Here is a 55,952-nt window from a genome sequence, read left to right on the forward strand (position 1 = left end):
CGGCCCCCTGGCGTTGCTGCGACTGCGTGGCTTCACGCTGCCGACGCAGATCTTTCTCGACCCCGGCGGCTCATCGATGCCGCTGGCGCAGTACGGAGATCGACCATGAGCCTGTCCGCACTCATCGCCAGCTGCCTGGGTCAGCGCGACGCACTGGCACTGGCCCGCGGCCAGGCGCCGGATTGGGAGGCTTGGTTGCGGCCAATATCTACACCCGCAGCGTGCAGATGGACAGCGAGCTGAACATCGCCCACGACCCTGCTGCTGGCCGCCTGTGGCAGCCATGGACTCAAACTGAAAAAGGCCCCTTCCGTGGAGCCGCTTTCCCAGATCCGGGCCAACCTGGCCTTCACGTACCGCCGTGGGTGCATCCCCGGATGCCTCGGCAGCAAGCGACCTGTTGTTCAAGTACGCCCGCTGACCGCAGAGGAACAACCAGCTCAAGGAAGATCCGGCCTTGGATGCCGAGGTCGAGCGCCTTTACCGCATCGCAGCCGCACACCAGTACGACAAGGCCAATATCAACCTGATAAATGGCGTCTTCCGTGGCCATTTCCAGGTGCGTGGCACGCTACCGCCCTCGGACGACACCCTCCAGTGGCTGGAAGAGCGCAAAGCCAATATCCCGCCCTCAAGCTCAGTGAATTGCTGATCCGGCAGCTGGCCGACGCCCGGCAGCTCGACGTCGCCACCGGCCGGTCGCTGCCGGGCTCGCCGAATTTCATTGCGATCAAGGTACCAGCATCGCCTTGGCCACCTCATTACGCTTGGCCTTGCCGCACAGCTGCTCCACCAGGGTCAGGGCGAAGGCCAGGGCGGTACCGGGGCCTTGGCTGGTGATGCAGTTGCCATCCACGACCACCGGCTGGTCGACGAAGGTGCATCCGGACAGACGATCGCTGAAGCTCGGGTAGCAGGTCATGCGCCGCTGGCGCAGCACGCCGTAAGACTGCAGCGCCAGCGCCGGTGCCGCGCAGATGGCGGCGAATAGCTTGCCGGCGGCCGCCTGTTCGCGTACCCGTTCGGCCAACGGCTCGTGGTCAGCCAGGCGCTGGGCGCCGGGCATGCCGCCGGGCAGGACGATCAGGTCGAAATCCTGCGCCAGCACATCGAGCAACATGGCATCGGCAGTCATGCGGGTGCCACGGGCAAGCGTGACCATGCGCCGGTTTTCGACACTGCCCACCACGACCTCCACCTCAGCGCGCCGCAGCACGTCGATCAGGGTCACGGTTTCCAGGTCTTCCACACCGTCGGCGACGGTGATCAGTGCGTGGGGATGGGAATGGTCTGACATGTTGATTCTCCTGGGCTCCCGGGAACTGTAGCTGTCCTTTCGGTCATAAATTCACCGCCCCGGGGTGAGCTGGTATGATGCGCGCCTTTTTTTCAGACTGGCAGAAAAAAGGCAGGTCCGCTCGGGTCCGTGCTTTTGTGCTTTGCTTTTGCCAGCTGCATAACATAAGACGCGTTGCGTCACGGGGAGCCCCAACATGCTGGAGAAGCTGTTCCAACTCAAGGCGCACGACACCAACGTACGCACCGAGGTCCTGGCAGGTCTGACAACCTTCCTGACGATGGCCTACATCCTGTTCGTCAACCCAGCCATCCTGGGCGAGACCGGCATGGACAAGGGCGCTGTGTTCGTCGCCACCTGCCTGGCCGCCGCGATCGGCTCGGCCACCATGGCGCTGATCGCCAACTACCCGATCGCCCTGGCCCCCGGCATGGGCCTCAACGCCTTCTTCACCTATACCGTGGTGCTGCAAATGGGCCACACCTGGCAGGTGGCCCTGGGCGCAGTGTTTCTCTCCGCCTGCATGTTCTTCCTGCTGTCGATCTTCAAGATCCGCGAATGGATCATCAACAGCATCCCGCTTGAGCTGCGTTCGGCCATTGCCGCGGGCATCGGACTGTTCCTCGGACTGATCGCCCTGCAGAAGGCCGGGATCGTGGCCGCCCATCCGGTGACCATGCTGACCGTCGGCGACCTGACCAAACCCGAACCGATCCTCGCCGTGCTAGGTTTTTTCCTTATCGTCGCCCTGGAAGCGCGCAAGGTCACTGGCGCCGTGCTGATCGGCATTCTCGCCGTGACCATCGCCGGCATCGTCCTCGGCGTCTCGCAGTTCGGCGGCATCTTCTCCATGCCGCCATCGTTGGCCCCCACCTTCCTGCAGCTGGACATCAAGGGCGCGCTGGAAATCGGCCTGGTCAGCGTGATCTTCGCCTTCCTCTTCGTCGACCTGTTCGACAACTCCGGCACCCTGATCGCCGTAGCCAAGAAAGCCGGCCTGATGCGCGCCGACGGTTACATGCCGAAGATGGGCCGCGCTCTGATCGCAGATAGCACCGCGGCCATGGGCGGTTCACTGCTGGGCACCTCTACCACCACCAGCTACATCGAGTCCGCTGCGGGCGTCAGTGCGGGCGGCCGCACCGGCCTCACCGCCATGGTGGTCGCCGTGCTGTTCCTGCTGGCACTGTTCCTCTCGCCACTTGCGGGCAGCGTGCCGGCCTTCGCCACTGCGCCGGCTCTGTTCTTCGTGGCCGTGCTGATGGCTTCCGGCCTCGCCGAAATCGACTGGAACGACCTGACCACTGCCGCGCCGGTGCTGATCACCACGTTGGCCATGCCGTTCACCTATTCCATTGCCGACGGCATCGCCTTCGGTTTCATTGCCTGGGCCGCGATCAAGACCCTGGCTGGCCGCTACAAGGAACTGAGTCCGGCGCTGGTGATCCTCGCCGTGCTCTTCGTTATCAAGATGGGTTTCTTCCACTGATGAGTCGTCCCCAGTTCGACCCGGCGGCCTACGCCGTCCAAATCAAAGAGAAGGCACAGCGTCTGAAGGCGCTGCTGGCACCGTTCAACGCACCGGAGCCTGAAGTCTTCGAGTCCCCGCGCGAGCATTACCGCCTGCGCGCCGAATTCCGCCTGTGGCGCGAGACGGGTGGCGAAAACCGTCACTACGCCATGTTCGAGACTGGGGACAAGTTCACCCCGATACTGATCGATGACTTCCCCATCGCCAGCCGCCGCATCAATGAGCTGATGCCGCGCCTGAAAGCCGGCTGGCAGGCGAGCCAGGGGCTGAGCTTCAAGCTGTTCCAGGTGGAGTTCCTCACCACATTGGCCGGCGATGCGCTGATCACCCTGTGCTACCACCGCCCGCTGGACGATGCCTGGAAAACCGAAGCCGAAAAGCTCGCTGCCGACCTGGGCGTGAGCCTCGTCGGCCGCTCCAAGGGCAAGCGCATCGTCATCGGTCGCGATTTCGTCGAGGAGGAACTGACTGTTGCGGGTCGCCTGTTCCGCTATCGTCAACCGGAAGGCGCCTTCACCCAGCCCAACGGCGAAGTGAACCAGAAGATGCTCGGCTGGGCCTTTGACGTGCTCGGCGAGCGCAGTGACGACCTCTTGGAGCTCTACTGCGGCAACGGCAACTTCACCCTGCCGCTGGCCACCTGCGTGCGCAAGGTGCTGGCGACCGAGATCAGCAAGACCTCGGTGAACGCCGCCCTGGCCAACCTCGCCGACAACGCGGTGGATAACGTCACTCTGGTGCGCCTCTCCGCAGAAGAGCTGACCGAGGCGCTGAACGAGGTCCGCCCCTTCCGCCGGCTGGCCGGCATCGACCTGAAGAGCTACGAGTTCGGCAGCGTCTTCGTCGACCCGCCACGCGCCGGCATGGACCCGGACACTTGCGAGCTGACCCGCCGCTTCGACCGTATCCTCTACATTTCCTGCAACCCGGAGACCCTCGCCGCCAACATCGCCCAGCTCAACGACACCCACCAGGTGACCCGCTGCGCGTTGTTCGACCAGTTTCCCTATACGCACCATATGGAGTCCGGGGTGCTGTTGGAGCGTCGTTGAGCGCCTGACTTGGAGCCCTCTCCCCCGCCCCCTCTCCTCTTCAGGGAGAGGGCGAGCCCTATTCCCCCTCCAACCGCCGCAACGCCACAAACGCCAACCCCGCCGACACCACCTCGAACAACAGCGCATAAAGGTTGAAGGTTTGCTGCAGGCTACCATCCAGCCAGAGCCCGCTGACGCGCCCCAGGGCCAGGGCGGTGTAGATCAGCACCAGCAGGTCCAACGCCGCACGCATCAGTTGCAGCCGCAGCTGAACCAGCAGTAGAAAGGCCGCCAGCCCCAGCGGCAGGCAGCCGTAGTAGGCTCGCACATCCGTCACCGCTGCCGGCCCCATCAGCAGCATCCCGCTGTAGCTGGCCATTTCCTCCGGGCGAATGAAGTAGGCGAGGCCGATGATGGTCAAAATCAGCGCTTGCAAGGCTAACAGTACGCGGGTGAAGTACATGCCGCCGACCTCCCGGATTGGTTGCTGGCATCAGCTTAGTCGGGCTGGAAAAACCTGACACAAGGCGAAACTTGGGCTACTGGCAGGGTGGCGCTATGCTGGGGCTCCTTCCCACCAGACGATCCGGCCTCCGGGTCGCTAGGAGTCACCGATGCGTTCCTTCCTTTTGCTCGGCACCCTGCTGGCGGGCATCGCCCAGGCAGCGGACCCTGTCACCATGGACGTCTACCGCGATCCCAACTGTGGCTGCTGCAAGGCCTGGATCAGCCACCTGCAGGCCAACGGCATCCAGGTGCGCGACCACGTCGAAACCGATATGGCTGCGGTGAAGACCCGATTCGGCGTGCCGCATCGGCTGGGCTCCTGTCATACGGGCGTGGTGGACGGCAAATTCGTCGAGGGCCACGTACCGGCCAGCGATGTCCTGAAGCTGCGGGGTCGCCCAGACCTGCTGGGCGCCGCCGTTCCCGGCATGCCAATGGGTTCGCCGGGGATGGAGATGGGCGACCGCCACGATGCCTACCAGGTGATAGGCGTTTCGCAGAAGGGTGAGGAAAGCGTGCTGAGCGACTATCCCGCCCACTGATACCAATCCCCTCACCCTGACGGCTGCTTCGGCGGCCGTCCGCATTTCCGGAGCCGATATGGACTACTGGCAAGTCGATGTATTCGCCGAACGCGTGCTGGCCGGCAATGGTCTGGCGGTGTTCCCCGCCGCCTGCGGGTTATCCACAACCGCCATGCAGGGTCTGACCCGCGAGCTGCGCCAGTTCGAGTCGATCTTCCTGGAGCAAGGCGCATCGCCACGCAGCTTTTCCGCCCGGGTATTCACGGTGGAAGAGGAGTTACCGTTTGCCGGGCACCCCATTCTCGGTGCTGCCGCCCTGTTGCATCACTTGCATGCGATTGAAGACAGCGCCTCATGGGAGCTGCAATTGCCCAACAAACGCGTGAGCATTGCCACCCGCCGCGAGGGCAAAGGCTTCTATGCGGAAATGGATCAGGGCCAGGCCGAATTCGGCCAGACCCTCGATGAGCAAATGGCCGCCGCCTTCGCCGCCGCCTTCGGCAGCGAGCGCGACCACCGTTACCTGCCGCAAGTGGTCAGCACCGGCCTGCCTTACCTGCTACTGCCGGTGACTACGGCCGGGCTGGCAGCCGCCAAACAAAGACAGCTGCTGGACGACGACCTGGCCCGGCTCGGGGCGGCATTCGTCTTCCTGTTGGATGTCGACGCCCGCGAAGGTCGCACCTGGGATCCGCTCGGCGTGGTCGAGGACGTCGCCACCGGTAGTGCGGCCGGCCCGGTGGCCGCCTGGCTGGTGGCTCAAGGACTGGAGCAGCGCGACCAACCCTTTGCCCTTGCGCAGGGGCGCTTCCTCGACCGGCCAAGCCGGCTCGATGTCCGCGTTACCGGAGACGGCAGGGTCCAGGTCGGTGGAGGTGTGCAGTTGCTCGCTCACGCACACCTGCTTCCATCGCCAGAGGAACTGGCCTGACGACCGGGCTGGCGACCCACGCTGCCAGCGACAACACTCAAGAGTTCGAAGGGTTGAGGGAGAGCGGCCATGCGCTGGCAACGGGCACGACGCAGCGACAACGTGGAAGATGGTGGCAGCAGTGGGGGAATGCGCCTGGGTGGCGGCAAGGGATTGGGCCTGGGCGGGATCGCCATCGTGGTGGTGGTGGCCCTGCTGATGGGTGAAGACCCACTGCGGATCCTCGAGCAGATCACCCAGCAAGGCGCCGCCATCAACCCGCAGCAACAGTCCGCGAATCCCAGCGGCACGCCGGAAGAGCGCGAGTTCGTCCGCGCGATCCTCGGCGACACCGAGGACACCTGGCGGGCCATCTTCCAGGCCTCGGGTCGCCAATATCAGGACCCGACCCTGGTGCTGTTCAATGGCGGCGTGCAGTCCGCCTGTGGCTTTGCCTCGTCGGCCGTAGGTCCGTTCTATTGTCCGGGCGACCGCAAGGTCTACCTCGACCTGGACTTCTTCGAGGAACTGGCCCAACGCTTCGCCGCCGCCGGCGACTTCGCCCAGGCCTACGTGATCGCCCATGAAGTGGGTCACCACGTGCAGACCCTACTGGGCGTCTCCGCCAAGGTCAACGCCGCACGCCAACGCGGCGAACGCATCGAAGGCGACAACGGCCTGCTGGTGCGCCAGGAATTGCAGGCCGACTGCCTGGCCGGCGTCTGGGCTCACCACGCGCAGAAACGCCTTGACTGGCTGGAGCCCGGGGACCTGGAAGAAGCCCTGAACGCTGCCAACGCCATCGGCGACGATCGCCTGCAGAGCCAGACGCGCGGTCAGGTGGTGCCGGACTCGTTCACCCACGGGACTTCGGCGCAGCGGGTGCGCTGGTTCAAGATGGGGTTCGAGCGGGGTGAAGTGGGGAGGTGCGATACGTTTTCGACGGCGCGGCTTTGAGCGAAAGATTCGCGCGGCCTGAAGCCTCCCTCAACCTCAAAGTCGAGCCAGCGCCAACAACTCCCCACAATCCCGCGCATACCAATCCACCAGCTCCGGCCAGGGGTTCTCCGGCAGGTTCACCAGTACGGTGCGAGTGCCGGCGGCGCGGCCGCAATCGAGGTCGAAGCGGTAGTCGCCGACCATCACCATGCTTTCAGGGAGCACCCGCCATTGCTGGGCCAGGTGCAGCAGGCCACCGGGGTGGGGTTTGGGTGGTGCCTCGCCGCGGCCGAGGACATCCTCGGCGGCGAAGCAGTCGCCCAGGCCGATGGCCTCGAGTGTCACCAGGGCCAGTTCATGGGCGTTACGCGTGAGGATGCCCAGCCGGCAGCCGCGTCCACGCAGCTCCCGCACGAGTTCCAGGGCGCCCGGTGCGGGGCGGGCGTTGAGGGCCAACTCCCGCTCGTGTTCCAGCAGCCAGGCGTGCTTGGCGCTGGCTTCGTCCTCGGGCAGGACCGCCAGGTGGTGGAGGATGTCGTCCTCCGGGGGGATGTCGAGGGCTCGGCGAATCGCCGCGAAGTCATGCACGGCAATGGTCAGGGTGCCGTCCATGTCGAATACCCAATGGCGAAACTGCGCCAGGCTCATCACAACTCTCCGCAATCCAGGTCGAGCGCCGGAGCCTAACGCATTCCGGCGCTACTTCCAGTCTTCGCGCAGGCGGGTGAGGCCTTCCTGGGCCACCGAGGCCACCAACTGGCCGGCGCGGTTGAAGATGCTGCCCCGGGAAAAACCACGGCCATTGCCGGACCAGGGGCTGTCCATGGAATACAGCAGCCAGTCGTCCGCACGCAGGTCGCGGTGGAACCACAGCGCATGGTCGAGGCTGGCCACTTGCATGAACTTCTGCCACACCGACACGCCGTGGGGCAGCATCGAGGTGGTCAGCAGGCCGAAGTCGGAGGCGTAGGCGAGGATGTACTTATGGATGGCGCGAATGTCCGGCAGGCTGCCGTCGGCGCGGAACCAGATGTGCTTGACCGGCTCGCCTGGCTTGGGGTCGTAGGGGTTCTCGGCAGTGACCGGGCGGATCTCGATGGGCTTGGCGCAGAGGAACTTGTCGCGGATCCGCTCGGATAACAGATGGGCGTTCTGCCGGGCGATTTCCAGCTCGCTGGGCAGGTTCTCCGGGCCCGGCACTTGCGGCATGCTCAGTTGGTGCTCGAAGCCCTCTTCGTCCTGCTGGAAGGAGGCGCTGCAGGTGAATATCTGCTGGCCCTTCTGGATGGCGGTGACACGGCGGGTGCTGAAGCTGCCGCCGTCGCGCACCCGCTCCACCGAATAGACCACCGGCAGACTGGCATCGCCCGGGCGCAGGAAGTAGCCGTGCAGCGAATGCACATGTCGTTCGGCTTCCACCGTCTGGCTGGCGGCGGATAGCGACTGGCCGAGCACTTGGCCACCGAACAATTGACGGAAGCCGAGGTCCTGGCTGACGCCACGGAACAGGTTTTCCTCGATGGATTCAAGGCTCAGCAGGGCGACCAGTTCGTCGAGCACCTGGGTCATGAAATTCTCCTCTGCAAGGCTGGTACCGCGCTCATGGGCAGGGTGGCCGTCGTAATTCAGGATAGGCCGGCAGCGTTGTCAGGCGCTCGTCCCACAGCGCGCGGCCCAGGGTGAAATGGTAAAGGCTTTGCCAACGGCTGTCGGCCAATCCAAGCAATTCATGTACCGAGTCATCGAAATAGCATCCGATGCCGGTGCCCGATAGACCAGCGGCTTCGGCCTCCAGGTACAGCAATTGACCAATCTGCCCACATTCCCAATACAGGCGCGGATAGCACCAGGGACCTGGCTCCAGCGCCTCGTCGAAGCGCGCCAGCATGGCCAGTGCCACGCAGCCGTCGCTGGCAATGTCCTGGCCGCAGGAGAGGAAGCCCGACAGGCCACGGGCATCGCCTTCCAGCAGGCGGTAGAGCGGCAAATCAGTGCTGGTCCGCTGCCAGAGGAAATCCTCGCGCAGCCCGGCGCTCAATTCCGCTTCAGGCGCAGCGCCACGGGCCAGCCAGTAGAGGCCGGGTGCCAGGCCCTGGACACGATGGACGAACAGCAGCAGATCCACCTGCGGCGGTCCCAGGGTGGCAAAGGGCACCGGCGACTGGTTCGGCATCAGCCGGCGCAGCCAGGCCATTAACAGCTCGGCCTGGATACCGCTGCGGCCGTCCATGGATTGCGCGCTGCGCCGCCGGTGCAACAGCGGGCGCAAGGGCAAACCTGGGTTATCCACAACGTTGGGACCGAGTTGGGCCTTCCAGCAGACTGCGGGCAATGCGGGCGCCCGGCACAGGTCATGAACCCGCTCCATTTCAGGCCAGTGCCGCTGCTCGCGAGAAAGGCGGTTCGGTGTGCCGGACAGCTCCAGGGCAGACAAAGCGTCGAGAAGCATGCGGTCCAGGACGAACTCCGCCTCCTGCGCAGGGCCGATCCAGAGCAGAGCGTCGGCAAACTCCTGCTCATGGAAGCCGTCCCGATCCAGTCCGAGCAGCGCATCCAGCCGCGACTCAGCAACGCTACCGAGCAAACGGACCTGCCAACCCTGGGCACTGGCGGCGATGGCCACAGCCGCCAAGGCATGACCGAGGTCGTGTTGGCAATAACGGTAGGCCCGCTCGCCGTACTTCCAGGCCTCGCGCCAGGGAATGCTGGCCAGGCCGAGGAGGAAGCCGCCCGCCGGCAGCGTCGCGCCTAATTGCGCACCGAGGGCCGGTGGCATTTCGCTGCGAATCTCCAGGGCGTGGGCGTCGGGGGCGTAGTGGGCTAGCAGGCCACCCGCCTCCAGGGCGCCGGGTGGCAACAGCAGATAGGCCTCAGTGGGATGCAGGTTGCCCGACGAAGGATTCACCCGCAGTGCCCACCGGTTGCCCCCCGCCTCCTTCCAGGCGGAAATCGCCAGGCTGTCGTAGAGCAGCTGCGACAGGCTCTCGTGGTTCAGTTCCACAGGCTTGCCCTGGGGTGCGGCGAACACGACGTCGTAAGCCGGCGACTCCTCCAGCGGGCGGTGCCAGAGCTCGACCAGCCGGGTGCCGGCATAGCGGCGGAATGGCGCCGGCTGGGTGGCCCAGTGCAACTGGCCCGGGCCCGGCGCGAAACGGTCCGGCCGGTGCTTACTGAGTTCGTGATAGGCGCGCACGGCATCGCTCATTGCGCTGCCTCCCATTCGGCATGGCCCAGCCGGTAAAGCACATGCGCGCGCAGCGGGTGGCCCTCCGGCAGGCGCGGGTGCTCGAAGTCACCGGCCAGGTCGCGCTGAAGCCCGAGACGCGCCATCAGCGCCCGCGAGCGCAGATTGCCCGGCACGGTGAAGGACACCACTTCAGGCAACTGCAGGCCCTCGAAAGCAAAGGTCAACGCAGCACGCGCCGCCTCGCTGGCCAGCCCCTGATGCCAGTGCTCACGAGCCAGGCGCCAGCCAATCTCCGCTGCCGGGGCGAATGGTGCCTCGAACCCCACCTGCAGCAGCCCGGTAAAGCCGATGAAGGCGCCACTGTCGCGCCGCTCCAGGGCCCAGAGGCCGAAGCCATGCTCTGAGAAGTGCGCCTGGATGCGCGTGACCAGTGCATCGCTCTGCTCTCGGCTCAGGCAGCCGGGAAAGAAGCGCATCACCTCGGGGTCGGCATTCAGCGCGGCGAAGGCCGGCAGGTCATCGTCGCGCCATCTACGCAGGCACAGGCGCGGGGTTTGCAATTCGATCAGGGACACGGGCTTTCTCTTGAGCGCGGCGCGAAGGCCACATCATACTGCCGCACGTGCCACCCCGAGTGCCGATCGATGTTCCTGCCGCTGGTCTACCACGATGACTACAGTCCGCCGTTTCCGGCGGAGCACCGCTTCCCCATGGAGAAGTTCCGCCTGCTCTACGAGCACCTTCTGGATAGCGGCGTGACTACCGAAGCGCAGCTGCTGCGGCCGGAGAGCTGCCCGCGCGAAGTGCTCGCCCTCGCCCACTGCCCGACCTATATCCAGCGCTTCCTCGATGGCGAACTCAGCCGTGAGGAGCAACGCCGCCTCGGCTTGCCCTGGAGCGAGCTGCTGGCCCAGCGCACCGTACGCGCGGTGGGTGGCTCGCTGCTGGCCGCCGAACAGGCTCTGCAGCACGGCCTGGCCTGCCACCTGGCCGGCGGCACCCACCATGCCCACTACGACCACGCAGCCGGCTTCTGCATATTCAATGACCTCGCGGTGGTCAGCCGTTACCTGCTGGAAGCCGGCAAGGTTCAGCGGGTGCTGATCTTCGATTGCGACGTGCACCAGGGCGATGGCACCGCGCGCCTGCTCGCTGATACGCCTGACGCGATCACCGTCTCGCTGCATTGCGAGAAGAACTTCCCCGCGCGCAAGGCCGAAAGCGACTGGGACATACCGCTGCCCATGGGCATGGGCGATGCCGACTATCTGCAGGTGGTGGACGATGCGCTGAATTATCTGCTGCCGCTCTACCAGCCGGACCTGGTGCTCTACGACGCCGGCGTGGATGTGCACAAGGACGATGCCCTGGGTTACCTGCATCTCACCGACGACGGCGTGGCCACGCGCGACGAGAGCGTGATCCGCCATTGCCTGGGCCGCGACATTCCGGTGGTGGGCCTGATCGGTGGCGGCTACGACAAGGACCGTGCCGCCCTCGCCCGCCGCCACGGCATCCTGCATCACAGCGCCCGGCGCGTCTGGGACGACCTGGACATGAGGTAGATTGGCGCTTCGCCACAGCCGAAGCCCGGCAACTCCGGGTGCCCGAGGTTGAGCTGCGCTTCGCTTAGCGGAGCGCCGCCCGGCCCAACCTACCTGATTGAAGCAGCCGTGCAGTAAAATGCGCGCCTCCCGCTACCAACGAACAGCCAGCCATGACGCACACCCCCCCCAAAGTCGCCATCATCGGCGGCGGCCCTGCCGGATTGATGGCCGCAGAAGTGCTGGCCCTGGGCGGTGCGCGGGTGGAGCTGTTCGATGCCATGCCCTCGGTCGGGCGCAAGTTCCTGCTGGCCGGCGTCGGCGGCATGAACATCACCCACTCCGAGCCCAAGACCGCCTTTCTTGCTCGCTACGGCGAACGTCGCGATGAGATCAGCGCATTGCTGGAAGGCTTCGGCGCCGAGGAGCTGCGCGAGTGGATTCACGACCTCGGTATCCAGACCTTCGTCGGCACTTCCGGCCGGGTGTTCCCCACCGACATGAAAGCCGCGCCGCTACTGCGCGCCTGGCTCAAGCGCCTGCGCGAGCAGGGGGTGGTTATCCACACTCGGCAGCGTTGGCTGGGCTGGGATGACCAGGGCGCGTTGCGTATCGCCACCGCCGAGGGTGAAACCCGCGTCGCCGCCGATGCCTGCCTGCTGGCCCTGGGTGGCGGAAGCTGGACACGGCTGGGCTCCGATGGCGCCTGGGTGAGCGTGCTCGAAGCGCGCGGGGTGCCTGTCGCCCCGTTGCAACCAAGCAACTGTGGCTTCGAAGTGGAGGCCTGGAGCCCGCTGCTGAAGGAGAAGTTCGCCGGCGCACCGATCAAGTCGACGGCCATCCGCCTGGGTGACCAGCCACCACGCCTGGGCGAGTTCGTACTCACCGCCACGGGGGTGGAAGGCAGCCTGATCTATGCGCTGTCCGCCGCCATCCGTGATCGCATCAACGCCCAGGGCAGCGCCACCATTCACCTGGACCTGCTGCCCAGCCAGCCGCTGGAGAAGGTCGCCAAGGCCCTGGCCAAGCCACGCGGCTCGCGCTCGATGGCCAAGCATCTGCATAGCCAGCTCGGCATCGACGGTGCCCGCGCCGGATTGCTGCGCGAACTGTCGTCCAAGGACGATTTCGCCGACCCGGCCCGCCTCGCCGCTGTCATAAAGGCGCTGCCGTTGACGCTGGTAAAAGCGCGCCCGCTGGACGAAGCCATCAGCTCAGCCGGCGGCGTTCCGTTCGACATGCTGGACGCCAACCTCATGCTCAAGCAGCTGCCCGGCGTGTTCTGCGCGGGCGAAATGCTGGACTGGGAAGCGCCCACCGGTGGCTATCTGCTCACCGCCTGCTTCGCCAGTGGCCGCGCCGCCGGCCTGGGTGTCCTCGAGTGGTTGGCACGCCGCTGACGACCGGCCTTTCTGATGGCACCGCGTGGTAACTGCCGCGCTTCGGCCAGCGTCTATGCTTGCCCAAAAGCCTGATCTGCATGCGGTGCCCTCAATGTGATTCCCCTTCTCGTCTGTGACGACTCGATGATGGCGCGCAAGCAGTTGATCCGCGCGCTACCGCTGGATTGGCCGGTCCATATCACCCAGGCCAGCAATGGCCAGGAAGCGCTGGATGCCATCCGCAAGGGTCACGGCCGCGTGGTGCTGCTGGACCTCACCATGCCGTTGATGGATGGTTATCAGGTGCTCGCGCAGCTACGCGCCGAAGGTCTGGCCAGCCAGGTGATCGTAGTCTCCGGCGATGTCCAGGAAGGAGCCCAGCGCCGTGTACACGAGTTGGGCGCCCTGGCCTTCATCAGCAAGCCCGCCGACCCCGATGAACTGCGCGAAGCACTGATCGCAGTAGGCCTACTGCGCCCTGCCCCTGCTGGCTCACCGATCACCGGTGTGCCCGGACGCGCCACTCCGGATCTGCAGGTGAACTTCCGCGATGCCTTGCGTGAAGTGTGCATCGTCGCCATGGGCCGCGCGGCCGCGCTGCTGGCCCAAGTGCTCGGCGTCTTCGTGCGATTGCCGGTACCTAGCGTGAATCTCTTCGAAGTCAGCGAGCTGCACATGGCCCTGGCCGATGCCCAGCGCGGCGAACGTCTCAGTGCGGTGTGCCAGGGCTTCATCGGCGAATCCATCGCCGGTGAAGCGCTGCTGCTGTTCCATGACGCCGAGAGCGAGGAGATCGCGCGCCTGCTGGACCTGCGACCCAATGGCGAAGCGGAGCAAGCGGAAATGCTGCTGGATCTGGCGAGCATCCTGATCGGTGCCTGCTTGTCCGGCATCGCGGAACAGATCGATGTGCGCTTCTCCCAGGACCACCCTCAACTGCTCGGGCAGCACGCGTCCGTCGAGCGGTTGTTCCAGCTCAACAGCCGACGCTGGCGCAAGACGTTGGCGGTGGAGATCAGCTACGCGATCGAAGGCCACGACCTGCACTTCGACCTGCTGCTGCTGTTCACCGAAACCTCCATCGCGCGCCTGACCCGGAAAATCCACTATCTGATGGACTGACCCATGCCGGCAAAGATCGATTTGAAAGACTTCCACTGGCTGCTCGACATCGTTCAGTGCATGGACGTCGGCGTCGTAGTGCTGGACCGCCAGTTCCGCGTGGAGGTATGGAACGGATTCATGGAAAACCATTCCTGCCTGGGCCCGGACCGGGTGAATGGCCGCAACCTCTTCGAGCTCTTCCCCGAAATCGACCAGACCTGGCTGCGGCGCAAGGTCGAAACCGTGCTGGAACTGGGCACCCGCGCCTTCAGCCTGTGGGAGCAACGCCCGTACCTGCTGCGCTTCGAGAACTACCGGCCAATCACCGGAGAAGAAGACTTCATGTACCAGAACGTCACCTTCCTGCCGTTGGCGACTGCCGGTGGGAAGTCGGAGCGGGTGTGCCTGGTGATCTATGACGTGACCGAAGTGGCGCGGTTGAAGAAGCGGCTGGAGGCCTCCTGTGGGGGCAATTTCAATCGCTGAGCAGGCCGCACGCCTGCCCTGCGGATACCGAAGGGGCAGCTCGCAGCCCTTGGCGAATGAATTCGCCCCCACAGGAAAAGCGGTAGCTCCTGCCTACTTGATGTACCACCCCCACGGCTCGCGGCTGCGGTACTCGGTGACCTGCTTCACCTCCAGGTAGTTGTCCAGACCCCAGCGCCCCAGCTCGCGGCCAATGCCGCTCTGCTTCATGCCTCCCCAGGGAGCCTGGGTGAAGGTGGGTTGCGAACAGTTGACCCAGACGATGCCCGCACGCAGGCCGTTGGCGACCCGCGCAGCACGCTCCAGATCGTTCGACATCACCGCTGCTGCGAGGCCATATCGGCTGTCGTTCGCTTGTTTCAGGGCCTCGGCCTCGGTCTTGAAGCGCTTCACACAAAGCACTGGCCCAAAGATTTCCTCTCGCCAGATGCGGCTGTTCTCGCCAGGTTCGTCGAAGATCGCCGGTTCGACAAAGAAACCGTGCGACAAGTGCGGCGGCCGCTTGCCGCCGGTGAGCAGGTTCGCCTCCTGCTTGCCCTGTTCGATCATGCCCATGACCTTCTGGAATTGTCCCGCACTGGCCAGCGGGCCCAGCAGTACACCACGTTCCAGGCCGGGGCCGATCGTGATGCGCCGGGTTTCGTCCACCAGGCGTTCGAGCAGTTTCGCGGCGATGCCTTCCTGCACCAGCAGACGCGACGTCGCGCTGCACACCTGGCCCTGGTTCCAGAAGATGCCGAACATGATCCACTCCACCGCCGCTTCGACATCGGCGTCGTCGAAGACGATGAAGGCCGACTTGCCACCGAGCTCCAGACTGATGTTTTTGATGTCAACCGCCGCCGCCGACATGATTTTCGAGCCTGTCGGCACGCTGCCGGTGAAGGCCAGCTTGTCCACCCCCGGATGCTGGCTGAGCGGAGCCCCAGCTTCGCTGCCCAGCCCCGTAACCACGTTCAAGACGCCGGACGGCAGGCCGATGCGCTCGGCGGCCCCCGCCAGTTCCAGCGCTGTCAGCGGCGTCAGCTCCGACGGTTTGAGCACGCAGGTGGCGCCCGCGGCCAGCGCTGGAGCGACCTTCCAGGCCGCCATCAGCAAAGGGTAGTTCCAGGGGATGATCTGCCCTGCCACGCCTACCGGCTCGTAGCGGATGCGACAGCGGAAACGTTCGTCCGGCAGTGCCAACGGCTGGTCCTGGCGGTCATCCAGCTCCCGTGCCAGCTCGGCGTAATAGCGGAAGCAGCCGATGGCATCGGCTATGTCCCACTGCGCCTCGGGAAGCGGTTTGCCGTTGTCGCGCACCTCCAGCACGGCCAGGGCATCGCGACGACGATCGAGTTCATCGGCCAGGGCCTCCAGCCAGGCAGCGCGCTCGGCGCCAGTGCTTTGCCCCCAGCCGCGGGTGAACGCCTGGCGAGCGGCATGCACGGCATGGTCAATGTCTTCCTCGGTGGCGGCCGGCACACGCTGGATCAGGTCGCCGTTGCCAGGGTCGATCACATCGAAGTAACCGCCCAGGTCAGGGCGGACCCATTGCCCGTTGATGTACAGCTGGTCACGCATGGCTTGCTCCATGGGCGCTCAGGCGCCGCTGCGGCGGTTCTGCAGGTAGCGGGAGGTGAACAGCAGCGCCAGCGAGACGCAGATGATCACCGTGGAGATGGCGTTGATCTCCGGGGTAATGCCCCGGCGAATCGACGAGAAGATGTAGATCGGCAGGGTGGTTTCCGAACCGGCGACGAAGAAGGCGATGATGAAATCGTCGAAGCTGAAGGTGAAGGCCAGCAGGAAGCTAGCGAGGATGGCCGGGGCGATCTGTGGCAGGGTCACCCGGCGGAAGGTTTCCAGCGGTGGCGCGTAGAGGTCGGCGGAGGCTTCGAGCAGGGCTTTGTCCAGGGCTTCGACCCGGGTGCGGACGATGACCATCACCAGCGCCATGGTGAACAGCGAGTGCGCCGCGATCACCGTGAACAACCCCATGCGCAGACGCGGCAGACCGGCTCCCAGCAGCAAGTCGAGCAGTGGATTGACCAGCTCGAAAAGGCTGATGAAGGCGATCAGAGTGGCGATGCCGATGACGATGCCGGGAATGATGATGGCGCAGTAGGTCAGGGCGTCGAAGAACAACCGCACACGCTTGCCCACCCGCTCCAGGCCGAACACGGCGAGGGTGCCGAAGAGCGTCGCAATCAGCGCCGAGCAGAAGGCGATCAGTGCACTGGTGCCAAGCGCCTCCATGATGAACGCGTTGCCGAAGGCGCGGCCGAACCATTGCGTCGAACAGCACTCGAATGACAGCCCGCTGCGCCCGGCGTTGAAGCTGAACAGCATGATCAGCGCGATGGGCGCATAGAGGAACAGGTAGAGCGAAGTGGAGTAACTGCGCAGCCACATCAGAGCATCCCCTCTGTCGAACGCTTGCCGAAGCGCGCCACCAGCTTCAGGTAGAGGGCGATAATGGCCAGCATCATCGCCACCAGTGTCATGGCAACGGCACTGCCAAAGGGCCAGTTGCGCGATTGCAGGAAAAGGTCCACCAGCGCGTTTCCGACGAAGAACACCTTACCGCCGCCGAGAATCGCGGGAATCAGGAACTCGCCCATGAGCAGGATGAACACCAGCATGGCGCCGGTGATAACCCCTGGCGCGGAGAGCGGAAGGGTCACCCGGCGAAAGGTTTCGAAGGCGCTGGCGCCAAGGTCGGACGAGGCCTCCAGCAGCCGTTTGTCGAGCTTCTCCAGGCTGACGTAGATGGGAAACACCATCAGCGGCAGATAGCCGTAGACGATGCCGATCAAGACTGCGCTGGGGGTATTGATCAGACGCACGTCTTCCAGACCGACCAAAGCCAACAGCGCCGGGATACCCTTGCCACCGAGGATGAAGATCCACGCATAGGTGCGGATCAGGAAACTGGTCCAGAACGGCACGATGACCAGCGTCAGCAGCAGGGATCGGCTGCGCTGCACCTTCACCGCCAGGAAATATGCGAGCGGATAAGCTGCCACGAGGCACACCAGGGTACCGAGTGGCGCGAGGACCAGGGTGTTGTAGAAAGCCTTGGCCCGCGAGCCGAGGTTGAGGTAGTTGTCCAGTGTCAGGGCGGCGGCGTAGCCGCCCACCGGGCTGCGCTCGCCGAGGCTGAAGACCAGGATGATCACCAGCGGCATCAGGAGCAGCAGCAGGAACCACAAGGTGGATGGCAACAGCAGGAGCAGCGTGACGCGCCGGCCGAGGCTCTGGCCAGCGACCGGCACGGCCTGGCCCGCATCGGCCAACGCAGGTGTGCTGATGGCGACGTTCATGGAGGGTTCCCTACGGCTCATGGAAGCGGCCACTGTAGGAGCGCGCTCGCTCGCGAAACGGTTCGCGAGCAGAGCTCGCTCCTACAAGAACTGGCGCTCGATCAGGCCGCCTTGAAGCGCGCCATCAGTTCGGCGCGGGCTGGGCTGGTGAGGGTCGCCGCAGCGCCGAACTCCAGGGCGCTGAGCAGGTCGGCTGCCGGGTACATGATCGGGTCTTCAAGCATCGCCTTGGGCAATAGCGCATCCACGCGCTTGTCACCGCTGGGATAGCCATGCGCCTCCACTTCGCGCTTGTTCACCTGCGGATCGAGCAGGTAGTTGATCAGCGCATAGGCCGCATCGGGGCGTTCGGCACTCTTCGGAATGGCGAAGAAATCGCTCCAGATCTCGCCGCCCTCGCGGCCCAGCACGTACTGCATCTGCGGCAGGTCGCGGTGCAACTGCGAGGCGTCGCCGGTCCAGCACATGGCCATCCAGGCATCGCCGTTGCGCATGGACGGCTGATAGTCGGAGTTGATCGCGAAGAGGTGCGGCTTGACCTCCAAGAGCAGCTTCTCGGCATCGGCCAATTCTTTCGGGTCGATCGAATTGAAGCTGTAGCCGAAGGCCTTGAGGGCATTGCCGATCACGGTGAGCTGGTAGTCGTGGACCATTACCCGGCCGGTGGCCTCGCCCTTGGCCAGTTCCCAGAACTCCTTCCAGGTCGTTGGCCGGGCCTTGATCTTCTTGCTGTCATAGACGTAGCCGGTGGTGCCCCAGTCCTTGGGCACGGCAAAGGTCTTGCCGTTGATGACGCCCTGCTCCATGAAGCGCTTCTCGTAGGAAGCCGGATCGAAGTTGGGGATGCGCGACAGGTCCAGCGGCACGATCAGGCCCAGCTCGGCATAGGTACTGATGGTGTAGTTGGTCGGCACGAAGACGTCCCAGCCACTACCTCCGGCCTGCAGCTTGGCGAGCATTTCCTCGTTGGAGCCAAACACGTTCATCTGCACCTGGGCGCCGGTCTGCTCGGCGAAGGCGGCGAAGTTTTCGGCGTTGTGATAGTTGGGCCAGGTTGCGAGCACCACCCGGTCGCCGATGGTGCCCTTCTCAGCTGCGAAGGCCCGATTGCTGCTCAACAGCCCGGGCATGTTCGCGGCCATGACTGCCATGGCCAGGCCGAGTCCGGTACGGCCCAGGAACTCGCGACGGCTGATGGAGCCGTTCTGCCAACTGCGCAGTTGCTTGATGAAGTCTTTCCGATCCATTGCTGCTACCCGCCTGTGAGTGGTTGGTGTTGTCCCTGTCAAAGCGCCATTGCCAGGCCGCTCGCCTGATCCCAGCCGATGCGCACCGGCGATCCATGTTCGAATGCTGAACGCTCGTGCTGGCCATGGCGCGGCACGCGCACGCAGACGATGCCGAAAGGCTCGGTGCGCACACGGTATTCAGTGAGATTGCCGAGGTAGATGCGGTCCACCACCTGGCCCGGCAGGCTAATATCTCGGGCCATGGCATCGCGCTCGACACCGATGGCGATCAGTTCCGGGCGCACGGCAATGCAGCCTGGTTCGGATACCTTCAGGGCTGGCCCAGTGGGCGTCTGCGGGCTGACCAGTTGCAGACCTTGTGCGGTGTCCAGAAGCACGCGGTCGCCGTCGATACGCCGCACGGTGCCGTCGAACAAGTTGGATTCGCCGATGAAGTCAGCGACGTAGCGGCTTGCCGGCGATTCGTAGAGCTGCTCGGGGCTGGCGCTCTGAAGGATCTGGCCGTCCAGCATGACGCTGATGCTGTCGCTCATCGACAGCGCCTCTTCCTGGTCGTGGGTGACCAGCACGAAGGTGATGCCCACCTCGCGCTGCAGGCGCAGCAGTTCGGACTGCATCTCCTTGCGCAGCTTGCGGTCCAGCGCTGCCAAGGGCTCGTCGAGCAGTAGCACCGTTGGCTTGTTGACCAGTGCCCGGGCCAGGGCCACCCTCTGCTGCTGGCCGCCGGAGAGCTCATGGGGCTTGCGCAGGCCGAAGCCGGACAGGCGCACCATTTCCAGAGCCTGGTCGGCCAGGCGCCGTTGCTCGGCGCGGTCCGGGCGTGGGCTGTGGTAGCGCAGGCCATAGGCGATGTTCTCTGCCACCGTCAGGTGCGGGAACAGTGCATAACTCTGGAACACCATGTTCACCGGCCGTTGGTAGGCCGGCACCCCGGCAACGAAATGCCCGTCCAGCAGAACCTCACCTGAACTGGGCTGGTCGAAGCCGGCGATCATCCGCAGCGTGGTGGTCTTGCCACAGCCGGAACTGCCGAGGAAGGAATGGAAAGCTCCGCGCCGCACCTTGAAGTTGAGCCCGTTGACCGCCGTTACCGCTCCGTACCGTTTCACCACGTTGCGGAACTCGATATCGAAGACTTCGCTTGCATCGCTCACAGCCGGCCCCTTGGTTGCAGGTGTTCTTGGCATATGGCCATACGCTAGCAATGGGGGTTTTCAGCTGTATATATCCCTTGGGGGATAGGCGGTCCCGCCGGCCACGGGGCGGTACCGAGCTCCACGGGAAACAAGCCACAGATTCTGTGGACTGGATTGTGGATAAGTTATGGACTCCAGGCTGGGGAGGCCAAGGATCAAGGCCTGGAAGCTGTTGCTCGGTTTTTGAGCAGGAGAGGGGCGGTCTGCCTTTGTGGGGGCGAATTCATTCGCGAAGCAGGCCAGCAGCCTGTCCTCTTGCGTGAGCGGGGGCTGCTGCGCAGCCCTTGGCGAATGAATTCGCCCCCACAGGAATAGGCCACAAATTCTGTGCAAATCGTTGTGGATAAGTCGTGGGCACTAACCTACAAGCCTTATGGTGTATGGCTTACATAAGACTGGTTGGTTATTGACCAGCAGGCTATTAATCGCGTTCAGCGATAAACCTCAGACGGCCGTGCGCAAAGGCTCATCCAGACGCTCGTCACGCTGGCCGCTCAGATCGCGGACAAACAGGCCAAGCAGTTCCGACTGGCTACCGATCCCGAGCTTGGCGTAAATGTTCTTGCGATGAATCTTCACCGTGCCAGGGCTGATGGCCAGGTGTTCGGCCACCGAAGCGCTGGAGTGGCCGCGCAGGAGCATCTGCACCACCTCCTGCTCGCGAGCGGTCAGCACGTGGGCGCCGAACTGGTCGAAGGCTTCGCGAATCTTGTAGTCCAAGTCCTGCACCGGGCGCGGGGCATGGGCGCGACAGAGCTCCCAGGCTTCGTTCACCACCTGTTCGACCACGGGCTGGGCGCAGTCGAGCATTTGCATCTCATCGCGGCTGTAGGCTGGGCTGCAGGTGCTGCGCATCAGGGAGAGCACACCCTTGGCGCCTTCGGCCAGGTCGACGAAGAACGCGATTTCCTCGGTCAAACCGGTCTGCTGGTAATAAGTGACGTAATACTCACCCAGGTAGAAATGGTCGGGCGCGAACTGGCGCAGGCGCCAGAGGCCGGGGGCCTGGTTGCGGGTGCAGGCCAGGTAGAAGGGGTCGAGCAGGTAGGGGCCGACCTGATAGTCCTCGACATAGACGTGGCGCTTGTCTGCCGGGAAAGTGTCGAACAGCGCCAGGGGCCGGTGATTGCCCTCGTAGACGAAGAGCACGAAGTGATCGACGTGGCAGATTTGCTGCAGCCACTGACTGAGGCCAAGCAGACGGGCCCGGCCGGCGGGCTGGGTGAGCAGATGGGAGACACCGGTGGTCCAGTGCTTGAGTTCCTTGTGGCGCATGGAGGAATAGCCTGAAGTTGGGCTAGCTTCAATCACTATAGGCGTTCAGCATTTCGCACGGAAATGCACGAAATGCGCCAAGATCCTGAAGGCCACGCCCAAGCCTCTAGCTCGCGGCTGCCCCTGCCCAGGGCCTGGCGGCCCTGCCCCATCCCCGCCCGTATCGCCCCACCCGGCGTCACCCATTGCCACAAGCCCGGGTGACGAGTAGCAATCAGCCCTTGTTCGCCTTGCCAAAACCCGGCGCCTTGCGCACCGCCTTGACCTTGGGTTTATCACTATCGATCCAGCTGCCGAGCTTCGCCTTGCCGGGCTTGCCGGCACCGGACTGGAATTCCTTGGGCTTCTTCGGCTTTTTCGGCTTCTTCAATACCTGGCCGGAAGCATCGGTCTGCGGCACCCGGTGATCCGGTATGAAGCCCGGTTCGTCACGGCGTGACAGTGTCTGGCGGGTCAGCACTTCGATCGCAGCCAGCAGTTGCACCTCGTCGGCACAGACCAGCGAGACCGCCTCGCCGGTGGCGCCGGCACGGCCAGTGCGGCCGATGCGGTGTACATAGTCCTCGGCGACGATAGGCAGGTCGAAGTTCACCACCAGCGGCAGGTCGTCGATGTCCAGGCCGCGAGCCGCCACGTCGGTGGCTACCAGCACCTTTACTTCTCCATCCTTGAAGCGCTGCAACGCCCGTAAGCGCGAGGGTTGCGGCTTGTCGCCGTGGATCGAGTCGGCAGCGATGCCTTCTGCCTGCAAGCTCTCCACCAATTGGTCGACGCCCTTGCGGGTCTTGGCGAATACCAGCACCTGGCCCCAACGGCGCTCCTCGAGCAGGTGCAGGAAGAGCTCGGTCTTGCGTTTCTTGTCCACGGGGATCAGCCACTGGCTGACACTCTTGGCCGCAGCGTTGCGCGGGCTGACCTCGATGGACAGCGGGTCGCGCAGGAGCTCCTTGGCCATCTGACGGATAGCGTCGGAGAAAGTGGCGGAGAACAGCAGGGTCTGCCGGCGCCGCGGCAGCGCGGCGAAAACTTCGTCCAGCTCGCGGGCGAAGCCCAGGTCGAGCATGCGGTCGGCCTCGTCCAGCACCAACGTCTGCAGCTGGTTGAACTTCACCGCGTTCTGTCGATAGAGGTCGAGCAGCCGGCCCGGAGTGGCGACCAGGACGTCGATGCCCTTGCGCAGCTTCATCATCTGCGGGTTGATGCTTACCCCGCCGTAGACTGCGTAGTTGCGCAGCGGAAGGTGCTGGCCGTAGACACGGAAGCTCTCGTTGACCTGTTCGGCCAGCTCGCGGGTCGGCACCAGCACCAGGGCACGCACCGAATTGCTCGCTACCTGCGGGCCTTCCTGGATCAGGCGCTGCAACAGCGGCAGGGCAAAGCCCGCAGTCTTGCCGGTGCCGGTCTGGGCGGCGGCCATCAGGTCGCGGCCCTTGAGCACGGTGGGGATCGCCTCGACCTGCACCGGCGATGGAGTTTGGTATCCGAGTGCCTCGATGGCACGCAGCAGGGGTTCGATAAGGCCGAGGGAAGCGAAAGTCATGGAGGAGCAGCCAGTAATTGCACAAAGGCGCAAGTTTAACAGGCCGCGGTGAATCTACCGCGGGCTTTAGGTCCTACGCGGCATCGCGCCTGGTCTGCCCTTCGTCTGGCTGCCCCTCAAGGGACGGCTGCACCACCTGCTCCTTCTGCTCGCGCCACTGCGGCAGGCCTATGAGGATCACGGCGCTGATGATCACCAGCATCGCCATGCCCTCCTCCATGCCGATCTGCTCGCCGGCAAAGCCGATGCCGAGCAGCACGGCCACCACCGGGTTGACGTAGGCGTAGCTGGTGGCGGCCGCCGGGCGAACGTTCTTCAGCAGATAAAGGTAGGAGCTGAAGGCGATGATCGAGCCGAACACCACCAGATAGGCCAGCGCGCTCCAACCGGCGACCGTCGGCATCGCAACCAGGCGCTCGCCGCTGAGCAGGCTACCGGCCAGCAGGGCAAAGCCGCCAGCGAGCATTTCCACTGCGCTGGCCATGGGGCCGGCGGGCAGCTTGAGGTTCTTGCTCCACATGGAGCCGAACGACCAGGCGGCGGCGGCGAAGATGATCAGCGCCGCGCCGAGCGGGCTGGCCTGCAGGTTGGAACCAAGGTTGAGCAGGGCGATGCCGACCAGGCCAAGGGCGATGCCCGCCCACTCCAGACGCGTGGTGCGCTGCCCCCAGATCAGCCCGAAGAGCAAGGCGAACAGGGGCACCGTGGCCACCGCCAGGGCCGCCACACCGGAGGCCACGCCCAGGTGTTCGGCCAGGGTCACCCCGCCGTTGCCACAACTGAGCAGGAGAAAGCCGATGGCGCCAGCAGCCTTCCATTCCTGCCAACTCGGGTTCGGCAAACCACGCCAGCGCAGCCAGGCAAACATCAGTCCACCGGCGACGACGAAGCGAATACCGGCCATCAGCAGCGGAGGCCAGGACTCGACACCGATGCGGATCGCCAGGTAGGTCGATCCCCAGATCAGGTAAAGGGCGATGAAAGCCCCAATCAGCAGAAGCGGAAAACGGCGCGAAGACATGATCGGGACTCGACGCAGGAGGGAAACGGGTGTTTATTTTAGATAAGGCATCACCGGCAAAATAAGCCCAGAAACCTGCTTGACTTGCCTCTGCACTTATTAATCAACTGAAATTCAGGCTCACAACCTTCGATTCATCAGATCACTATTTAAGGAGGCACTTGTGGATAAATATGATCGTTTGCTGCTTGCAGCGCTGATAGAGAATGGCCGCGCTTCCTTTGCCGACCTGGCGCGCCGGGTCAACCTGTCGCCGCCTGCGGTGGCGGACCGTGTTGCCAAGCTGGAGGCCAGCGGGGTGATCACCGGCTATCACGCCAGCGTCGACCTGGCGAAGATTGGTCTACCGATCGAATGCGTGATCGAGTTGCGCATTGTCGATCACGATTACAAGCGCACCCAGGAAGCCCTGGAAAAGATTCCCCAGCTGACCCTCTGCCACCGCGTCACCGGCGACGCCTGCCTGCTGATCAAGGGCGCCGTGGCCTCGATGCCGGAACTGCAGGACCTGATCGACCAGATCGGCAAGTACGGGCCAACCAAGACCTCGCTGGTCCTCTCGACACCATTCGAGCAGCGCATTCCCGCGGTGCTGCAGATGCAGCAAGGAAAGGTCGAGGTGTTGCGGCCGGCGAAGGGCTGAGGGACGGTGGGCTTGGCCGCCAAGGGCGAGCCGAGGGCCTGCTATGCGAATTATTTCGCACCCACACGGTCAAGGCATTCTTCTCCAGGCCTCGCCCAGGGGGAAAGAGGCGACTCACGCCCCTCGATGCCTCCTGAGCGCCTCGGGAATCTTCGCCGCCGGCACTTTCTGCAGGCTGCAGAACAATCCATGAGACACCTCGGCAATGCCGTGCTGGTCATGCAGGCGCTCAGCCAGGAGCAGGGTCAGGTTGGCCGCCATCTCGGCATCAGCCAGCGCCCGGTGGGCCTTGCCGGTATTCGGCAGGCGGGCCCAGCTGTTGAGGGTACCCAGCTTGTGATTGGGCGCTTCAGGCAACAGGCGCCGGGCCAGCAGCAGGGAGCAGGCGAAAGCCTGTCGGCGGCTGCGGCCGAGGCGCGCCAGTTCGGAATCCCAGAACTTCTGGTCGAAGGAGGCGTTGTGCGCCAACAGTGGCAGGTCGCCGACGAAATCTGCAGCCTCGCCCATCACCTGTGCGATCGGCGGCGCCTCGCGCAGCATGGCATTGGTGATGCCGGTCAGCCCCTCGATGAAGGACGGTACCCGGACGCCTGCATTCATCAGGCTCTGGTAACGGTCGACGATACGCCCACCCTCCAGGATGACCACCCCAATCTCGGTGGCGCGGCAATGGTCGCCCGGCGTGATACCGGTGGTTTCGAAGTCGATGACGGCGATGGGTTCCACAAATCGTTCCAGGTTCAGTTAGCGGAGGGGACTGCTTCAGCCCCTGAGCAGCAGGGCGCCCTCGATGGGCGCATAGCGGTCAGCAGAGCGAATCAAGGATTGCGCGGTCAAGCCGGGCACGCCGTAGACCAGGCTTTCCACGCCATGGGCCGTGCGGACCCGCTCCAGCAACAGGTCGAAATCGCCATCGCCCGAGGCCAGCACCACCAAGTCGACGCGGGGCGCGGCGTCCAGCACATCGATGGTGATGCCAACATCCCAATCACCTTTTGCCGATCCATCGCTGCGCTGGATGAAAGGCTTGAGCTTCACGGTAAAGCCCAGGTTGCGCAGGATCTGCTGGAACTGCTGCTGTTTGGGATCGCCACGGTCGATGGCGTAGGCATAGGCTTCGACGATGTCCCCTTCAGCGCAGACGCCCCGCCAGAAGGTCCCGTAGTCGAAGTGACAGCCATAGGTCTGGCGCACCGTGTAATAGAGGTTCTGCACATCGGCGAATACGGCAATCTTTTTCACCGGAAGTCCTCGGCGGCTGGCTGGCGACGGCTGATGGAAGCTAAAGTCCCGTCCAGTATGCCAGCCTTGGGTAAGGGAATGCGGATATGACCTCGCAACGCAGCCAGAGTGCACTGCTGATCATCGATATGCAGCAAGGTATCCAGCGTCTGGGCTGGCCACGCAACAATCCGCAAGCCGAAGCCCGAATTGCTCAGCTACTGGAATGCTGGCGCACGGCGGGCTGGCCAGTGGTGCATATCCGCCATATTTCCCGCGAGCCCGACTCGGTATTCGCACCCGGGCAGCCTGGCGCCCTGTTCCAACCTGCGCTGGCTCCGCACGACAGCGAGCAGGTGTTCGAGAAGAATGTCACCGATGCCTTCACCCACACCAGCCTGGAGCGCTGGCTATGGGTACGCGGCATCGACAGCCTGGTGATCGTCGGCGTCGCCAGCGAGAACTCGGTAGAAGCGACGGCACGCAGTGCCAGCAACCTGGGTTTTGCCACCCGAGTGGTGGCGGATGCCTGCTACACCTTCGCCAAGGCTGATTTCTCCGGTCGGCCGCGCACGGCTGATGAGGTGCACGATATGGCGATGGCCAATCTGCAGGGCGAATACGCCGATGTGGTGTTCAGCGCTGACCTGCTGCAGAGCGAGCCGAGGTCGGCAGGCCAGGGACGTGCCCGGGGACCTGGAAACAGCCGAGCAGGCTGACCCGGGCCCGACCCGAGCGATTATCATGGCGCCCTCTCCATGCCACGATTCCCATCATGTCGCTCTACGACCGCAACCTGGCCCTGCTCAACGACCTCGCCATTCCCTATCGGGAAGTCCACCACGAAGCGGTGCTCGACTACGCGACGGCCCATGTGATCCGCCAGCGATTCGGGTTGCGCGGGGTCGAAAGCAAGAGTCTGTTCCTGCGCTTGAAAGGCGGCCGCTACGCCATGCTCGCAACGCTTGAGGCCGCGCGGGTGGACTGGGCGTGCCTCAAATCGCTGCTGGGCGCACGCCCGAGCATCGCCAGCGACACGGAACTGGTCGCGCTGACCGGTTGTGTGCCGCGGTGCGCCTGTCCGCTCGGCCATGGCGCGGCGATCGATCTGGTATTCGACGACGCCATCCTGGAACACGACTACCTGATCTACTCGCCCGGACCACCGGAGCGCACCCTGGAGGTCGCGACTTCTGACATCGCCCGTCTGCTACCTACCCTACGCAACCGGGTGCTGCACTTCCATTCAGGTTGAGCCTGTCTTGGGCGGCTACGCCCGCATGGGCTAAAGTTCGCAAGACGTACTGCTGACGATGTGACTGCCAGCCCATGAATCCACTCGAACTCCTGCGCGACACTTGGTACTTCTTTTCCCGCAATGTCGGTCAGATCGCCCTGCTCTGCCTGCCTGTCATCCTGACGGAGGCCGTGTCGCAGCAGGTCCTGCTCGCCTGGCTCGGGCAAAGCAAGGTGCAAGCCTGGTCGATCATCGTCAGCATGCTGTTCTACCCGCTGTACGTGGGTGCCCTGATCATATTCACCGACAGCCGCAGCCACCGCATCCGTCTCAAACCCAGGCAGGTGATCGAGCTGACGCTGTTCCGCTGGCCCTCGTTCGCCGTGCTGGCTGCCATCAGCACCCTGCTGATCATGGTAGGCGCCTGGATGCTGATCCTTCCCGGCCTCTATGTGATGATCAAGCTGGCCTTCGCCGAATACCTGCTGGTGCTGGAGGGCAAGTCACCGCTGGATGCCATCCGCCTGAGCTTTGAGCTGACCAAGGGGCACTTTCTCACCATCCTGGCTTGCATCCTGATGGTTATGGGGCCTATCTGGCTCATCGATTGGTGGGCCTACCAGGAGCTCGGCGACCAGCCGGATCCGGTGGGGATCGTGATGCTGGAAAGCTTCAACAGCTTCTTCCAGCTGTTTGTCAGCGTGGCGCTGTATCGCCTGTTCAGCCTGGTCAACGAGCCAGTGCCGGAACAGTGAAAGCGGTCTAGTCTTCTGGGTTCCGGCACTCAAGGAGGAGCCCACGATGGCCGAAAACCCCAGCATCCTTTCCCACGTTTCCCTCGGCACCAACGACTTCGAGCGTGCCGTGGCCTTCTACGACAAAGTTCTGCCCACCCTGGGCTGCAAGCGCATCATGCAACATCCGGGCGCTGTGGCTTACGGCCGGGAATACCCCGAGTTCTGGGTCCAGACCCCCATCGACGGTCGCCCTGCCAGCGTCGGCAATGGAACCCACATCGGCTTCTTCGCACCGGACAAGGCTGCCGTGATGGCCTTCTACGAGGCGGCCCTGGATGCCGGGGCCAAGGGTGAAGGAGAGCCCGGCCCCCGCCCCGACTATGGCGACCCCTATTTTGGCTGTTTTGTCCGGGACCCGGACGGCCACAAGATCGAAGCGTCGTACTGGGATCTGGATCTGGTCTACGAGCTTTATATCGAGCCCCACGCTCAGTGAGCGCCGGGTCGGTAACGCCGGGCTGCTTCGGCCACCCAGCCCTCGTCCAGCATCTGCCCCAGCGCCTGGGCGATTGCTTCGCGCTCGGCTCCGAGCACGCGCTGCCGGGAGAAACCGAGGAACAGTTCCGTGCGCGCTGGCGGTCGATAGGCCAGTTTGACGATACGTCCAGCCAGCTGCGGGTCCTGCAGCAACTCGTAGTCGACCTGGCAGTCGGTACCGACCACCAGCTTCAAGCGCTTGTGGCGCAGCATCTGCAAAAGCTGGCTCTCGCTGCTGACCCCGACCTTGCGCAGGCCATTATCGGAGTCGAACGGCTCGAAATAGGCGGAACCCAGAACGTAGCCAATCTCATGGGCGCGCAGTTTGCGGTAATCGGTGACCTCCCCGGCCAACTCCTGCCCCCCATAGAAACGCGGCGCACAGGCAAAGTACGGACGCTCCAGGTAGTCAATGTAGTGCTCACGCTCCGTCGTCTTCGCCAGCCCGGTCATCAGGTCCGCCGTGCCTTTGCTCAACTGGGCCAAGCCTCGACTCCAGGGTGCGCGCTGCACGTCGAAACGCAACCCGGTACGGCGTTCCAGTTCCTTTAGCACGTCGATATCCAGCCCGCGCAGCTGGCCGCCATCACCGGCGATACGGAATGGCGGCCAATAGTCGGTCATCACACGCAGTGGCGCGCGCTCCGCCGAGGCCACGCCCGGCAATAGAATGAGCAGGCCTGCAAGAATCCAGGCTCGCGGCCAGCGCCGATGGCGGGGAGAAACACGTGAGCAGAGAACTGCGACCGGCCCCATGGTGGCTCCCGGATCAATCTGCTAATTGCTTGTGGGTCCCATCGCAGCAAGGCGGCGAATGGCTGTGTTTACAGCCACAGAAATACAGGGTTTCAGTACGTTCTGCATGATATTTGAGTGGCGCAAGGCCACTGCCCTTGTGCGATCCGTCACAAAATGGCTGCTGTTGGCTGCGCCCGCAGCGACACCAGAAATAATCCTGGCCAGCTACCACATCGACCGCGTAAGGGCCCTTCTGGGCGATCACAGGCTCAGTCATCTCCCAGCTCCTCCTCAGCTCACGTTGCTTGGGCGATGCCGGCCTCTCGGGTATGCTCGCCTTTTCCAAGAATAGTCCTGCTTTCTTTTCCAATGCCCCGAGTCCTGCGCTATGCCCTGCTCAGCGTTGCCGCCATCGCCATCGGCCTGGTCGCACTGGTATATGCGCTGACGTGGCATCCGGCAGAGCGCGAACCGGCAACGCTCGCCTGTACCGGCGACGTGGCACAAGTGCAGCCCGGGCAGGCACTCAAGGTGATGACCTGGAACCTCCAGTACCTCGCCGGCAAACGCTATGTCTTCTATTACGACCTGGCCAATGGCTCCGGACCGGACGAACGCCCCACTCGCGAAGACCTGGCCTACAACCTGGATGAAGTGGTACGCGTGGTGCGTGAGGAGCAGCCGGACATCCTCAACCTGCAGGAACTCCACGAAGGCGCCAAGGCGACCGATTACCAGGACCAGCTAGCGCTGCTCCAGGAACGCCTGGCCGACCTCTACCCCTGTACCAGCCAGGCCTTCTACTGGAAAGCGGCCTTCGTTCCCGATCCGCATATCTTTGGCAGCGTTGGCACCAAGCTGACCACGCTGAGCCGGTTCCGGATTGCCAACGCCGAGCGCCTGCAGTTACCAGAGCTACAACAACTCCCGCTGAGGCAACTGTTTGCCCCCAAGCGTGCGCTGCTGGTGAGCCAACTGCCCATTCGAGGTGGTGGCAACCTGACGGTGATCAATACCCACCTGGATGCCCATACCACAGGACAGGACGTCCAGCAGCGTCAGCTGGCGATGGTCCGCGCCCAGCTCGACAGCCTGGAGATCGAAGGGAAAATCTGGCTCCTGGGAGGTGACCTCAATCTCCTGCCGCCCGGGCAGTTCGATCATCTAGCGGCATCCCAGCAGGCGCGTTACCCCCGCGACACCCCGCTACAAGCGTTATGGGAACACTACCCGATGGTTCCCCGCATCGACGAAGCCAGCGGTCCGGAACAGGCCAGTTGGTATACCCATTTCCCCAACGACCCGCGCGTGGACAGGCCCGATCGCACGCTCGACTATGTTTTCCACAGCCCGCACCTGACCCGCATCGATGCACGGGTCCGCCAGCAGGATACCCTGGGCATCTCCGACCACCTGCCTTTGATCGCACGCTTCCTGCTACCGCCCGCGCAGTGAACACCAAGCCAGGCACCACGTAGGGTGCACCATGTGCACCGCCGGTTGCGGCCCACTCCGCCCCGATGGCGATTGCCGGCCCCTCGGTTCGCAGGGCGAATGAAGTCGCCCCTGCCACATCACTTCCTCGGTCTGGCCCGTGCGGTGGGTTCGGCCACCAGCGGGTCATCCGGCCAGTAATGTTTCGGGTAGCGCCCCTTGAGGTCCTTTTTCACCTCGGCGTAGGTGTTGCGCCAAAAGCTGGCCAGGTCTTGCGTGACCTGCACCGGACGCTGGGCCGGCGAAAGCAGATGCAGTTTGACGCCTTGCCGCCCGTTGGCGATGCGCGGCGTGTCGGCCAGACCGAACAGCTCCTGCAAGCGCACAGCCAGGACCGGCATGTCCTCGCTGTAATCCAGGCGAATCCGCGAGCCAGAGGGAACCTCCAGTGTGCGCGGCGCCAGTTCGTCGAGTCGTTGCGGCAGCGGCCAAGGCAGTAGCCCCTGGAGAATCCCCGGCAGGTCCAGGTTACCGAAGTGGCTGAGGCGGCTGACCTTGCCCAGCCAGGGCTGCAACCAGTCCTCCAGGCTGGCCAGCAACGCGGCGTCAGACACATCTGGCCATTCGCTGTCGCCCTTCTCGGCCAGATCGAGACGTCGCAGCAGGGCCACCCGCGCCTGCCACTGGCGCAGTTCCGCCGTCCAGGGCAGCAGCTCCACCCCCTTGCGCCGGACCAGGCCAAGCAAGGCCCGGGAACGCGCCTCCTCATCCAGCCCCGCCAGCGCTTCGCGGGCCAGCACCAGCTCGCCAACCTTGCGTTGCCGCTCGGCGCGCAACACGCCTTCGCGCTCATCCCAGTCCAACACTTCCAGAGCATGGACCTGCTCGGCCAACGGCCCCTCGAACAGGCTCGGGTCAAGGTCGGCTGCCAGGTAAATCCGCTCCTCGCGTTGCCCTTGGCGGCTACCCAGATCGGCGATGACCAGCCAGGGCTCCTTCATCAGGGCGTCCGGCTCACCGAAGGTGGCCGCTCGGCCATTGGCCAGGCGGTACTCAGCACCGCCGGGGCGGCGTTGCTGGGCGACGCGGTCGGGATAGGCGAGCGCCAGCAGGCAACCCAGCCATCGCGGATCTCCAGGTTCCACCACAGCCTCCGTGGCCGGCCCCCGCAGGTAGGCGCGGAACTGCCGAGCAAGCTGTCGGGCCCGCTGAACCCCGCCACGAGCCCCACGCGCAGATCTGTCTTCACCTGACAGCAGGGCCAAGCGGCTGTGCAGGTCGGCGCCACCGCCACGCAGGATGTCACGCTCGCCGAGCAAGGCCGCGAGGTCACACGCCAAGGCCCCCAGGCCCAACGCCTGACCACGCAGGAGCAAATGAGCAATACGCGGGTGTGCGGGAAGTTCGGCCATGGCCTGCCCGTGGCGTGTCAGCGCACCTCCATCGTCCAAGGCGCCCAGCCGCTGCAGCAGATCGCGGCCCTGGGCATACGCTGCTGGCGGCGGCAGGTCCAGCCAGGCCAGCTCGCGCGGATCACCGACGCCCCAGCGGGCAAGTTGCAAGGCCAGGCCAGCGAGGTCGGCCTGGAGGATCTCCGCAGTGCCATGAGCAGGCAGTTGCTCATGCTGGGCCTCCGACCAGAGCCGATAACAGGCACCCGGCTGCAGTCGCCCTGCCCGCCCTGCGCGCTGGGTGGCCGAGGCACGGGAGATGCGCTGGGTGTCCAGCCGGGTCATCCCACTGGCGGGATCGAAACGTGGAACCCGCTCCAAGCCAGCGTCGACCACCACCCGTACGCCATCGATGGTCAGGCTGGTTTCGGCGATGTTGGTGGCCAGCACCACCTTGCGCTTGCCAACCGGTGCCGGTTCGATGGCCGCGCGCTGGGCCGCGAGGTCCAGTTCGCCGTGAAGCGGGCACAACAACACATCGGAACAGCCTTCGAGGCGCTCTGCCAATTGATCGGCGACGCGGCGAATCTCCGCCTGGCCGGGCAGGAACACCAGCAGGCTGCCAGGTTCATCCGCCAAGGCTTGGAGGACCGTCTGCACAACCTTGGGCTCAAGCGCCTCGCCGAGTTGGGCTGGTCTACCCCAGCGCAGTTCGACCGGGTACATCCGGCCCTCGCTGCTCACGACTGGAGCATCGTCCAGCAGGCGTGACAGGCGCTCCCCTTCCAGGGTGGCGGACATCAACAGCACCTTCAGCGGCAGCTCGTCGCGCAGCAATGCGCGGCCGTTCAGGCACAGCGCCAGGGCAAGGTCGGCGTCCAGGCTCCGTTCGTGGAACTCGTCGAAGATCACCAGACCAACCCCTTCCAGGGCCGGGTCTTCCTGCAGGCGGCGGGCAAGGATGCCCTCGGTGACCACTTCGATGCGGGTACGCGGGCCTACCTTGGATTCCAGGCGGATGCGGTAGCCTACGGTCTCTCCCACCGCCTCGCCCAGCTCGCTGGCCAGGCGCTCGGCCGCCGCGCGAGCGGCCAGCCGACGCGGTTCCAGCATCAGGATGCGCTGACCGGCCAACCACGGTTCGCCCAGCAACGCCAAAGGCACGCGGGTGGTTTTACCGGCACCGGGAGGAGCCTCCAGTACGGCTTCGTGGCGAGCGTGCAGGGCACCGCGCAATTCAGGCAGGACGGCATCGATGGGTAGGGCGATCATGGCAACTCCAGGCAGGACAGCGATTATACCGGCGAACTGCCAGTTGCTTGCCGAGGTCTTAGATACACCAAGCACTTTTGCAACGGACTGCTTGGTATAGTTATTTCTTTTTGGATCAGGAGTTGCTTATGCGTATGCCGTCTCGCCTCGTTGGTGGCCTGGTCGCCACTGCCCTGCTCACCCAGCTGACCGCTTGCGGCACGATCTTTTTCCCAGACCGTCGCGGTCAGATCGAAGGCAAGATCGACCCCGTCGTCGCCGCCCTGGACGCCATCGGCATCCTCTTTTTCGTAATTCCCGGCCTGATTGCCTTCGCCGTCGACTTCGCCACCGGCGCCATCTACCTGCCCGCTGGCCAGACCGTTCAGGTTTCGCCTGAGCTGTTACAAGATGCCATTGGTACCGATGGCAAGGTGGACACCGCTCGCCTGAAGGCGATCATCGAGCATGAAACCGGCCGCAGCCTGCCGCTGGACGACCCACGCGTGCTGCAACGCACCGGCAACCTCGAACAACTGGCCACCCTCGGCCTGCGTCCCGCAGCCTGACCATGCGTCTGCTTGCCCGTCACCTCGAGCAGCTGCTGGCGTACCACGGCTGGGCTTTCCAGCGCCTGCTTGAGAGCCTGCAGCAGGTTGACGACACGGCCTACCATGCCCCGTGCGGACTGTTCTTCAGCAGCCTGCACGGCACGCTCAATCACTTGGCCGTCGTCGACCGCATCTGGCTGGCGCGGGTTCGACAAGAACCCGCGCCGTTCGACCGGCTGGATGCCGAGGCCGTCGCCGACCGCCAGCTTTTGCCAACGTACCTGGCGGAAGGCGTAAGTGCTTGGCAGGTGGTGCTGACACGGCACGACGACGACAGCCTGACCCAACCGCTCGTGTACCGGAACATGCGGGGCGAGCCGCAGCAACGCTCGCTGGCGGAAATCATCACGCATGTGGTCAACCACGGCACCCATCACCGAGGTCAAGCCTCGGCTGCACTCTCGATGATGGGCCTGGAGACTCCGGCCATGGATTTCATCTACTTCAAACCGGAATCCCCATGAAATCCAAGCAGGAGCATGCGAGCCTTCTCCGCCTGGCCACCCGCGCGTCCCTCGGCGTGGCGATCACCCTGGTCATCGCCAAAGCCATAGCCTGGTGGCTGAGCGGTTCGGTCAGCCTGCTCGCTGGCCTCACCGACTCGTTGCTGGACAGCGCCGCGTCCTTCCTCAACCTGCTTGCCGTGCACTACGCGCTGAAGCCCGCAGACGACGATCACCGCTATGGCCACGGCAAGGCGGAGTCGCTCGCCGGCCTCGGCCAAGCCCTGTTCATCGCGGTAAGCGCCCTGCTGGTAGGCACTCAGGCAGTGGAGCGCATCCGGCATCCGGAACCACTGCATGCCGAAGGCCTCGGGATCGCGGTGATGCTGCTGGCCCTGGCGCTGACCGCTGGCCTGCTGGCCCTCCAGCGCAAGGTGATCCGCATCACTGGGTCGACGGCCATTCGTGCGGACTCGCTGCACTACCGCTCGGACCTGCTGCTGAATGGCGGCATTCTGGTCGCACTGGTTCTAGCCGGCCTCGGCTGGGATCGCGCCGATGGCCTGTTCGGCATGGGGATTGCCCTCTACATCCTCTGGAGCGCCTTCAGCATCGCCCGCGAGTCGGTCTCGGTGCTCATGGATGAAGAGCTGTCCACCACGATCACCGACGACATGCAGCGGCTGGCCTGTACCATCCCAGGCGTCCTGGGTGCCCACGACCTGCGCTCCCGGGTCTCTGGCACTCATTGGTATGTGCAACTGCACCTCGAACTGCCCGGCGACCTTTCGCTTTCGGCCGCCCACATCCTCTGCGAGCAGGCCGCAGCGGCCATCACCGCTCAGTACCCGCGCGCGGAGGTGTTGGTTCACGCTGATCCTTGCGAGGTGGTCAGCGCCTGAGGCGCTCTACCAGGATCAGGTGTTGCATCCGGCCACCCCGCGCCCCTTGTAGGAGCCAGCTTGCCGGAGAAGGCGCGGTGGTTATTTTGTAGGAGCTAGCTTGCTGGCGACCCCGCTTCGGCACCATTCGCGAGCAAGCTCGATCCTACAGTGTGGATCCCCAGCCGGCACCCGAGAAGCAGGAGCAGTGTCTGCCGGCAGGCAATAAAAAAGAGGGCCCCATACTGCGGGCCCCCTTCGGGAAATTCGTCCTGTGCTGGCGATTTTGTCGCCGCTTTCATCGCCTGCCTGATTGGGCAGCGCGGACCCGGGGGCCAACTCGAACCGGTGGGCTCGGTGGCGCCGACGCGCCTGATTGAGCGGGTCGGGTGGACTTGCTGTCCGGGCCGTGAAACTGAAAGAAATCTTAAAGCTTCAAGCGCGACGAATGATTGCGAATATTGCTCACTACAAAACAACTTGCGCAATAATCAGCTAAAAGTTCAGCATATCCAGCAAGCAGACAAAAGAAGGCACTTGAAATGGAAAGGCTCGACCGCTACGACCTCAAGATCCTCGCCGAGCTACAGCACGATTCGCGCATCTCCAACCAGGAGCTGGCCGAGCGCATCGGCCTGTCGCCTTCGCCCTGCTCACGCAGAGTCAAACAGCTCGAAGACGACGGCTACATCCTGCGCCAGGTCGCCCTGCTGGACCGCAAGAAGCTCGGTCTCAGCCTTACGGCCTATGTGCTGATTGGAATGGACCGGCACACGCCGGAGCGCTTCGAGCACTTCCAGGAGGTCATCAGCCAATGCCCCGAAGTCCTGGAGTGCAGTCTGGTCACCGGCATGGAGGCGGACTACCAGCTCAAGGTCGTGGTGCCGGACATGGAGCATTACCAGCAGTTCCTGCTGGGCCAGCTGACTCGCATTGAAGGCGTGACCAGCGTGCGCTCCAGCTTCGTACTCAATCAGGTGCTGAGCAGCACCGAGCTGCCGCTGAACCATTTGCGCAGCTGAGCGGCAATAGCGCATGGGCCCGCTTGGCGTATAATCGCCGCGCTTTGCTGTACCCCGCGCGGCCCGCCCTACAAGAGCCCTCCGGCTCGCACAACCACAAGTGCATCGCCCGCCTTCCGCCTGGCTCGTCGGCCCGGCTGGTGCAGCCTGTTTTCAGCCCGCGAGGTAAGTGATGAGCCCGGAAAAGTTTGAAGAACTGATGATGACCGCGATGATTGCCGGCCTGATCGCGTTCATGGCGTTCATCGTCTGGGATTTGGCGAAGAAGTCCAAAGCTGGCCGCTTTGGCACGATGATCCTGTTCCTCGCCCTCGGCCTCGGGGTACTCGGCTTCGTGATCAAGACCCTGGTGATCGGCGGCCTGGAAGGCGTCTGACTGCGCCGTTCAGGGCAGTCGCGCCGGCTCGTCCCGCCACTGCCCCGGCTCCAGGCCCTCCAGGCTCCAGGGACCGATACGCACGCGTACCAGCCGCAAGGTAGGCAAGCCGACTGCCGCCGTCATCCGCCGCACCTGGCGGTTGCGCCCCTCGCGAATCACCAATTCCAACCATGTGGTGGGCACGCTCTTGCGAAAGCGCACGGGCGGGTGGCGTTCCCACAGCTGAGGCTCCCCCAGCACGCGGACCTCTGCGGGCAGGGTCGGTCCATCATTGAGCTCCACCCCCTCACGCAAACGTTGCAGCTGATCAGCCTCCGGCACGCCCTCCACTTGCACCCAGTATGTCTTGGGCAGCTTGTGCTTCGGGTCGGCGATGCGCGCCTGCAGACGACCGTCGTTGGTCAGCAGCAGCAAGCCTTCGCTGTCACGGTCCAGGCGTCCGGCAGGATAAATGCCGGGAATGGCGATGAAATCCTTCAGGGTCGCCCGCCCCTCGCCATCACTGAACTGGGTCAGCACATCGAAGGGTTTGTTGAACACCACCAATCGTGGCTCGGCGGGGGGCGCCTTGGCCATACGGCGGGGTGCGCCTGCCTGAGGGCGGCGTGCAGCGGGACGAGTGGAGCGAGGTGGACGCGACATGCCTGGAGACGAGTTGACTGGACAGTGAGCGGGACCGGCATGCTAGGTTGAGCGTGACTTCACCGCAAGAGTGATCCCCATGCCACGTGCCCTGCGCCCCAGCTGGTTGATTGGCGTGCTCTCCTTCTTCGGACGTGCTGGCGCGCCCCATCAGGGGCCTGTGTCCGACCACTTCGACGGTCAGCGCTTTCACAATATCGAACCCAAGCCCCACAAGAACCTGCGCGCCCTGCTGCGCTGGCAGTTGACCCGGGCCAAGCAGGCGACCTGGGTCGACCTGCCCGGTCCGGCCGTGCCGCCAGAAGTGGTGAAACGCGTAGACGGCGACGAACTCAGGGTCACCTACATCAACCACGCTACGCTGCTGATCCAGCATCGCGGCTTGAATATTCTCACCGATCCGGTTTGGTCCAAACGCGTCAGCCCGGTCAATTTTCTGGGGCCACGGCGCCACCATCCTCCGGGCCTGCCCCTTGACCGGCTGCCACCCATCGACCTGGTGCTGGTCAGCCACAACCATTACGACCATCTGGACCTGGCCACCCTGCGCACCCTGGTGGAGCGCTTCCCCTTGGCGACGGTTGCGACTGGACTGGGCAACGCCGCACTGATCCGCGAGACCGGCTTCAAACGCATCGTCGAACTGGACTGGTGGCAGTCGCTACCCCTGGAAAATGGCGTGCTGCTGCACGCCGTGCCGGTGCAGCACTGGTCGGCACGCGGCACAAGCGATACCAACCAGACACTCTGGGTGGGTTTTGTCATCGAATCGCCGGATGGCCCGGTACTCTTCCCGGGTGACTCGGGCCTAGGGCCGGAATTCCACCTGATTCGTGAGCGCTTCGGCCCGATGCGCTTTGCCGCCCTGCCGATCGGTGCCTACGCGCCACGCTGGTTCATGCGCGACAACCACATGAGCCCGGACGACGCCGTACAGGCCCATAAGCATCTGGGTTCGCGGCATAGCCTGGCGATCCACTTCGGCACGTTCCGGCTCTCGGACGAAGGCCAGTTCACCCCGCCCCAGGATCTCGCCAAGGCGCTGGCTGACCATCAGGTAGATCGCGATACCTTCCGCGTGCCGACGCCGGGCTATCAGTGGCTGATCCCGGTTGTGGACAAATATCCGTAGGTGCGAGCTTGCTCGCGAAAATGACCGCGCAGGGTTCGCGAGCAAGCTCACGCCTCCAAGAGCCCATCGTCCCGCCCTAACGGAATGGAGGCTCGTCGAAACTGCGCAGCTTGCGCGAGTGCAACGAGTTGAGCTGGGTACGCAGCAGGTCAAGCGCGGCGATGCCGATGCGCAGGTGCTGGCTGACGGCACGCTGATAGAAAGCGCTGGCCGATCCGGGGAGTTTGATTTCACTGTGCAGTGGCTTGTCAGACACGCAGAGCAAGGTGCCGTACGGGACCCGCAGGCGATAGCCCTGGGCGGCCACCGTACCGCTTTCCATGTCCACGGCCACGGCACGCGACAGGTTGATCAAGGGTCGCTCCTGGGCCCAGCGTAACTCCCAGTTACGGTCGTCGTAGGTCAGCACGGTGCCGGTACGCAGGCGCCGTTTGAGGTCGTCCCCGCGCTCTCCGGTGACCTGTGCAGCGGCCTCCTGCAGGGCCTGCTGGACTTCTGCCAGGGCCGGCAGAGGGATGTGCGGCGGCAGGACGCGGTCGAGAATCCCGTCACGACGCATGTAAGCGTGGGCGAGCACGTAGTCGCCGATGGTCTGCGACTGCCGCAGGCCGCCGCAGTGGCCGATCATCAGCCAGCAGTGCGGGCGCAGCACGGCGAGGTGGTCAGTGATGTTCTTGGCGTTGGAAGGACCCACCCCGATGTTCACCAGCGTGACGCCATGGCCATCGTCGGCAATGAGGTGATAGGCCGGCATCTGGTAGCGGTGCCAGACGACCCCGTCGATGATCGCCTGCATTTCGCCCTCATCCATGCCGCGTTCGACCACCACGTTGCCCGGCAGCACCATGCGCACGAAGCGCGGATCGTCGCGCAACTGGTCGACGCCGTGGCGGATGAACTGGTCGACGTAGCGGTGGTAGTTGGTCAGCAGGATCCACGGTTGTACATGACGCCAGTCGCTGCCGGTGTAATGCACCAGGCGGCGCAGGGAGAAGTCGACGCGCGCCGCATCGAACAACGCCAGCGGCAGCGGGTCGACATTCTCCCAGTCGTAGAGGCCATCGGCCACACCGTCGGTGGCAGCGGAAAGGTCGGTACTGGGAAACACCCGCGCCAACTCGGCTGCGGTCACTCCGGAGCCCGCCAATTCGTCACCGTGCTCCACGACATAGGGGTAAGGAATGTTCTGCTGGCTCGGACCGACTTCGACCAGCACCGTGAAGTCATTCATCAGCGGCCGCAGTTGCTCCAGCAAGTACTTACGAAAGGCATCCGGATGGGTCACGGTGACGCTGTAGACCCCCGGCTCCTGCAACTTGGCGAAGGCGCGGGTAGTCGACGGCACCTCGCCCTGGCAGCGGTAGGTGATGCGCAGCAGCGGGTAGCGGAACAGGGCTCGCTGTTGCGCGTCGGGCTCAACGCGCTCTTTTATGTAGCCCTTGAGCGCCAGGCTCAGGGCTCCAGTGGCCCGTTGGTGCAGCTCGGCGAGGCGGTCGACGGCTGCCTCGGCGGTTTCGGCAACAAAGAACTCAGTCGAGTCGAGGCTCACGGGCGGCATCCTTTCTGATCGCAGTGTCCTTATCTTGCCTGTGCAAATGACAAAAGGCATAGCGCGAATCGACAGAGTCCGCACAATCCAGTCTCAGCGCCGCCCGAAAGCAGCGCTGACCTCACGGGGTCTCCACTCAAACCAGATGCGGCGTGGCACGCGCCACCAGGGCTTCGACGTCGATCCCCCGCGGCAAGGTGCCATAGACGCGCCCACTTTCTGCAAGGCGGCTGGCGATGAAGGCGTCAGAGACAACCGCATTGCCGGCCTCCAGCAGCAACTTGGCCTGCAGCGCAACTGCCACATCTTCCGTGAGCTGACGAGCGCGATACTGGATGTCGGCGGTTTCCCTGAAGCCCGACTTGAGCCGTCCAATATGGGCAGCCAACCGGGCATCGCCCGCACCATCGCCCAGTTCGGCGAACAGAGCATCCAGTACACCAGGCTCCTTGGACAGGGCGCGCAGCACGTCGAGGCATTGCACGTTTCCTGAGCCTTCCCAGATGGAGTTGACGGGTGCTTCGCGGAACAGGCGCGGCAGGATGGTTTCCTCCACGTAGCCGGCGCCGCCCATGCATTCCTGAGCTTCGTTGATCATTGCCGGAGCCCGTTTGCAGATCCAGTACTTGCCCACCGCTGTAACTAGTCGGGCGAACTTTTCTTCCTGTTCGTCATGGGCCTGGTCGAGTGCGCGCCCCATGCGCAGAGTCAGGGCCAGCGCGGCCTCGCTCTCCAGGGCCAGGTCGGCCAGCACGTTCTGCATCAGCGGTTGCTCAGCCAGCACACGGCCACCAACCTTGCGGTGGGCGCAGTGATGGGTAGCCTGGGTCAGCGCCTGACGCATCAGCGCGCTGGAGCCGATCATGCAATCGAACCGGGTCAAAGCGACCATTTCGATGATGGTCGGCACGCCGCGCCCCTCCTCGCCGATCATCCAGGCCAACGCGCCGCGATACTCCACTTCGCTGGACGCGTTGGACCAGTTGCCCAGCTTGTTTTTCAGGCGCTGGATGTAGAACTGGTTGCGCGTGCCGTCCGGCCGGTGACGCGGCAGCAGGAAGCAGGACAAACCCTTGTCGGTATAGGCCAGGGTGAGGAAGGCATCGCACATGGGTGCCGAGCAGAACCATTTGTGCCCGACCAACTCGTAAGCTTGCCCGGGGCCGGGAATCCCGACCGGATGGGCACGGGTGGTGTTGGCGCGGACATCGGTACCGCCCTGTTTCTCGGTCATGGCCATGCCGATGGTGACCCCGGCCTTCTGCTCCATCGGTACGTTGCGCGGGTCGTACTCGGTGGCGAGGATCTTCGGCAGCCACTTCTCGGCAATCTCCGGCTGCAGGCGCAACGCCGGCACGCTGGCGTAGGTCATGGTCAAGGGGCAGCCCGTGCCCGCCTCGGCCTGGCTGTGCAGATAGCTCATGCCAGCGCGGGCTACCTGAGCGCCGGCGCGCGGGTCAGTCCACGGCATGGAGGGAATACCGTGCTCGATGGCTGCTTTCATCAACTCGTGATAAGCGGGGTGGAACTCCACGAGATCAATCCGGTTGCCGTAGCGGTCGTGGCTCTTGAACACCGGTTTGTTTTCGTTGGCCGGGAAGCCCGCAGCCATCAGCGGTCCGCCCGCCAGGGCGCCGTAAGTATCCAGGCGGTGCTCAGCCCAGCCACCGGCGAAACGGCGAATCCACTCCTGCAGCGGCAGGTCGACACGATACAGGTTGGCACCATCCAGGGACGGTACCTGGTTGAACACGTCATGGGTTTCGGCGAACTGATGCAGGCTCATGGCTGGTCCTCCTGGACGGGTTGGCTGGCGCCAAGGGCGCGCAGGCAGAATGTGACGAGACTGTCGCTGACCGCTTGCAGGCCATCAGGCGCAAGGCCGGACACGCGTTCGGCACGGGCGGCGGGCGACAATGGGCCGACCAGCGATTCGGCAATGGCGCCCACCAGGCAAGCGGCTGCCAGGGGCACGGAGGGCACCTCGAACTCCCCCCGGGCCTGCCCTTCCTCGAGCAAACGGCAGAACAGCTCGGCGTACGCCTCGCGGTAGCGCAGACGCTGTTCGTCCACCTGCGGGTCGACCGGCTCGGCAATTAGCGCAAAGGCCAGTTGCCGGCTATGCCAGGCACGGGCCGCGAACTGACGCAAGCCTGCTGCCAGGCGCGAGGCGACTGGTCCGGGGCCGCGTAGCACGTCGGCCAGGCTGTCGACCTCGACCTGGCTGGCCTGGGCGAAGACTTCGGCCGCCAGCTCGCCCTTGCCAGCGAAATGTCTGTACAGGCTGCCCGTGGCGATCCCCACATCCTCGGCCAGCGCTTGCATGGTCAGGGCAGCGAAACCGCCCTCGACCACCCGCGCATGGGCACGGGCGAGGATGCGTCCGCGCAGTTCAAGGTCGCGGTCGATGCGGGTGGCGGAAGCGCGATAGGCCATGGTCTGAATCCCAATTCATTCTCATCTCAGTGAATCAGGATTCAGACTTTGCAGAAAGAGGGAAAAACGCCGCCATCAGCGTGGTTTCTGCCAATATATTTTGATAAATAACAAAATAATCTGACAATCGCATATCTAATTGAAAAATAAGGTTTTTCCGTGAAAAGCCGATTGTCATCCTTCCGAGCAGGACACCCCGAACTACCTAGCCTTACCTATGCAACAGACGACTCCTCCGCCATTTCCATGGGAGGTGCGCTTGAGAGGTAAGCGTTTTCTAACCCCTGAGGACATACGTCGCCACATCAAAGCTGGTTTTGGCCAAGGGGAAGGTCCTTCTTACAAACCGTGGCTGACTGTGAGAGATGTGCCTTCCGAAGGGCGATCTCGCATTGTGAAGGCGCTAAAAATAGGACGTACGCGCCATCTACTCTCAGACCTTGAGTATCACTATTTCCTGGTCTGCGACTCCTCAAATCAAATCATCGATTTCCGAGAGCAGTTCCCACTCCTTGGTCTGTCCCGGAACTGGTGGACAGGTAGTTAAGAGCGACTGCTCGCATTTCGGCGCTCGAACAGATCTGTCCCGCGGATTTCCATACGTGACAAAAAATCAAAATTCTTTTGCGAGAATGCTAGTTAACAATCATGAATACCCTGGGCAAGCTGGGATCATTGTTGGTTTTCTAGGACATGGACATGCCTTTCACCTTGCGAGCACCGAATCTAGCGGCATTGGCCATCGGTGGGAGGGAGCTTGCGCTCGTGGCCAGGCCGGCCATTGCCGCACATCGGGACGACAGCGTGACGTCCTCCAGGCAAGCGATCTGGACAAAGCGCTCCCCGCAGGCTGAATCCCGATGAAGTCCGTCGCTGTAATGTTGTTCCAAGACCTGTTGCTACTCGATGTGGCAGGGCCGGTAGAGGTCTTTTCCATTGCCAACCGCTACCTGGATCCGGCGAATCGCTACGAGATAATTACAATCGGCTCGGATGGCCTGCGTGTGTGCGCATCCAATGGAATAGCGCTTACCGCTGACACGCTCATTGAAGACGCGCCCGACACCTACGACGTATTGCTGGTGCCAGGCGGACCAGGTGCATATAACCAGGAGTTTCCACGGTTGCAGTGCTGGTTGCGTACCGTGGCTCCCCAGGTCAGATCCCTGGCATCTATTTGTACCGGCGCCTTCATCCTGGGGCAGGCTGAGCTACTGGACGATCGTCGCGTCACCACCCACTGGAAGTACATCGAACGGTTAGCCAAGCGCTTCCCCAAGGCGAAAATCGAAACGGATCAGGTCTTCGTCAGAGACGGTAACCTGATCACCTCTGGCGGAGTCACGACCGGGATCGATCTGGCATTGTCCATTGTGGCGGAGGATCACGGAAAGGAGATTGCGCTCTCAGTCGCCAAAGTGCTGCTGGTGGTGATGAAGCGCCAGGGCGGGCAGATGCAGTTCAGCCCTCTGGTCAGCACAGCAGCCAAGGATGACTCTCCCATCTCCAAGGTTCAGCAGTACGTGCTGGACAATGTGACCGAGGACTTCAATGTCGAGCGGTTGGCTTGCCTCGCGGCCATGAGTCCGCGTCACTTCTCCCGGGTATTCAGCCGCGATATGAACATGCCCCCCATGGAGTTCGTTCAGCGCGCACGCATTGACCGTGCCCGCAACCTGCTGGAGACCAGCAAAATCCCGCTGAAGACGGTGGCCTATCGCAGCGGCTTCGGCAGCGTGCGGCAGATGCGCGCACTGTTTAGCGACAAGCTCGGACTCACGCCCACGCAATACCGGCACCAGTTCAGCTGAATACGCGATGTCCGTATAGCGTCGCTGATTGGCCGTCTACGCCCCCTCTCAGGCGTTGTCCGGTTGTGAATGACTGACATCCAATGGGAAAACCTTGACGTGGAGGGGTTCTCGATCTCGGGCGGGATAGCGCTGCGTGTAGTTGGCGGCGGTGAACCTGGCCGGGTGTTTCGACTCTTGTGATGACGTGAACGAACTCAGAACTATCCAGACCGATGTGGTGATGGAATTCGGCCCCTTCCACTACTACGTCCAACGTCGCCTGATTCTGCAGGGAGATCGACCGCTGCGGCTGGGTAGCCGGGCCTTGGATATCCTCCACTTACTGCTCGAACATGCGGGCAACGTAGTCAGCAAGGAGACTATCCTGGCGCGCGTCTGGCCGACGACGGTAGTCGAGGAAATTAACCTTCGGGTACATATCGCCGCCCTACGCCGCGCCCTATCCGACGGCAAAGGCGGCAAGCACTACATTGCCAATATCCCGCAGCGCGGCTACAGCTTCATCGCCGACGTACAGCTGACCTCCGCCGATGAATTGGCACCACATGAACCGAACGGCAAGCCGCTGCACAATCTGCCGGGACGACTGTCGCCAATCTTTGGGCGTGATGCCGTCGTCGACGAGCTGATCCGCAAGTTACCGACCCGGCGTCTAATGACGCTGGTCGGGGCAGGCGGGATGGGTAAGACGACCATCGCGCTGCGCCTGGCCGAGCTGTTGTTGCCGCACTACCACGATGGCGTCTACCTCATCGACCTCAGTGTCCTGGTCGATCCAACGCTGGTCGCGGCCAAGGTTGCCCGCACACTAGGCCTTGCGCCGCTCAGCGAGCACGACCCGTGTGACCTGGGTCGCTATCTGAATTCCCGCCATTTACTGCTAGTGCTGGACAACTGCGAGCATCTGATCGAGAACTGCGCCGCGCTGATCGAAGGCCTGCTCAGGAACGCTCCGCGCCTGACCATCCTGGCGACGAGCCGTGAGCCGCTACTGACTGATGGTGAGTGTGTACAACGGCTGGATGGGTTGACTATTCCACCGAGATCGTTGGCGCTCGAGGCAGCCATTGGCTGTTCGGCCGTCCAACTGTTCGTCGCTCGGGTAGAGGCGCACCTGCCGGGTTTTGTCCTGCGTGAGCAGGATGTCGCTGTGGTCATCGAAATTTGCCGGCGGTTGGACGGCATCCCGCTGGCAATCGAACTAGCCGCCGCCCAGGTCGGGATGTTGGGCCTGCGCGGCCTACTGGGGCAACTGGAGCACTGCCTGCAACTGCTGACCCACGGGCGCAGGACGGCGGCGTCACGTCATCAGTCTCTGCGGGCGACGCTGGATTGGAGCTATGCGCTGCTCAGTCCGTCCGAGAGAACCGTGCTGCAAAGGTTCTCGGTGTTCAAGGCGGCACTCTCGCTGGATATGGCGCTCAGCCTCATCAACTGCATGCAACTCCAAGAGGCGCAGGTGTTCGAGGCCATTACCCAGCTGGTGGCCAAGTCCTGGTTGGAGGTGGAGATGATCGACTCGGTGGTGCACTACCGATTGCTAAACACCTCGCGTACCTACGCGCTGGAGATGCTCAGGGGCAGCGACGAGAATCGACAGGTCCTGCAGCGTTATGCCGGACATAAGAACATGCGGGTGATCCAAGGCGGCTACAAGCAATCTTGAGGTTGCTCAGACAGACGCGGCGAGCGCCGCGCATTTGTCGAGCAGTTGCCTCGCCGCCAGCAGGTCTGGGGTGGTGAAACCCTCCGTGAAACGCCCGAACACACGCTTGAGCAGCGCGTGGGCGTCCTGCCAGCGGCCTCGTTGCTGCCATAGACGTGCGAGGCTGCAGGCAGCGCGGAGCTCCCAGGCCAACGCGCCTTGGTCACCGGCGATGTTCAGCGCCCTGGCCAGGAGCGCCTCGGCTCCGTCCAGGTCCTGAACTTCACCGTTAAGCAGGGCCTCGGCCTCGACGCGTAACACTTCCGCCGTGACCCAGCCGGCCTGTCCGGATCGTGCGCGTGCGAGCAACGTGTCATCGGCATAGCCAGGGTTCAGGGTAACCATAATGTCTTTGATCAGGCCGTCGCCAGGCAACGCTGGCTCGTTCCCTAGAGACACTCCAGGGGTCAAAGTTTCGCGTGCGTAATGCTGGGCCCAGCCAAGGAACATGTTCATGGAAAGCTCGCGAGTCTGCTCTAGCAGCAACTCGAGCAAATCGCGGCTGGCTTCGGCGTTGCCGTTGTAACGGGCGATCACCCAGGCTGATAGCGCCAGCGTGTAACACAGGGAGGTTCGATGCTCACGGCGCTTGGCCACATCAACTGCCTGAAGCGCCCGTTGCCAGGCCTGCTCAGGGAAGCCCTGCAGCCAAAGGATGCGAGCCAACAGAGTAAGGGCTGCGACCTCCTGGTCGTACTGCACTCCAAAGCCGTTTGTATAGTTGCCAGCAGACGGGGCCCGTACAATTTGTGTAAGCGCAGCGATAGCATGCCGCTTCGCCTGCAACTGGTTGCCGGCGAAGTGCTGGGCCAGACCGCTCAATCGCTGCAAACTCAGCGCCATTTCGGGGCCGTCACGCAGGCTAAGGCGGTCAAAGTGGCGAGTCTGCTCGAGTGCAGCCTGGTAGTCAGCCCGACACAGATTGACCGCCATCAGCCCCGACGCGGCCATGAGTTGACCGGTCAGGTCCTGGCAGCGCTCAGCCAGTCGCCCCGCACTGACGAAAGCGTCGATTGTGTCCTGCGTGCCGCCGCGGGCGTGGTACCAGGCGCTGCCTAACACGAGTTTGAGCTTCACTTGCAGAGCTGGGCAGGGTTGCTCATCGGCCTGCAGCGCGGCCAGTGCCTTGACCACATAGCGGCTGTGCTCCTTGAGAAGGGACAGCTCCTGCCAAAGTGGTGTCGAGCAGGCTGTGAGGTGAATGGCGAGCGCTTCATCACCTGGCGACGCGAAACTCCAGTCGAGCGCTGCACACAGATCATCCAAGTGCGTTGCGAAGCGCCTGATCCACTGTCGTTCAGGCGTGACAACCCACTCCTGATGGGCCTGGTTCATCCAGGCCAGGCAGTAGTGTGCGTGCCGTCGGCGCACAACCTCCTCTTCTGCCGCAGCGCGCAGCCTTTCCAACGCGTAGGTGCGAGTCGTATCCAGCAAGCGGTAATACGACTGCTCGTCGCCAACGTCCGCGTTCACCAGCGACTTGGCCACCAACTGACCCAGCGTTATGCACAGCTGCGGCGCGACTTGGTCGTCCCCCATCAGTGCAGCAGCGGCGTCCAGGGTAAAGCTGGCGGGGAACACACTTAGCCGACGCAGGCAGGCCTTCTCATGTTCCGGAAGAAGTTCATGGCTCCATTCCAAGGTAGCGCGCAGAGTCTGCTGGCGGGCGGGAGCGGTACGCCGCCCCCGGCTGAGCAAACGAAAACAGTTGGCCAACTGCGAAAGCACACCGGTCAGGCCCAAGGCGCCAAGTTGTGCGGCGGCCAACTCGATAGCCAGGGGAATGCCGTCCAGGCGTCGGCAGAGTTCGGCGGCTAACGGCAAGTCGCTGTCGCTCAGCTCGAACCGGCCCTGGCTGTCGACGGCCCGCTCCAATAGCAGCTGTAGCGCAGGGAAACCCATCGCCTGCGCTTGCGTCATGGCTGAAGTGGCTGGCGGGCAGGCAAGGGGGCCGAGGCGATACACCTGCTCCCCCTCTGCGCGCAGGACCTCGCGACTGGTGGCCAGGACGTCGAGGCGTGGAGCCGATCTGAGCAGTGTTTCGGCGAAGTCGGCTACCGCGTCGATCAGGTGTTCGCAATTGTCCAGGACCAGCAGCATATGCCGATCACGCAGGTAGCCGGCCAACTGGGGCATGAGTTCCTCGCCGTGCAGAGGCACGTGGAGCGCAGCGGCAAGAGTCGAAGGTAGCTGCTCCGCTTTGTCGAGCGGCGCCAGGTCAAGTAGTCGGACGCCCTGTGGGTAGTTCGCCAAAAGCCGATCTGCGACATGCAGCGCCACCGTGGTCTTGCCAATTCCCCCTGGCCCCACCAAGGTGACAAATCGCCGTTGGCGCAGTTGCCGAACCAGACTCTCGACTACCTCGCCGCGTCCGATCATGGGGCTCAGGCGCGGAGGAAGGTTGTGTTCCGGCATCCTGATCGTATCCTCCGCCGGCTCCTGCCAGGAGACCGGGGCAACCAGGCAGTAGCCGCGCAGGGGAATGGTCGCGATATAGCGCTGGCCTTCTCGGTCATCCCCAAGGGCCTTGCGCAGGGCGGCAATATGCACCCGCAAATTGATCTCTTCGACGACATTGTCGGGCCATACCCGAGCGATCAGTTGCTCCTTGCTAACCGCGCTACCAGCGTGCTCCAACAAGACCAGCAGGATGTCTAATGCACGACTGCCCAAATGCACGGGGCGGCCGTCAGCCAGCACCAGGCGCTTGTGAACGAGCACGTGGTAAGCGCCGATGCGAGCCACACGAGCGGCCGCACCAGTTATCGGCTGCTGGACCTCCCCTACTGCTGGATTGGCTCCGACCAGGTCGGCAATTCCGTCTAACACCATGTGCGAATACCTGTGTCTGTCGAGTGACGGGCTGCTATGGCTCGCGACACTAATTCCCGACATGGTGCTGGGACGTTTACAGCGGTGCAAGAGCGCAATGACGAAAGCGTGACCCGTCGGCGAGACAACGAGGATTAACAAGCATTAACTCGCCCGAATGGTCGGGTAAGGCCAAAGATGTCGTCCCAGACGACGTGCACCCGAGGCCACCACCTGGAGGTGGTATCTCGCTCAATCATTAAGGGGAGACAGATCATGAGCCTGCCGAGAAGCCTTATCGTCACTGCACTTGGCCTTGCCAGCAGCCTTACCTTGGCGGCCGGGAGCCCCGGGGTTGAGCAGGACACCCAGAACTTTCTCGAGGCCCTGGAAGCGGGTGGCGGTAAGCCGCTGGAGCAGATGACCGCCCAGGAGGCTCGTGCTGTTCTGGTCGGTGCACAGGCCTCGGTCAAAGTCGACCTTTCCGGAATCCGCACTGAGGAAAAGACCATCCAAGCGAGTGGTCAGCCGATCAAACTGACCATCGTTCGCCCCGAAGGGGCCGTAGGCAAGCTGCCGGTGTTCATGTTCTTCCATGGCGGCGGCTGGGTCCTCGGCGACTACCCGACGCACGCACGCCTGATTCGCGACTTGGTAATGAACTCCGGGGCGGTCGCTGTCTACGTCGATTACACCCCGTCGCCCGAGGCTCACTACCCCACCGCGATCAATCAGGCCTATGCCGCCACACGCTGGGTAGCCGAGCATGGCGAGGAGTTATCGGTCGACGCTTCGCGCCTGGCGGTAGCCGGCAACAGCGTCGGCGGCAATATGGCGGCGGTGGTGAGTCTGATGGCCAAGGAAAAGGGCACCCCGCAAATCCGCTTCCAGGCCCTGCTTTGGCCGGTAACGGACGCCAACCTGGAAACCGCCTCCTACAACCAGTTTGCCCAAGGCCATTTTCTGACCAAACCGCTGATGAAGTGGTTCTGGGACAGCTACACCACCGACAACCAGCAACGCGCAGAAATCCATGCCTCGCCTTTGCGTGCTTCGCTCGAGCAGCTTCAGGGATTGCCACCCGCACTGATCCAGACGGCCGAGTTCGACGTGCTGCGCGACGAGGGCGAAGCCTACGCCCGAAAGCTCGACGCCGCCGGCGTCACGGTGACCGCCACCCGGTACAACGGAATGATCCACGACTTCGGCCTACTCAACCCACTGTCGCATATCAGCGGCACGCATTCGGCCATGCTGCAAGCTGGAACGGAGCTGAAGAAACACCTGCAATAGAGCGTTTATCCAACGGGACCAGCAGTTGCTGAAAGTTTTCACAACCCTGGTGACCTACGGGCCTAGCGTCATTGCTTTCGGTCGGTGCGTTGCCGGCCCCCTGGGCAAAGCGATCTGGATCTATTGAGGTGTGGACCACCGCAGGACCTTCCAATGGACGAACTCGGCATAGTCACATTGATCGTGCGCCACAGGATCAAAGCGGGGCAGGAAGATGCGTACGAGCAATGGCTACGGCGCACCACCCGCATCGCCAGTACCTACCCGGGCCATCAGGGGGTAAACGTGATACGCGATCTGGATCGATTTGTTTGCGTGCTGCGCTTCGCCGGTACTCATGAGCTTCAGTGCTGGCTGGACTCCAATGAGCGTAGGCACCAGGTCAACGAGGTAGCGCCGCTGCTGATCGAAGGCGACCAGACCGAAACCGATACCAGCCGTGAGTTTTGGTTTGCCCCGAGCTCCGCGGTGCCACCGGCGCGCTGGAAACAAGCCTGCATCACCTTTCTGGTGATCCTGCCCCCGAGCCTCTTGGTGCCACTGTTGTGGCAACCGGTGTTCACTCGGCTACCGTGGCTAGGAGGTTATGTCCTGAGCAATGTGCTGATCACGCTGAGCATCGTTGTCTTGGTCGTATACCTGCTGATGCCCAAAGTCACCGCCCTATTCGCCGCCTGGCTAAACCCGAGTTGAGAGAGGGAGCAACCCATGAGGAATGACGAGACTGATCCTCGGCGCCGTAATCCTCTTGCCAGCCATTCGGTACGCGGCGTGGCAGCGGTGACGCAATCTAGTTGGCCAACTCGATCAACTGCGTCGACTTCAACGAGCAGCACGAGCGCTCGTGGCAAGCCCGCTATGCTCTCAATCTCGCCGCGCTCAGCGTTCCCGGCCTGACCTTCATGGTCCGCCAGCGACACCGCCCTGCCGCTACAAGGCAAGGAAGGACGCCATTGGGAGCGCTATATCGGCCTGAGCCACGTCCTCACTTCCGACCCTACGAAAGACCACTCCTTGTCTCTTTCCCACCTTACAACGCATAAGCCGGGGCCGACGTCGAAAGCCTCAACGTGATCCCGTAATATCCCCTGAAAGGTTGGCTCTGATCATGCCCCAATCGACCCTCTCCCCCTGGAGCCCACTGCGCCAAACCACCTTCCGCTGGCTGTGGCTGGCAAGTGTCGCTTCGAACATCGGCACCTGGATGCATGAAGTTGGCGCCGGGTGGTTAATGACTTCGTTGTCCGCCAGTCCGATGAATGTGGCGTTGGTCCAGGTCGCCGGCTCCGCACCGATGTTCTTTCTTGCGCTGCCGGCCGGGGCTCTGGCGGACATCGTTGACCGACGACGCTTTCTGTTGCTCGTGCAGATGTGGATGGCTCTGGTGGCCATGACTCTGGCGCTCCTGACACTGGGTGGGCTGATCACGGTACCGCTGCTGTTACTGCTGACCCTCGGCATGGGCATCGGTACGGCCTTGATGATGCCTGCCTGGTCGGCACTTACCCCTGAGCTTGTAGGCAGGGCCGAGCTACCGGCCGCCATCGCCCTGTCCAGCGTCGGGGTCAACGTGGCGCGCGCCGTCGGCCCGGCAATCGCCGGAGTACTGGTCAGTCTTAGCGGACCTTGGGCCACCTTTGCCCTCAATGCCTTGTCGTTCTTCGCAGTGATCTCGGTACTTTTTTTCTGGCGTCGTGAAGTTGCCCCAGCGGTCATGCCAGCTGAGCGACTGTTCGGAGCGATGCGTGCCGGCTGGCGCCACAGTCGTGCCTCTGAGCCGCTGCAAGCAGTACTGGTCCGCGCCTTCGCATTTTTCTTCGGCGCCAGCGCCGGCATGTCGCTGCTGCCGCTGATCGTGCGGACCGAGCTTCATGGCAGCGCAACTGACTTTGGTCTACTACTCGGCTGCGTCGGCGTCGGTGCAGTAGCCGGGGCCACGCTGCTGCCACACCTGCGCCCGCGTATTAGCGCCGACTGGCTGGTTGCACTGGCCAGCCTGCTGTACGCGCTGGTGATAGTCGCCCTGGCTTTCGTGCGCGACCTGCGCCTGCTGATCCCGGTAATGCTGCTTAGTGGCGGAGGTTGGATCGCGGTGCTGTCGAGCCTGCAGATAGCGGCACAGACCTCGGTGCCGAGTTGGGTCAGAGCACGGGCGCTGTCGGTGTACATACTGGTGTTTTTTGGCAGCATGGCCGCCGGCGGCATGCTCTGGGGCTTCGTCGCCAGTCACAGCTCGATCCCTCTGGCGCTCTGTGCCGCAGCCGCAGCCCTGTTGCTGGGTAGTGGCGCCACAGCTTGGTTCAAGCTGCCGGTTACCGACGCGGAAGACCTGGCGCCCTCGTTGCATTGGCCCATGCCGATGCAGGTCGCCGACCAGGATCCGGATCGCGGGCCTGTGATGGTCACCCTCGAGTACGACATCGCCCCTGAGCATTGGTCGGCCTTTCAGGCGGCCATGGCAGAGGTGCGACGCATGCGCCAGCGCAACGGTTCGTTTTCCTGGGGGCTCGTGCAGGACGCGGAGAATCCGCGTATTTGGTCTGAGTTTTTCTTCGACGAATCCTGGCTCGAACACCTGCGCCACCACAACCGGGTCACTCGCGCCGAGCAGCGTATCGAGGCCAGGGCCAGGCGCTATCAGACCGAAGGCATCGTGATTCAGATCCGCCACCGGTTATCCGGACAGGCAGGCTGAATTATCGCAACCTGATGAACAGCTACGCGGCGCTGACCAACTTACAGCTGGCGTCTGGCTAACCCTGTCCAGTTCAGGGGCGGCCAGACGCGCCTGCACACTCGCCTTCAACCGGCCTGGTTACCGAGGCAGTCGCCACGCCCGGATTGAGCCCGGAAGCCGAGTAACCATCGCAGCGCACGGTCGCGACGAACGTCGTCAGCACCAACAGTTTATCCATGGCAAGTCTTCTGGCTCTCCGGCCTCAGCCATTCGCAAAACCACGAGGCCGCAGAATGAACATCAGCATGGCCCCCGCCGGTGGCAATGCAGACAGACACGCGAAAGACGCCCAGCCAATGTACTCGTAGAGCGGGCTGGCTATCAGCGAACCCAGAGCCCCACCAGCGAAGATGCTGGTCATGTACACCGCGTTCAGGCGAGCCCGGATGTTCGGGTCAAGGGCGTACACCTCGCGTTGACCGAGCACCATGTTCAACTGGACGGCGAAATCCAGCAGCACGGCGGTAACAACCATCCATGTCCAACCGCCCCCCGGCAGCGAACCGGCGAGCAGCGCGAGAGGCGCCAGCAAGAGAGCGAAGGCGGTACTGCGGGTACTGTGCCCAGAGTCAGCCAAGCGCCCGGCGATGGGCGCAGCTATGGCGCCAACCGCCCCGACCAGGGCGAAGATCGCGACCTCGGTCTGGCTGAAGCCGTGCTGACGGACAAGCTCGATGGGCGCGATGGTCCAAAAGCTACTGAAACTGGCGAACAGCAAACCCTGGTAGAGGGCGCGTTCTCGCAGTACTGCGTACTTCCGGGCCAGAGTGAATACCGACGCGATCAGTGCGCCATAACTGGCCCGATGCGCCGGCAGCCGACGCGGGAGTAGAAACCCCATCACTAGCGCCATCAAGGCCATCAGGGCCGCCGCACTGTAGAACACCCCACGCCACCCAAAGGCTTCAGCCAGTGTGCTGGCCAGCGGACGTGACAGCAGGATTCCCAGCAGCAGGCCACTCATGATGTTGCCCACCACGCGGCCACGGGACTCTTCCGGAGCCATGTGCGCGGCGAGTGGGACAAGGATCTGCACAGCTACCGAAGTCAAACCAATCAGCAACGAGCAGACGAGAAACAGAGGTGGTGTTTGGCTGAACGCTGCAGCCGCCAGGCACAGGGCCGCTGCAAGCGTGAAACCGACAAGCAGTCGCCGGTTCTCCAGCAGATCTGCCAGGGGCACAAGGAACAGCAGGCCCAGGGCGTAGCCGAACTGGGTCAGCGAAACAATCAGGCTAGCGTGAGCAGTAGAAAGACCAATGGACGGAGCGATCAGCTCCACGATCGGTTGCGCGTAATAGAGGTTGGCGACTACTGCGCCGCAGCAGAATGCGAGAAACAGCACCAGGGATTTGGACAAAGTCGGCGGCGCAACGGCTAACGCCGTCCTGGAGTGGGCGGTTGCGGGGTTACCAGGGGACATGGCGGAACCTCATCGGGTGGGTTGAGAGTTGACGGCGCCAGACTATGTCGCCCACCGGTAATTCAGAATCCGGCTGCCGCACAACACACCGATGCGATTTACGCAACGCTGCACCGGCATTGCCCTGGCACGCGCAACATGCCATTGCGCCCGGACGCGATACTCCAAATGGGTTTCCGGTAGGGGCGAATTCATTTCCGGTAGGGTGCGCCGTGCGCACCGGCGGTTTGACGTGGTGCCGAAGCCGATCCCGGAATCGGTGCGCGCAGCGCACCCTACGGTCGAGACCAGGCGAAAGTGGGCGGCCTTGTGCACGGGGGAGGATTCGCCCCCTTCCAGGGGGCTAGCGCAAGCAGGCCGAAGGTCTGCACTTCGAGCCTGCAGGGGGACGAGGTCCGAGTAGGGCACGGCATCTCTCCCCCCAGCCCCCCTCCCAGAGGGAGAGGGGGGCGGTCCGCATTAGAAGGCGAAGCAGGAACAGCCCAGCGCGCCCCAGAAGCCCTGGTAATCACTCACCGGCACGCTGGATTGCCGTGCCCGTTCGTGGCTGTGGGCATGCACAGCGCAGGCGCCGACGCATTGGTGGACCTGGGCGGCTAGCGGCGCGGCGGGCTTCCAGTGGCCGGGGACCTTGGCCACCGGCGACCACTCGGGCAGCACCGGCAGCTGCGGCGGGCTGAGCTTGTCGAACTCGGCGGCGGCATACACCACCTTGCCGTCGACCACGGTCAGCACCGACTCGATCCACTTGATGGCCTCCTGCTCGACGCTGAAGAAGTCCGCCGACAGCGCCGCGAGATCCGCCAGCTGGCCCACCTTGATCTGGCCCTTCTTGCCCTGTTCGCTGGAGAACCACGCGCTGCCGTGGGTGAACAGCTGCAGCGCGGTCTCGCGGGACAGGCCCTGGGGGTAGAGCTCCATCCCACCGACGGTGCGGCCGCTGACCAGCCAGTAGAGCGAGGTCCAGGGGTTGTAGCTGGACACCCGGGTGGCGTCGGTGCCGGCACCCACCGGCACGCCTTCGGCGAGCATGCGCTGGATCGGCGGGGTCTGCTCCGCCGCCTTGGCGCCGTAGCGGTCGACGAAGTACTCGCCCTGGAAGGCCATGCGGTCCTGGATGGCGATGCCGCCGCCGAGGGCCCGCACCCGCTCGATGTTCTTCGGGCTGATGGTTTCAGCATGGTCGAAGAACCAGGGCAGGCCGTTGAACGGGATGTCGCGGTTGACCTTCTCGAACACGTCGAGCATGCGCGAGATGGATTCGTCGTAGGTGGCGTGCAGGCGGAAGGGCCAGCGCTGTTCCACCAGGTGGCGCACCACCGGTTCCAGTTCCTGCTCCATGGTCTGCGGCAGGTCCGGGCGCGGTTCGAGGAAGTCCTCGAAGTCGGCGGCGGAGAACACCAGCATCTCGCCAGCGCCGTTGTGGCGGAGGAAGTCGGTGCCATCGCCCGGCTTGACCAGCTTGCTCCAGGCCTGGAAGTCGGCCAGTTCTTCCTTGGGCTTCTGGGTGAACAGGTTGTAGGCGATGCGCACGGTCAACTGGTCCTGCTGGGCCAGTTCCTGGATCACCTGGTAGTCGTCCGGGTAGTTCTGGTAGCCGCCGCCGGCGTCGATGGCGCTGGTCAGGCCGAGGCGATTCAGCTCGCGCATGAACTGGCGGGTGGAGTTGACCTGGTACTCCAGCGGCAGCTTCGGCCCCTTGGCCAGGGTGGCGTAGAGGATCATCGCATTGGGCCGGGCGATCAGCATGCCGGTGGGGTTGCCATTGGCGTCGCGCTGGATCTCGCCACCGGGCGGGTTGGGGGTGTCCTTGGTGTAGCCGACCGCTTTCAGCGCAGCGCGGTTGAGTAGGG

55 protein-coding genes (1 of these 55 running past the window's edge) are annotated in these 55,952 nt (G+C 63.8%); 28 read left to right on the forward strand and 27 right to left on the reverse strand.

The annotated features are described in order from the left end of the window. Positions 1-457: 457 nt before the first annotated feature. The gene (locus J7302_RS04105) at positions 458-652 is read left to right on the forward strand and encodes a hypothetical protein (RefSeq protein WP_215370845.1); all 195 of its coding nucleotides are present in this window, start codon (positions 458-460) and stop codon (positions 650-652) included. Positions 653-730: 78 nt separating this feature from the next. Here J7302_RS04105 and J7302_RS04110 read toward each other — a convergent pair whose 3' ends face one another. Further along, positions 731-1,297: a DJ-1 family glyoxalase III gene (locus J7302_RS04110; protein WP_215370848.1), complete on the reverse strand. Its 567-nt coding sequence runs from the start codon at positions 1,295-1,297 to the stop codon at positions 731-733. Between the two features lie 196 nt (positions 1,298-1,493). Between J7302_RS04110 and J7302_RS04115 the strand changes: the two genes are divergently transcribed. Together J7302_RS04115 and trmA are read left to right on the forward strand one after the other, a co-directional pair. Next, complete coding sequence (locus J7302_RS04115; protein WP_215370851.1) at positions 1,494-2,786, forward strand: NCS2 family permease; 1,293 nt, start codon at positions 1,494-1,496, stop codon at positions 2,784-2,786. Further along, positions 2,786-3,880 carry a tRNA (uridine(54)-C5)-methyltransferase TrmA gene (trmA, locus tag J7302_RS04120; RefSeq protein ID WP_215370854.1) on the forward strand — a complete coding sequence of 365 codons (1,095 nt, stop codon included), beginning with the start codon at positions 2,786-2,788 and terminating at the stop codon, positions 3,878-3,880. Before J7302_RS04115 ends, trmA begins: the two co-directional genes overlap by 1 nt. A gap of 58 nt (positions 3,881-3,938) precedes the next feature. Here the strand turns inward: trmA and J7302_RS04125 are convergent, their stop codons facing one another. Then, positions 3,939-4,325: a DUF4345 domain-containing protein gene (locus tag J7302_RS04125; RefSeq protein WP_215370857.1), complete on the reverse strand. Its 387-nt coding sequence runs from the start codon at positions 4,323-4,325 to the stop codon at positions 3,939-3,941. A gap of 151 nt (positions 4,326-4,476) precedes the next feature. Here J7302_RS04125 and J7302_RS04130 point away from each other — a divergent pair, with 151 nt between their 5' ends. The 3 genes from J7302_RS04130 to ypfJ all read left to right on the forward strand — a co-directional run bounded on the left by J7302_RS04130 (position 4,477) and on the right by ypfJ (position 6,760). Then, entirely contained in the window at positions 4,477-4,911 is a 435-nt protein-coding gene (locus J7302_RS04130) for a DUF411 domain-containing protein (protein ID WP_215370860.1), read from the forward strand. A gap of 58 nt (positions 4,912-4,969) precedes the next feature. Next, positions 4,970-5,824, forward strand: a complete 855-nt coding sequence (locus tag J7302_RS04135) for a PhzF family phenazine biosynthesis protein (protein WP_215370863.1) — start codon at positions 4,970-4,972, stop codon at positions 5,822-5,824. Positions 5,825-5,893: 69 nt separating this feature from the next. Beyond that, complete coding sequence (gene ypfJ / locus J7302_RS04140; RefSeq protein WP_215370866.1) at positions 5,894-6,760, forward strand: KPN_02809 family neutral zinc metallopeptidase; 867 nt, start codon at positions 5,894-5,896, stop codon at positions 6,758-6,760. A 36-nt stretch (positions 6,761-6,796) separates the two neighbouring features. On the opposite strand, the gene J7302_RS04145 is transcribed toward ypfJ, so the two are convergent. Genes J7302_RS04145 through J7302_RS04160 form a run of 4 tightly spaced genes read right to left on the reverse strand, consistent with a single transcriptional unit; the run spans position 6,797 to position 10,504 of the window. After that, on the reverse strand, positions 6,797-7,390 hold the full coding sequence (locus tag J7302_RS04145; protein ID WP_215370870.1) for an HAD family hydrolase: 594 nt from the start codon (positions 7,388-7,390) through the stop codon (positions 6,797-6,799). Positions 7,391-7,441: 51 nt separating this feature from the next. Beyond that, positions 7,442-8,311 (reverse strand): acyl-CoA thioesterase II, encoded by an 870-nt coding sequence (gene tesB, locus J7302_RS04150; RefSeq protein ID WP_215370873.1) that lies wholly within the window; start codon positions 8,309-8,311, stop codon positions 7,442-7,444. 31 nt (positions 8,312-8,342) lie between these two features. Then, on the reverse strand, positions 8,343-9,947 hold the full coding sequence (locus J7302_RS04155; RefSeq protein WP_215370876.1) for a SagB/ThcOx family dehydrogenase: 1,605 nt from the start codon (positions 9,945-9,947) through the stop codon (positions 8,343-8,345). After that, positions 9,944-10,504: a GNAT family N-acetyltransferase gene (locus J7302_RS04160; protein WP_215370879.1), complete on the reverse strand. Its 561-nt coding sequence runs from the start codon at positions 10,502-10,504 to the stop codon at positions 9,944-9,946. The genes J7302_RS04155 and J7302_RS04160 overlap by 4 nt, the downstream gene beginning before the upstream one ends. Before the next feature lie 69 nt (positions 10,505-10,573). Here J7302_RS04160 and J7302_RS04165 point away from each other — a divergent pair, with 69 nt between their 5' ends. The 4 genes from J7302_RS04165 (at position 10,574) to J7302_RS04180 (ending at position 14,445) form a co-directional block, all read left to right on the forward strand. Then, a complete protein-coding gene (locus J7302_RS04165; RefSeq protein WP_215370882.1) occupies positions 10,574-11,494 on the forward strand; it encodes a histone deacetylase family protein in 921 nt (306 codons plus the stop codon). A 152-nt stretch (positions 11,495-11,646) separates the two neighbouring features. Continuing rightward, positions 11,647-12,873, forward strand: a complete 1,227-nt coding sequence (locus J7302_RS04170; RefSeq protein ID WP_215370886.1) for a TIGR03862 family flavoprotein — start codon at positions 11,647-11,649, stop codon at positions 12,871-12,873. 96 nt (positions 12,874-12,969) lie between these two features. After that, a complete protein-coding gene (locus tag J7302_RS04175; RefSeq protein ID WP_215370889.1) occupies positions 12,970-13,977 on the forward strand; it encodes a response regulator in 1,008 nt (335 codons plus the stop codon). Positions 13,978-13,980: 3 nt separating this feature from the next. Then, positions 13,981-14,445 (forward strand): PAS domain-containing protein, encoded by a 465-nt coding sequence (locus tag J7302_RS04180; RefSeq protein WP_215370892.1) that lies wholly within the window; start codon positions 13,981-13,983, stop codon positions 14,443-14,445. 93 nt (positions 14,446-14,538) lie between these two features. Here the strand turns inward: J7302_RS04180 and J7302_RS04185 are convergent, their stop codons facing one another. The 8 genes from J7302_RS04185 to yedA form a co-directional block, all read right to left on the reverse strand. Continuing rightward, the gene (locus J7302_RS04185; protein ID WP_215370894.1) at positions 14,539-16,008 is read right to left on the reverse strand and encodes an aldehyde dehydrogenase family protein; all 1,470 of its coding nucleotides are present in this window, start codon (positions 16,006-16,008) and stop codon (positions 14,539-14,541) included. Positions 16,009-16,026: 18 nt separating this feature from the next. After that, positions 16,027-16,839, reverse strand: a complete 813-nt coding sequence (locus J7302_RS04190) for an ABC transporter permease (RefSeq protein ID WP_215370896.1) — start codon at positions 16,837-16,839, stop codon at positions 16,027-16,029. Continuing rightward, positions 16,839-17,750 (reverse strand): ABC transporter permease, encoded by a 912-nt coding sequence (locus J7302_RS04195; protein WP_215370898.1) that lies wholly within the window; start codon positions 17,748-17,750, stop codon positions 16,839-16,841. The genes J7302_RS04190 and J7302_RS04195 overlap by 1 nt, the downstream gene beginning before the upstream one ends. 101 nt (positions 17,751-17,851) lie before the next feature. Then, positions 17,852-18,997: an ABC transporter substrate-binding protein gene (locus J7302_RS04200; protein WP_215370901.1), complete on the reverse strand. Its 1,146-nt coding sequence runs from the start codon at positions 18,995-18,997 to the stop codon at positions 17,852-17,854. A 38-nt stretch (positions 18,998-19,035) separates the two neighbouring features. Beyond that, the gene (locus J7302_RS04205; protein WP_394359069.1) at positions 19,036-20,154 is read right to left on the reverse strand and encodes an ABC transporter ATP-binding protein; all 1,119 of its coding nucleotides are present in this window, start codon (positions 20,152-20,154) and stop codon (positions 19,036-19,038) included. Positions 20,155-20,640: 486 nt separating this feature from the next. After that, a complete protein-coding gene (locus J7302_RS04210) occupies positions 20,641-21,471 on the reverse strand; it encodes a response regulator transcription factor (RefSeq protein ID WP_215370906.1) in 831 nt (276 codons plus the stop codon). A gap of 214 nt (positions 21,472-21,685) precedes the next feature. Continuing rightward, positions 21,686-23,011 (reverse strand): DEAD/DEAH box helicase, encoded by a 1,326-nt coding sequence (locus J7302_RS04215; protein ID WP_215370910.1) that lies wholly within the window; start codon positions 23,009-23,011, stop codon positions 21,686-21,688. Positions 23,012-23,084: 73 nt separating this feature from the next. Further along, positions 23,085-24,035, reverse strand: coding sequence for a drug/metabolite exporter YedA (gene yedA / locus J7302_RS04220; protein ID WP_394359077.1), 951 nt, complete (start codon positions 24,033-24,035; stop codon positions 23,085-23,087). A 160-nt stretch (positions 24,036-24,195) separates the two neighbouring features. On the opposite strand from yedA, the gene J7302_RS04225 reads away from it, so the two are divergent. Continuing rightward, positions 24,196-24,675: an Lrp/AsnC family transcriptional regulator gene (locus tag J7302_RS04225; protein ID WP_215370916.1), complete on the forward strand. Its 480-nt coding sequence runs from the start codon at positions 24,196-24,198 to the stop codon at positions 24,673-24,675. Between the two features lie 114 nt (positions 24,676-24,789). Here J7302_RS04225 and J7302_RS04230 read toward each other — a convergent pair whose 3' ends face one another. Next, a complete protein-coding gene (locus J7302_RS04230; RefSeq protein ID WP_215370919.1) occupies positions 24,790-25,401 on the reverse strand; it encodes a 3'-5' exonuclease in 612 nt (203 codons plus the stop codon). Positions 25,402-25,437: 36 nt separating this feature from the next. Next, positions 25,438-25,917, reverse strand: a complete 480-nt coding sequence (locus J7302_RS04235; RefSeq protein WP_215370922.1) for a LabA-like NYN domain-containing protein — start codon at positions 25,915-25,917, stop codon at positions 25,438-25,440. Between the two features lie 86 nt (positions 25,918-26,003). On the opposite strand from J7302_RS04235, the gene J7302_RS04240 reads away from it, so the two are divergent. The 4 genes from J7302_RS04240 (at position 26,004) to J7302_RS04255 (ending at position 28,366) form a co-directional block, all read left to right on the forward strand. Next, entirely contained in the window at positions 26,004-26,615 is a 612-nt protein-coding gene (locus J7302_RS04240; RefSeq protein WP_215370925.1) for a cysteine hydrolase family protein, read from the forward strand. 56 nt (positions 26,616-26,671) lie between these two features. Continuing rightward, positions 26,672-27,151 carry a YbaK/EbsC family protein gene (locus J7302_RS04245; protein ID WP_215370928.1) on the forward strand — a complete coding sequence of 160 codons (480 nt, stop codon included), beginning with the start codon at positions 26,672-26,674 and terminating at the stop codon, positions 27,149-27,151. 74 nt (positions 27,152-27,225) lie between these two features. Then, positions 27,226-27,888: a YciC family protein gene (locus J7302_RS04250; protein ID WP_215370931.1), complete on the forward strand. Its 663-nt coding sequence runs from the start codon at positions 27,226-27,228 to the stop codon at positions 27,886-27,888. Positions 27,889-27,934: 46 nt separating this feature from the next. After that, positions 27,935-28,366 carry a VOC family protein gene (locus J7302_RS04255; RefSeq protein WP_215370934.1) on the forward strand — a complete coding sequence of 144 codons (432 nt, stop codon included), beginning with the start codon at positions 27,935-27,937 and terminating at the stop codon, positions 28,364-28,366. Here J7302_RS04255 and J7302_RS04260 read toward each other — a convergent pair. Then, positions 28,360-29,163 carry a substrate-binding periplasmic protein gene (locus J7302_RS04260; RefSeq protein WP_215370937.1) on the reverse strand — a complete coding sequence of 268 codons (804 nt, stop codon included), beginning with the start codon at positions 29,161-29,163 and terminating at the stop codon, positions 28,360-28,362. The genes J7302_RS04255 and J7302_RS04260 overlap by 7 nt on opposite strands. Positions 29,164-29,176: 13 nt before the next feature. Continuing rightward, the gene (locus J7302_RS04265) at positions 29,177-29,422 is read right to left on the reverse strand and encodes a CDGSH iron-sulfur domain-containing protein (protein WP_215370940.1); all 246 of its coding nucleotides are present in this window, start codon (positions 29,420-29,422) and stop codon (positions 29,177-29,179) included. A gap of 92 nt (positions 29,423-29,514) precedes the next feature. Between J7302_RS04265 and J7302_RS04270 the strand changes: the two genes are divergently transcribed. Further along, the gene (locus J7302_RS04270) at positions 29,515-30,600 is read left to right on the forward strand and encodes an endonuclease/exonuclease/phosphatase family protein (RefSeq protein ID WP_215370943.1); all 1,086 of its coding nucleotides are present in this window, start codon (positions 29,515-29,517) and stop codon (positions 30,598-30,600) included. A 119-nt stretch (positions 30,601-30,719) separates the two neighbouring features. On the opposite strand, the gene hrpB is transcribed toward J7302_RS04270, so the two are convergent. Continuing rightward, positions 30,720-33,242 (reverse strand): ATP-dependent helicase HrpB, encoded by a 2,523-nt coding sequence (gene hrpB / locus J7302_RS04275; protein ID WP_215370946.1) that lies wholly within the window; start codon positions 33,240-33,242, stop codon positions 30,720-30,722. Positions 33,243-33,370: 128 nt separating this feature from the next. On the opposite strand from hrpB, the gene J7302_RS04280 reads away from it, so the two are divergent. From J7302_RS04280 to J7302_RS04300, 5 genes are all read left to right on the forward strand, one after another. Then, positions 33,371-33,790 (forward strand): polyribonucleotide nucleotidyltransferase, encoded by a 420-nt coding sequence (locus J7302_RS04280; protein ID WP_215370949.1) that lies wholly within the window; start codon positions 33,371-33,373, stop codon positions 33,788-33,790. 2 nt (positions 33,791-33,792) lie between these two features. After that, complete coding sequence (locus J7302_RS04285; RefSeq protein WP_215370954.1) at positions 33,793-34,296, forward strand: DinB family protein; 504 nt, start codon at positions 33,793-33,795, stop codon at positions 34,294-34,296. Then, the gene (locus tag J7302_RS04290) at positions 34,293-35,177 is read left to right on the forward strand and encodes a cation diffusion facilitator family transporter (protein ID WP_215370959.1); all 885 of its coding nucleotides are present in this window, start codon (positions 34,293-34,295) and stop codon (positions 35,175-35,177) included. The genes J7302_RS04285 and J7302_RS04290 overlap by 4 nt, the downstream gene beginning before the upstream one ends. A gap of 521 nt (positions 35,178-35,698) precedes the next feature. Then, complete coding sequence (locus tag J7302_RS04295) at positions 35,699-36,178, forward strand: Lrp/AsnC family transcriptional regulator (protein ID WP_215370964.1); 480 nt, start codon at positions 35,699-35,701, stop codon at positions 36,176-36,178. A gap of 172 nt (positions 36,179-36,350) precedes the next feature. Further along, positions 36,351-36,554 carry a DUF2788 domain-containing protein gene (locus J7302_RS04300; RefSeq protein WP_215370967.1) on the forward strand — a complete coding sequence of 68 codons (204 nt, stop codon included), beginning with the start codon at positions 36,351-36,353 and terminating at the stop codon, positions 36,552-36,554. Positions 36,555-36,563: 9 nt separating this feature from the next. On the opposite strand, the gene J7302_RS04305 is transcribed toward J7302_RS04300, so the two are convergent. Next, positions 36,564-37,199 carry a pseudouridine synthase gene (locus J7302_RS04305; protein ID WP_394359070.1) on the reverse strand — a complete coding sequence of 212 codons (636 nt, stop codon included), beginning with the start codon at positions 37,197-37,199 and terminating at the stop codon, positions 36,564-36,566. A 79-nt stretch (positions 37,200-37,278) separates the two neighbouring features. On the opposite strand from J7302_RS04305, the gene J7302_RS04310 reads away from it, so the two are divergent. After that, the gene (locus J7302_RS04310; RefSeq protein WP_215370974.1) at positions 37,279-38,331 is read left to right on the forward strand and encodes an MBL fold metallo-hydrolase; all 1,053 of its coding nucleotides are present in this window, start codon (positions 37,279-37,281) and stop codon (positions 38,329-38,331) included. 76 nt (positions 38,332-38,407) lie between these two features. Here the strand turns inward: J7302_RS04310 and amn are convergent, their stop codons facing one another. The 3 genes from amn to J7302_RS04325 all read right to left on the reverse strand — a co-directional run bounded on the left by amn (position 38,408) and on the right by J7302_RS04325 (position 42,316). Then, a complete protein-coding gene (gene amn / locus J7302_RS04315; protein ID WP_375740247.1) occupies positions 38,408-39,889 on the reverse strand; it encodes an AMP nucleosidase in 1,482 nt (493 codons plus the stop codon). 127 nt (positions 39,890-40,016) lie between these two features. Continuing rightward, the gene (locus J7302_RS04320; protein ID WP_215370977.1) at positions 40,017-41,666 is read right to left on the reverse strand and encodes an acyl-CoA dehydrogenase family protein; all 1,650 of its coding nucleotides are present in this window, start codon (positions 41,664-41,666) and stop codon (positions 40,017-40,019) included. After that, entirely contained in the window at positions 41,663-42,316 is a 654-nt protein-coding gene (locus J7302_RS04325; protein ID WP_215370981.1) for a TetR/AcrR family transcriptional regulator, read from the reverse strand. The genes J7302_RS04320 and J7302_RS04325 overlap by 4 nt, the downstream gene beginning before the upstream one ends. Positions 42,317-43,176: 860 nt before the next feature. On the opposite strand from J7302_RS04325, the gene J7302_RS04330 reads away from it, so the two are divergent. After that, complete coding sequence (locus J7302_RS04330; protein ID WP_215370986.1) at positions 43,177-44,127, forward strand: GlxA family transcriptional regulator; 951 nt, start codon at positions 43,177-43,179, stop codon at positions 44,125-44,127. Positions 44,128-44,314: 187 nt separating this feature from the next. Continuing rightward, entirely contained in the window at positions 44,315-45,796 is a 1,482-nt protein-coding gene (locus tag J7302_RS04335; protein ID WP_215370989.1) for an ATP-binding protein, read from the forward strand. A gap of 6 nt (positions 45,797-45,802) precedes the next feature. Here J7302_RS04335 and J7302_RS04340 read toward each other — a convergent pair whose 3' ends face one another. Beyond that, complete coding sequence (locus J7302_RS04340) at positions 45,803-48,667, reverse strand: ATP-binding protein (protein ID WP_215370993.1); 2,865 nt, start codon at positions 48,665-48,667, stop codon at positions 45,803-45,805. A 255-nt stretch (positions 48,668-48,922) separates the two neighbouring features. Here J7302_RS04340 and J7302_RS04345 point away from each other — a divergent pair, with 255 nt between their 5' ends. The 4 genes from J7302_RS04345 (at position 48,923) to J7302_RS04360 (ending at position 52,634) form a co-directional block, all read left to right on the forward strand. After that, a complete protein-coding gene (locus tag J7302_RS04345; protein WP_251701876.1) occupies positions 48,923-49,939 on the forward strand; it encodes an alpha/beta hydrolase in 1,017 nt (338 codons plus the stop codon). Positions 49,940-50,092: 153 nt separating this feature from the next. Continuing rightward, complete coding sequence (locus J7302_RS04350) at positions 50,093-50,632, forward strand: antibiotic biosynthesis monooxygenase (RefSeq protein WP_215370996.1); 540 nt, start codon at positions 50,093-50,095, stop codon at positions 50,630-50,632. Between the two features lie 101 nt (positions 50,633-50,733). Beyond that, on the forward strand, positions 50,734-50,982 hold the full coding sequence (locus tag J7302_RS04355) for an OprD family outer membrane porin (RefSeq protein ID WP_251701877.1): 249 nt from the start codon (positions 50,734-50,736) through the stop codon (positions 50,980-50,982). A 65-nt stretch (positions 50,983-51,047) separates the two neighbouring features. Beyond that, positions 51,048-52,634 (forward strand): MFS transporter, encoded by a 1,587-nt coding sequence (locus J7302_RS04360; protein WP_215370999.1) that lies wholly within the window; start codon positions 51,048-51,050, stop codon positions 52,632-52,634. 73 nt (positions 52,635-52,707) lie between these two features. Here the strand turns inward: J7302_RS04360 and J7302_RS04365 are convergent, their stop codons facing one another. The 3 genes from J7302_RS04365 to J7302_RS04375 all read right to left on the reverse strand — a co-directional run. Then, a complete protein-coding gene (locus J7302_RS04365; protein WP_215371002.1) occupies positions 52,708-52,854 on the reverse strand; it encodes a hypothetical protein in 147 nt (48 codons plus the stop codon). 24 nt (positions 52,855-52,878) lie between these two features. Next, positions 52,879-54,099: an MFS transporter gene (locus tag J7302_RS04370; protein WP_215371005.1), complete on the reverse strand. Its 1,221-nt coding sequence runs from the start codon at positions 54,097-54,099 to the stop codon at positions 52,879-52,881. A gap of 459 nt (positions 54,100-54,558) precedes the next feature. Further along, positions 54,559-55,952, reverse strand: the 3' portion of a protein-coding gene (locus J7302_RS04375; protein ID WP_394359071.1) for an amidohydrolase. The gene runs 586 nt beyond the window's last position; 1,394 of the gene's 1,980 nt are visible here — the last part of the coding sequence; its start codon lies off the right edge, out of view — the gene reads right to left on this strand; it ends in the stop codon at positions 54,559-54,561.

The organism is Metapseudomonas boanensis, from assembly GCF_018704125.1.
Taxonomy (GTDB): domain Bacteria; phylum Pseudomonadota; class Gammaproteobacteria; order Pseudomonadales; family Pseudomonadaceae; genus Metapseudomonas; species Metapseudomonas boanensis.

Excerpts from the sequence above, each read along its gene's own strand:
- J7302_RS04295 (WP_215370964.1), top strand. The coding sequence starts at position 35,699 with ATGGAAAGGCTCGACCGCTACGACCTCAAGATCCTCGCCGAGCTACAG.
- hrpB (WP_215370946.1), bottom strand. The coding sequence starts at position 33,242 with ATGATCGCCCTACCCATCGATGCCGTCCTGCCTGAATTGCGCGGTGCC.
- trmA (WP_215370854.1), top strand. The coding sequence starts at position 2,786 with ATGAGTCGTCCCCAGTTCGACCCGGCGGCCTACGCCGTCCAAATCAAA.
- J7302_RS04330 (WP_215370986.1), top strand. The coding sequence starts at position 43,177 with ATGAAGTCCGTCGCTGTAATGTTGTTCCAAGACCTGTTGCTACTCGAT.
- J7302_RS04200 (WP_215370901.1), bottom strand. The coding sequence starts at position 18,997 with ATGGATCGGAAAGACTTCATCAAGCAACTGCGCAGTTGGCAGAACGGC.
- J7302_RS04325 (WP_215370981.1), bottom strand. The coding sequence starts at position 42,316 with ATGGCCTATCGCGCTTCCGCCACCCGCATCGACCGCGACCTTGAACTG.
- J7302_RS04170 (WP_215370886.1), top strand. The coding sequence starts at position 11,647 with ATGACGCACACCCCCCCCAAAGTCGCCATCATCGGCGGCGGCCCTGCC.
- J7302_RS04285 (WP_215370954.1), top strand. The coding sequence starts at position 33,793 with ATGCGTCTGCTTGCCCGTCACCTCGAGCAGCTGCTGGCGTACCACGGC.
- J7302_RS04345 (WP_251701876.1), top strand. The coding sequence starts at position 48,923 with ATGAGCCTGCCGAGAAGCCTTATCGTCACTGCACTTGGCCTTGCCAGC.
- J7302_RS04110 (WP_215370848.1), bottom strand. The coding sequence starts at position 1,297 with ATGTCAGACCATTCCCATCCCCACGCACTGATCACCGTCGCCGACGGT.
- J7302_RS04185 (WP_215370894.1), bottom strand. The coding sequence starts at position 16,008 with ATGCGTGACCAGCTGTACATCAACGGGCAATGGGTCCGCCCTGACCTG.
- J7302_RS04125 (WP_215370857.1), bottom strand. The coding sequence starts at position 4,325 with ATGTACTTCACCCGCGTACTGTTAGCCTTGCAAGCGCTGATTTTGACC.
- J7302_RS04240 (WP_215370925.1), top strand. The coding sequence starts at position 26,004 with ATGACCTCGCAACGCAGCCAGAGTGCACTGCTGATCATCGATATGCAG.
- J7302_RS04195 (WP_215370898.1), bottom strand. The coding sequence starts at position 17,750 with ATGAACGTCGCCATCAGCACACCTGCGTTGGCCGATGCGGGCCAGGCC.
- J7302_RS04300 (WP_215370967.1), top strand. The coding sequence starts at position 36,351 with ATGAGCCCGGAAAAGTTTGAAGAACTGATGATGACCGCGATGATTGCC.
- amn (WP_375740247.1), bottom strand. The coding sequence starts at position 39,889 with ATGCCGCCCGTGAGCCTCGACTCGACTGAGTTCTTTGTTGCCGAAACC.
- J7302_RS04145 (WP_215370870.1), bottom strand. The coding sequence starts at position 7,390 with ATGAGCCTGGCGCAGTTTCGCCATTGGGTATTCGACATGGACGGCACC.
- J7302_RS04165 (WP_215370882.1), top strand. The coding sequence starts at position 10,574 with ATGTTCCTGCCGCTGGTCTACCACGATGACTACAGTCCGCCGTTTCCG.
- J7302_RS04180 (WP_215370892.1), top strand. The coding sequence starts at position 13,981 with ATGCCGGCAAAGATCGATTTGAAAGACTTCCACTGGCTGCTCGACATC.
- J7302_RS04210 (WP_215370906.1), bottom strand. The coding sequence starts at position 21,471 with ATGCGCCACAAGGAACTCAAGCACTGGACCACCGGTGTCTCCCATCTG.
- J7302_RS04245 (WP_215370928.1), top strand. The coding sequence starts at position 26,672 with ATGTCGCTCTACGACCGCAACCTGGCCCTGCTCAACGACCTCGCCATT.
- J7302_RS04255 (WP_215370934.1), top strand. The coding sequence starts at position 27,935 with ATGGCCGAAAACCCCAGCATCCTTTCCCACGTTTCCCTCGGCACCAAC.
- J7302_RS04320 (WP_215370977.1), bottom strand. The coding sequence starts at position 41,666 with ATGAGCCTGCATCAGTTCGCCGAAACCCATGACGTGTTCAACCAGGTA.
- J7302_RS04310 (WP_215370974.1), top strand. The coding sequence starts at position 37,279 with ATGCCACGTGCCCTGCGCCCCAGCTGGTTGATTGGCGTGCTCTCCTTC.
- J7302_RS04265 (WP_215370940.1), bottom strand. The coding sequence starts at position 29,422 with ATGACTGAGCCTGTGATCGCCCAGAAGGGCCCTTACGCGGTCGATGTG.
- J7302_RS04305 (WP_394359070.1), bottom strand. The coding sequence starts at position 37,199 with ATGTCGCGTCCACCTCGCTCCACTCGTCCCGCTGCACGCCGCCCTCAG.
- J7302_RS04280 (WP_215370949.1), top strand. The coding sequence starts at position 33,371 with ATGCGTATGCCGTCTCGCCTCGTTGGTGGCCTGGTCGCCACTGCCCTG.
- J7302_RS04350 (WP_215370996.1), top strand. The coding sequence starts at position 50,093 with ATGGACGAACTCGGCATAGTCACATTGATCGTGCGCCACAGGATCAAA.
- J7302_RS04270 (WP_215370943.1), top strand. The coding sequence starts at position 29,515 with ATGCCCCGAGTCCTGCGCTATGCCCTGCTCAGCGTTGCCGCCATCGCC.
- J7302_RS04215 (WP_215370910.1), bottom strand. The coding sequence starts at position 23,011 with ATGACTTTCGCTTCCCTCGGCCTTATCGAACCCCTGCTGCGTGCCATC.
- J7302_RS04360 (WP_215370999.1), top strand. The coding sequence starts at position 51,048 with ATGCCCCAATCGACCCTCTCCCCCTGGAGCCCACTGCGCCAAACCACC.
- J7302_RS04190 (WP_215370896.1), bottom strand. The coding sequence starts at position 16,839 with ATGTGGCTGCGCAGTTACTCCACTTCGCTCTACCTGTTCCTCTATGCG.
- J7302_RS04370 (WP_215371005.1), bottom strand. The coding sequence starts at position 54,099 with ATGTCCCCTGGTAACCCCGCAACCGCCCACTCCAGGACGGCGTTAGCC.
- J7302_RS04115 (WP_215370851.1), top strand. The coding sequence starts at position 1,494 with ATGCTGGAGAAGCTGTTCCAACTCAAGGCGCACGACACCAACGTACGC.
- tesB (WP_215370873.1), bottom strand. The coding sequence starts at position 8,311 with ATGACCCAGGTGCTCGACGAACTGGTCGCCCTGCTGAGCCTTGAATCC.
- J7302_RS04260 (WP_215370937.1), bottom strand. The coding sequence starts at position 29,163 with ATGGGGCCGGTCGCAGTTCTCTGCTCACGTGTTTCTCCCCGCCATCGG.
- J7302_RS04365 (WP_215371002.1), bottom strand. The coding sequence starts at position 52,854 with ATGGATAAACTGTTGGTGCTGACGACGTTCGTCGCGACCGTGCGCTGC.
- J7302_RS04250 (WP_215370931.1), top strand. The coding sequence starts at position 27,226 with ATGAATCCACTCGAACTCCTGCGCGACACTTGGTACTTCTTTTCCCGC.
- J7302_RS04135 (WP_215370863.1), top strand. The coding sequence starts at position 4,970 with ATGGACTACTGGCAAGTCGATGTATTCGCCGAACGCGTGCTGGCCGGC.
- J7302_RS04340 (WP_215370993.1), bottom strand. The coding sequence starts at position 48,667 with ATGGTGTTAGACGGAATTGCCGACCTGGTCGGAGCCAATCCAGCAGTA.
- J7302_RS04130 (WP_215370860.1), top strand. The coding sequence starts at position 4,477 with ATGCGTTCCTTCCTTTTGCTCGGCACCCTGCTGGCGGGCATCGCCCAG.
- J7302_RS04290 (WP_215370959.1), top strand. The coding sequence starts at position 34,293 with ATGAAATCCAAGCAGGAGCATGCGAGCCTTCTCCGCCTGGCCACCCGC.
- ypfJ (WP_215370866.1), top strand. The coding sequence starts at position 5,894 with ATGCGCTGGCAACGGGCACGACGCAGCGACAACGTGGAAGATGGTGGC.
- J7302_RS04155 (WP_215370876.1), bottom strand. The coding sequence starts at position 9,947 with ATGAGCGATGCCGTGCGCGCCTATCACGAACTCAGTAAGCACCGGCCG.